The organism is Streptomyces sp. NPDC052721, assembly GCF_040678315.1.
Taxonomy (GTDB): Bacteria; Actinomycetota; Actinomycetes; order Streptomycetales; family Streptomycetaceae; genus Streptomyces.
In genome coordinates this window covers 1-57,466 of sequence record NZ_JBFATL010000029.1, presented here as the reverse complement: position 1 = coordinate 57,466, position 57,466 = coordinate 1, and the positions used below count along the sequence as shown (strand labels likewise).

The 57,466-nt window shown below is 72.3% G+C and carries 50 protein-coding genes (1 of these 50 cut by a window edge); 31 read left to right on the top strand and 19 right to left on the bottom strand.

Annotated features, from left to right (window positions below; all coding sequences use genetic code 11):
• Together AB0L21_RS25670 and AB0L21_RS25665 are read right to left on the bottom strand one after the other, a co-directional pair.
• Positions 1-520, bottom strand: the start of a protein-coding gene (locus AB0L21_RS25670; RefSeq protein WP_365786601.1) for an RICIN domain-containing protein. The gene continues 1,034 nt to the left of window position 1, outside the view; the window shows 520 of its 1,554 coding nt (coding positions 1-520); the start codon lies at positions 518-520; its stop codon lies beyond the left edge, outside the window.
• Between the two features lie 240 nt (positions 521-760).
• Positions 761-1,657, bottom strand: coding sequence for an RNA polymerase sigma factor SigF (locus AB0L21_RS25665; protein ID WP_365786599.1), 897 nt, complete (start codon positions 1,655-1,657; stop codon positions 761-763).
• A 246-nt stretch (positions 1,658-1,903) separates the two neighbouring features.
• Between AB0L21_RS25665 and AB0L21_RS25660 the strand changes: the two genes are divergently transcribed.
• From AB0L21_RS25660 to AB0L21_RS25635, 6 genes are all read left to right on the top strand, one after another.
• On the top strand, positions 1,904-2,281 hold the full coding sequence (locus AB0L21_RS25660; protein WP_365703197.1) for an STAS domain-containing protein: 378 nt from the start codon (positions 1,904-1,906) through the stop codon (positions 2,279-2,281).
• A 451-nt stretch (positions 2,282-2,732) separates the two neighbouring features.
• Positions 2,733-3,311: an ATP-binding protein gene (locus AB0L21_RS25655; protein WP_365703195.1), complete on the top strand. Its 579-nt coding sequence runs from the start codon at positions 2,733-2,735 to the stop codon at positions 3,309-3,311.
• Positions 3,312-3,477: 166 nt separating this feature from the next.
• The gene (locus AB0L21_RS25650) at positions 3,478-4,182 is read left to right on the top strand and encodes an LPXTG cell wall anchor domain-containing protein (RefSeq protein WP_365786597.1); all 705 of its coding nucleotides are present in this window, start codon (positions 3,478-3,480) and stop codon (positions 4,180-4,182) included.
• A 205-nt stretch (positions 4,183-4,387) separates the two neighbouring features.
• Positions 4,388-5,332 carry a hypothetical protein gene (locus AB0L21_RS25645; protein WP_365786595.1) on the top strand — a complete coding sequence of 315 codons (945 nt, stop codon included), beginning with the start codon at positions 4,388-4,390 and terminating at the stop codon, positions 5,330-5,332.
• A gap of 200 nt (positions 5,333-5,532) precedes the next feature.
• A complete protein-coding gene (locus AB0L21_RS25640) occupies positions 5,533-6,630 on the top strand; it encodes a hypothetical protein (RefSeq protein ID WP_365703353.1) in 1,098 nt (365 codons plus the stop codon).
• Between the two features lie 47 nt (positions 6,631-6,677).
• Positions 6,678-7,901, top strand: coding sequence for a hypothetical protein (locus tag AB0L21_RS25635; RefSeq protein ID WP_365786662.1), 1,224 nt, complete (start codon positions 6,678-6,680; stop codon positions 7,899-7,901).
• Between the two features lie 154 nt (positions 7,902-8,055).
• On the opposite strand, the gene AB0L21_RS25630 is transcribed toward AB0L21_RS25635, so the two are convergent.
• Complete coding sequence (locus AB0L21_RS25630) at positions 8,056-9,561, bottom strand: oligopeptide:H+ symporter (RefSeq protein WP_365703189.1); 1,506 nt, start codon at positions 9,559-9,561, stop codon at positions 8,056-8,058.
• Positions 9,562-10,054: 493 nt separating this feature from the next.
• Between AB0L21_RS25630 and AB0L21_RS25625 the strand changes: the two genes are divergently transcribed.
• Positions 10,055-10,732, top strand: coding sequence for a response regulator transcription factor (locus AB0L21_RS25625; RefSeq protein ID WP_030653180.1), 678 nt, complete (start codon positions 10,055-10,057; stop codon positions 10,730-10,732).
• A gap of 34 nt (positions 10,733-10,766) precedes the next feature.
• Positions 10,767-12,038 (top strand): ATP-binding protein, encoded by a 1,272-nt coding sequence (locus AB0L21_RS25620; protein WP_365703187.1) that lies wholly within the window; start codon positions 10,767-10,769, stop codon positions 12,036-12,038.
• A gap of 13 nt (positions 12,039-12,051) precedes the next feature.
• On the opposite strand, the gene AB0L21_RS25615 is transcribed toward AB0L21_RS25620, so the two are convergent.
• A complete protein-coding gene (locus AB0L21_RS25615; protein ID WP_365786593.1) occupies positions 12,052-12,555 on the bottom strand; it encodes a GtrA family protein in 504 nt (167 codons plus the stop codon).
• Between the two features lie 182 nt (positions 12,556-12,737).
• Between AB0L21_RS25615 and AB0L21_RS25610 the strand changes: the two genes are divergently transcribed.
• The 4 genes from AB0L21_RS25610 (at position 12,738) to AB0L21_RS25595 (ending at position 16,823) form a co-directional block, all read left to right on the top strand.
• Positions 12,738-13,877 carry a 5-(carboxyamino)imidazole ribonucleotide synthase gene (locus AB0L21_RS25610; protein ID WP_365786592.1) on the top strand — a complete coding sequence of 380 codons (1,140 nt, stop codon included), beginning with the start codon at positions 12,738-12,740 and terminating at the stop codon, positions 13,875-13,877.
• A complete protein-coding gene (gene purE, locus AB0L21_RS25605) occupies positions 13,874-14,398 on the top strand; it encodes a 5-(carboxyamino)imidazole ribonucleotide mutase (RefSeq protein ID WP_365703181.1) in 525 nt (174 codons plus the stop codon). The genes AB0L21_RS25610 and purE overlap by 4 nt, the downstream gene beginning before the upstream one ends.
• Before the next feature lie 5 nt (positions 14,399-14,403).
• Positions 14,404-15,597 carry a dipeptidase gene (locus AB0L21_RS25600; RefSeq protein WP_365786660.1) on the top strand — a complete coding sequence of 398 codons (1,194 nt, stop codon included), beginning with the start codon at positions 14,404-14,406 and terminating at the stop codon, positions 15,595-15,597.
• Between the two features lie 131 nt (positions 15,598-15,728).
• A complete protein-coding gene (locus AB0L21_RS25595; protein ID WP_365703179.1) occupies positions 15,729-16,823 on the top strand; it encodes a dipeptidase in 1,095 nt (364 codons plus the stop codon).
• 52 nt (positions 16,824-16,875) lie between these two features.
• On the opposite strand, the gene AB0L21_RS25590 is transcribed toward AB0L21_RS25595, so the two are convergent.
• Positions 16,876-17,268: a VOC family protein gene (locus AB0L21_RS25590; protein ID WP_365703177.1), complete on the bottom strand. Its 393-nt coding sequence runs from the start codon at positions 17,266-17,268 to the stop codon at positions 16,876-16,878.
• A 21-nt stretch (positions 17,269-17,289) separates the two neighbouring features.
• Positions 17,290-17,658, bottom strand: coding sequence for a VOC family protein (locus AB0L21_RS25585; RefSeq protein WP_365786590.1), 369 nt, complete (start codon positions 17,656-17,658; stop codon positions 17,290-17,292).
• Positions 17,659-17,744: 86 nt separating this feature from the next.
• Between AB0L21_RS25585 and AB0L21_RS25580 the strand changes: the two genes are divergently transcribed.
• The gene (locus AB0L21_RS25580) at positions 17,745-18,251 is read left to right on the top strand and encodes a CGNR zinc finger domain-containing protein (RefSeq protein WP_365703173.1); all 507 of its coding nucleotides are present in this window, start codon (positions 17,745-17,747) and stop codon (positions 18,249-18,251) included.
• 100 nt (positions 18,252-18,351) lie between these two features.
• On the opposite strand, the gene AB0L21_RS25575 is transcribed toward AB0L21_RS25580, so the two are convergent.
• Positions 18,352-19,695, bottom strand: a complete 1,344-nt coding sequence (locus AB0L21_RS25575) for a UDP-glucose/GDP-mannose dehydrogenase family protein (protein ID WP_365786588.1) — start codon at positions 19,693-19,695, stop codon at positions 18,352-18,354.
• Positions 19,696-19,886: 191 nt separating this feature from the next.
• On the opposite strand from AB0L21_RS25575, the gene AB0L21_RS25570 reads away from it, so the two are divergent.
• Both AB0L21_RS25570 and AB0L21_RS25565 read left to right on the top strand, forming a co-directional pair.
• On the top strand, positions 19,887-21,044 hold the full coding sequence (locus AB0L21_RS25570; RefSeq protein WP_365703170.1) for an acyl-CoA dehydrogenase family protein: 1,158 nt from the start codon (positions 19,887-19,889) through the stop codon (positions 21,042-21,044).
• An 85-nt stretch (positions 21,045-21,129) separates the two neighbouring features.
• Positions 21,130-21,498, top strand: a complete 369-nt coding sequence (locus tag AB0L21_RS25565; RefSeq protein ID WP_365703169.1) for a four-helix bundle copper-binding protein — start codon at positions 21,130-21,132, stop codon at positions 21,496-21,498.
• 63 nt (positions 21,499-21,561) lie between these two features.
• On the opposite strand, the gene AB0L21_RS25560 is transcribed toward AB0L21_RS25565, so the two are convergent.
• Positions 21,562-22,842 carry an LCP family protein gene (locus AB0L21_RS25560; protein ID WP_365786586.1) on the bottom strand — a complete coding sequence of 427 codons (1,281 nt, stop codon included), beginning with the start codon at positions 22,840-22,842 and terminating at the stop codon, positions 21,562-21,564.
• Positions 22,843-22,961: 119 nt separating this feature from the next.
• Between AB0L21_RS25560 and AB0L21_RS25555 the strand changes: the two genes are divergently transcribed.
• Entirely contained in the window at positions 22,962-23,522 is a 561-nt protein-coding gene (locus AB0L21_RS25555; RefSeq protein ID WP_365703165.1) for an acyl-CoA thioesterase, read from the top strand.
• Between the two features lie 10 nt (positions 23,523-23,532).
• Here the strand turns inward: AB0L21_RS25555 and AB0L21_RS25550 are convergent, their stop codons facing one another.
• Complete coding sequence (locus AB0L21_RS25550) at positions 23,533-24,900, bottom strand: LCP family protein (protein WP_365786584.1); 1,368 nt, start codon at positions 24,898-24,900, stop codon at positions 23,533-23,535.
• 281 nt (positions 24,901-25,181) lie between these two features.
• Between AB0L21_RS25550 and AB0L21_RS25545 the strand changes: the two genes are divergently transcribed.
• Positions 25,182-26,213 carry a glycosyltransferase family 2 protein gene (locus AB0L21_RS25545; RefSeq protein ID WP_365786582.1) on the top strand — a complete coding sequence of 344 codons (1,032 nt, stop codon included), beginning with the start codon at positions 25,182-25,184 and terminating at the stop codon, positions 26,211-26,213.
• A gap of 63 nt (positions 26,214-26,276) precedes the next feature.
• Here AB0L21_RS25545 and AB0L21_RS25540 read toward each other — a convergent pair whose 3' ends face one another.
• The 4 genes from AB0L21_RS25540 to AB0L21_RS25525 form a co-directional block, all read right to left on the bottom strand.
• Positions 26,277-27,938, bottom strand: a complete 1,662-nt coding sequence (locus AB0L21_RS25540; RefSeq protein ID WP_365786580.1) for an LCP family protein — start codon at positions 27,936-27,938, stop codon at positions 26,277-26,279.
• Between the two features lie 82 nt (positions 27,939-28,020).
• Complete coding sequence (locus tag AB0L21_RS25535) at positions 28,021-29,778, bottom strand: LCP family protein (protein ID WP_365786578.1); 1,758 nt, start codon at positions 29,776-29,778, stop codon at positions 28,021-28,023.
• A 252-nt stretch (positions 29,779-30,030) separates the two neighbouring features.
• Positions 30,031-31,212 carry an LCP family protein gene (locus tag AB0L21_RS25530; RefSeq protein ID WP_365786576.1) on the bottom strand — a complete coding sequence of 394 codons (1,182 nt, stop codon included), beginning with the start codon at positions 31,210-31,212 and terminating at the stop codon, positions 30,031-30,033.
• 172 nt (positions 31,213-31,384) lie between these two features.
• Positions 31,385-32,140, bottom strand: coding sequence for a TIGR03089 family protein (locus AB0L21_RS25525; protein ID WP_365786574.1), 756 nt, complete (start codon positions 32,138-32,140; stop codon positions 31,385-31,387).
• A 110-nt stretch (positions 32,141-32,250) separates the two neighbouring features.
• Between AB0L21_RS25525 and AB0L21_RS25520 the strand changes: the two genes are divergently transcribed.
• On the top strand, positions 32,251-33,696 hold the full coding sequence (locus AB0L21_RS25520; protein WP_365786658.1) for a peptidoglycan recognition protein: 1,446 nt from the start codon (positions 32,251-32,253) through the stop codon (positions 33,694-33,696).
• Between the two features lie 155 nt (positions 33,697-33,851).
• A complete protein-coding gene (locus tag AB0L21_RS25515) occupies positions 33,852-34,937 on the top strand; it encodes an NDP-sugar synthase (protein WP_365703151.1) in 1,086 nt (361 codons plus the stop codon).
• A gap of 210 nt (positions 34,938-35,147) precedes the next feature.
• On the opposite strand, the gene AB0L21_RS25510 is transcribed toward AB0L21_RS25515, so the two are convergent.
• The 4 genes from AB0L21_RS25510 to AB0L21_RS25495 form a co-directional block, all read right to left on the bottom strand.
• Complete coding sequence (locus AB0L21_RS25510) at positions 35,148-36,170, bottom strand: DNA-3-methyladenine glycosylase 2 family protein (RefSeq protein WP_365786572.1); 1,023 nt, start codon at positions 36,168-36,170, stop codon at positions 35,148-35,150.
• Positions 36,171-36,282: 112 nt separating this feature from the next.
• A complete protein-coding gene (locus tag AB0L21_RS25505; RefSeq protein WP_365786570.1) occupies positions 36,283-37,608 on the bottom strand; it encodes a coenzyme F420-0:L-glutamate ligase in 1,326 nt (441 codons plus the stop codon).
• Positions 37,605-38,564 carry a 2-phospho-L-lactate transferase gene (cofD, locus tag AB0L21_RS25500; protein WP_365703145.1) on the bottom strand — a complete coding sequence of 320 codons (960 nt, stop codon included), beginning with the start codon at positions 38,562-38,564 and terminating at the stop codon, positions 37,605-37,607. Before cofD ends, AB0L21_RS25505 begins: the two co-directional genes overlap by 4 nt.
• A 34-nt stretch (positions 38,565-38,598) precedes the next feature.
• The gene (locus AB0L21_RS25495; RefSeq protein ID WP_365703143.1) at positions 38,599-39,105 is read right to left on the bottom strand and encodes a cysteine dioxygenase family protein; all 507 of its coding nucleotides are present in this window, start codon (positions 39,103-39,105) and stop codon (positions 38,599-38,601) included.
• A gap of 688 nt (positions 39,106-39,793) precedes the next feature.
• On the opposite strand from AB0L21_RS25495, the gene AB0L21_RS25490 reads away from it, so the two are divergent.
• The 3 genes from AB0L21_RS25490 to AB0L21_RS25480 all read left to right on the top strand — a co-directional run bounded on the left by AB0L21_RS25490 (position 39,794) and on the right by AB0L21_RS25480 (position 45,475).
• The gene (locus tag AB0L21_RS25490) at positions 39,794-40,057 is read left to right on the top strand and encodes a WhiB family transcriptional regulator (RefSeq protein WP_003975777.1); all 264 of its coding nucleotides are present in this window, start codon (positions 39,794-39,796) and stop codon (positions 40,055-40,057) included.
• 199 nt (positions 40,058-40,256) lie between these two features.
• The gene (locus AB0L21_RS25485) at positions 40,257-43,976 is read left to right on the top strand and encodes a glycosyltransferase (RefSeq protein ID WP_365786568.1); all 3,720 of its coding nucleotides are present in this window, start codon (positions 40,257-40,259) and stop codon (positions 43,974-43,976) included.
• Entirely contained in the window at positions 43,973-45,475 is a 1,503-nt protein-coding gene (locus tag AB0L21_RS25480) for a DUF5719 family protein (RefSeq protein WP_365703139.1), read from the top strand. Before AB0L21_RS25485 ends, AB0L21_RS25480 begins: the two co-directional genes overlap by 4 nt.
• 74 nt (positions 45,476-45,549) lie before the next feature.
• Here AB0L21_RS25480 and AB0L21_RS25475 read toward each other — a convergent pair whose 3' ends face one another.
• Positions 45,550-45,936, bottom strand: coding sequence for a metallopeptidase family protein (locus AB0L21_RS25475; RefSeq protein ID WP_365703137.1), 387 nt, complete (start codon positions 45,934-45,936; stop codon positions 45,550-45,552).
• Positions 45,937-46,287: 351 nt separating this feature from the next.
• Between AB0L21_RS25475 and AB0L21_RS25470 the strand changes: the two genes are divergently transcribed.
• From AB0L21_RS25470 to AB0L21_RS25435, 8 genes are all read left to right on the top strand, one after another.
• A complete protein-coding gene (locus tag AB0L21_RS25470; RefSeq protein WP_365703135.1) occupies positions 46,288-46,713 on the top strand; it encodes a DUF3499 domain-containing protein in 426 nt (141 codons plus the stop codon).
• A 234-nt stretch (positions 46,714-46,947) separates the two neighbouring features.
• A complete protein-coding gene (locus tag AB0L21_RS25465; protein WP_365786566.1) occupies positions 46,948-48,312 on the top strand; it encodes a phosphomannomutase/phosphoglucomutase in 1,365 nt (454 codons plus the stop codon).
• Positions 48,313-48,385: 73 nt separating this feature from the next.
• Complete coding sequence (locus AB0L21_RS25460; RefSeq protein WP_365786564.1) at positions 48,386-48,556, top strand: Trm112 family protein; 171 nt, start codon at positions 48,386-48,388, stop codon at positions 48,554-48,556.
• A gap of 55 nt (positions 48,557-48,611) precedes the next feature.
• Entirely contained in the window at positions 48,612-49,739 is a 1,128-nt protein-coding gene (locus AB0L21_RS25455; RefSeq protein ID WP_365703131.1) for an SIS domain-containing protein, read from the top strand.
• 100 nt (positions 49,740-49,839) lie between these two features.
• A complete protein-coding gene (gene manA, locus AB0L21_RS25450) occupies positions 49,840-50,991 on the top strand; it encodes a mannose-6-phosphate isomerase, class I (RefSeq protein WP_365703129.1) in 1,152 nt (383 codons plus the stop codon).
• Between the two features lie 168 nt (positions 50,992-51,159).
• On the top strand, positions 51,160-52,140 hold the full coding sequence (locus tag AB0L21_RS25445) for a cation diffusion facilitator family transporter (protein WP_365786562.1): 981 nt from the start codon (positions 51,160-51,162) through the stop codon (positions 52,138-52,140).
• A 455-nt stretch (positions 52,141-52,595) separates the two neighbouring features.
• Positions 52,596-54,053: an adenosylhomocysteinase gene (ahcY, locus tag AB0L21_RS25440; RefSeq protein WP_365703126.1), complete on the top strand. Its 1,458-nt coding sequence runs from the start codon at positions 52,596-52,598 to the stop codon at positions 54,051-54,053.
• A 172-nt stretch (positions 54,054-54,225) separates the two neighbouring features.
• Positions 54,226-54,840, top strand: a complete 615-nt coding sequence (locus tag AB0L21_RS25435) for a hypothetical protein (protein ID WP_365786560.1) — start codon at positions 54,226-54,228, stop codon at positions 54,838-54,840.
• 55 nt (positions 54,841-54,895) lie between these two features.
• Here the strand turns inward: AB0L21_RS25435 and AB0L21_RS25430 are convergent, their stop codons facing one another.
• Positions 54,896-55,840: an RDD family protein gene (locus tag AB0L21_RS25430; RefSeq protein ID WP_365786558.1), complete on the bottom strand. Its 945-nt coding sequence runs from the start codon at positions 55,838-55,840 to the stop codon at positions 54,896-54,898.
• Positions 55,841-55,983: 143 nt separating this feature from the next.
• Between AB0L21_RS25430 and AB0L21_RS25425 the strand changes: the two genes are divergently transcribed.
• Positions 55,984-56,991, top strand: coding sequence for a stage II sporulation protein M (locus AB0L21_RS25425; RefSeq protein WP_365786556.1), 1,008 nt, complete (start codon positions 55,984-55,986; stop codon positions 56,989-56,991).
• The last annotated feature ends 475 nt before the right edge of the window (positions 56,992-57,466 follow it).

Genomic DNA, 57,466 nt, shown 5'->3' with positions numbered 1-57,466 from the left:
GGGTGCCGAAGGACACGTCCGTGCGGCCGAGGCCGAGGAAGGCGGCGGTGCGCTCCTCGGGTTCCGCGTCGAGGACGCCGTACCAGAGCAGTCCCTGGGCGCGGGACGGCAGCGACTGGAAGGCCGGGAGAAGGGGCGGGGTCGGGCCCTCGGGACGGCCGGCCGTGGTCAGCACCAGCAGCAGGCCCGGGTCGACGCCCGCGGAGCGTTCGTCGCGCGCCCAGTCCGCCGCGAGCCGCACGGTGAGCAGCAGGAGCCGGTGGCGCAGGGGGACGGGCGGTTCGACGCCCCGGGCCGTCTCGCGGGCCGCCGTGGTGAACGTCTCCGCCGCCAGCCGACGGGCCGCGGACTCGCTCGTCGCGCACAGCCGGGCGTAGGCGAGGACCGCGGGGTGGTGGCGGCGGCGCAGCTCCTGCAACGCCGGGTAGGCCGTGGGCGTGGGGGAGCGCAGCAGTTCGGTCAGCCGTGCGTCCGGCGCGTCTTCGTGGTCCCCCGCCGTGGCGTGGTCCCCCTCAGCCATGCAACACCCTCCGTCCCGAGAAGGCCGCTGACATACCAGCCAGTTTGGGTGCCCATAGTGGTGGACGGGGGCGGTCGCGGAAAGAGGTTTCTGTGAGTAACCGCATAACGGTTGGGGTGTCGGGGCACCCGTCAGCCGGTGGCCTGGGTCCGGGGACGGCGAAGCGGCCCGGCGTCCCGGCCGGGCCGCTCACCGCAGTACGAGCGGCACGCGCGGGTCGCGCACGTGCCGCGCGGAGGGTCACTCCTCCAGCGTCAGCCCCTTGCGCAGGCGTACCAGCGTGCGCGACAGCAGCCGGGACACGTGCATCTGGGAGATGCCGAGTTCCTCGCCGATCTCCGACTGGGTCATGTTCGCCACGAACCGCAGGGAGAGGATCTTCCGGTCCCGGGGCGGGAGTTCGGCGATCAGGGGCTTGAGCGACTCGATGTACTCGATGCCTTCGAGCCCGTGGTCCTCGTAGCCGATGCGGTCCGCGAGCGCGCCCTCGGACTCGTCCTCCTCCGGCTGGGCGTCCAGCGACGAGGCGGTGTAGGCGTTCGAGGCGGCCATGCCCTCGACGACCTCGTCGTTGGAGATGCCGAGCCGCTCGGCCAGTTCCGCGACCGTGGGGGCGCGGTCCAGCTGCTGCGCCAGCTCGTCGCCGGCCTTGGCCAGGTCGAGCCGCAGCTCCTGCAGCCGGCGCGGGACGCGCACGGACCACGAGGTGTCACGGAAGAACCGCTTGATCTCGCCGATGATGGTCGGCATCGCGAAGGTGGGGAACTCGACGCCGCGGGAGAGTTCGAAGCGGTCGATCGCCTTGATCAGGCCGATGGTGCCGACCTGGATGATGTCCTCCATCGGCTCGCTGCGGGAGCGGAAGCGGGAGGCGGCGAACTTGACGAGCGCGAGGTTCAGCTCGACGAGGGTGTTGCGGACGTACGCGTGCTCGTGCGTCCCCTCCTCCAGCGACTCCAGGCGTTCGAAGAGGGTCTTGGACAGGGCCCGCGCGTCGACCGGGCCGATCTCGTCGTACGGGGGGATCTCCGGGAGTCCCTCGAAGAGATCGAGGGGGTCGATGGGATGATCCAGTTGTTCCGGTGGGGGTGTCGACGTCGCGATCGGGGTAGGCGATGCGTCGAGCCGGGGTGACATGGGTGTCCTCCATCGTTCTCGGCATATGGCTGCCGAAGCCAGTACGTGCACTGCGGTGTGCGGCGCCTCCGAAGCCGGCGTGTAGGGGTGTGTGTCCTTACTAGCCCTACCCGCTGCACCGAGCGAGTCGCAAGTGCGTTCTGTTGCTATATGTCCGTTTCTGTGCGGATGTTCGGGTGTCGGAGTGCGCATGGAAGGCGTAATGTTCGAGGGCATCAGCAGCCACGACCTCGGGAGAGAGACGGCATGGACCACGGGACGGTCGGCAGCGCACAGTCGGGCCGGCTTCTGGTGGAGGTGCGGGAAGAGGGCTCCAGCGCCGTTGTGACACCGGCGGGTGAGCTCGATCACCACACCGCCGATCTTTTGCGTGAGCCCCTCGACGACCTCTTGGCCAAGGGCTTCTCGCGGCTCGTGGTGGACTGTTCGCGCCTGGAGTTCTGCGACTCCACGGGGCTGAACGTCCTGCTCGGCGCCCGCTTGAAGGCGGAGGCCGCCGGTGGCGGGGTCCATCTGGCCGGGATGCTGCCAGTGGTCGCCCGCGTGTTCGAGATCACCGGGGCCGAGGCGGTCTTCACCGTCCACGACTCCGTGGAGGCGGCCCTGGCCGACGGTGTCGACTGATCCGCCCCGGTGTCCGGCCCGGTCCGTCGTGGCTTCCTGTGGGCGCTGTGCATCACGCCCGAAACGGGGGGTGTTCTGTCGGATCGGTCGGGCAGGAGAGGGCAGAAGAAGGCGGGAGGCGTTCTGCCGGCCGTCGGCCACCGGGGACCGGTGGCCGGTCGTCGGTCACCGGATCTCCGGGGCCGGCGGGCGGCCGGGACGGGCGTGCGCCCGGCGGACGGGCGGGTATGGATCCCTGGCCGGGCGGCGGGCGGACGGCCGCCGGGCGGTGTTCGGACGGCGTGCGGGCGGCGTGCGAACGGCGTGCCGGCCGGACGGCGCCCAGGGTGCGGGTGCCCAGGGTGCGGACGGTGCCAGGCCTTCGACAGGACTGACCGGCCGGAGACCGACGGCCGGACCATTGACCGGACTTTTGAATCGTGAACTGGTGAATCGGTGAGGTGAAGCGCTGATGAGCACCACCCGGCCTTACTCGCCGGGCGACCGCGGCCCGGAGCCCAGCGGCGCTTCCGGGGCGTCCGAGGGGGCTGCGTCGGCCGTCGGCGCAGCCACGGGGGCAGCCGCGCCGTCCGTGCCGTCCGGGCCGCCGGGCCCGGCCGACGGCACTCCGCAGCCCCGGGGCCGGCAGGTCCGCAGGCTGCGCCTGGAAGGCGAGAGCGGGGTGGTCCCGCTCGCCCGCGACTTCACCCGCCAGGCGCTGTACGCGTGGGGCTGGCTGCCCGCCGCCACCGCCGACCAGCGGGCCGCCGCCGAGGACGTGCTGCTCGTGGTCTCCGAACTGGTCACCAACGCCTGCCTGCACGCCGAGGGCCCCGACGAACTGCTCCTCGCCTGCGACAACAAGGTGATCCGGCTGGAGGTCTCCGACCGGGGCACCGGCCAGCCTGCCCCGCGCACCCCGCACCGTGCCGGCCGGCCCGGCGGGCACGGCATGTTCATCGTGCAGCGGCTGTGCCTGGACTGGGGCGTGGTCCGTGCCCCCGGCACGCCGGGCAAGACGGTCTGGGCGGAGCTGGGCGCCCCCGCCTGAGCGCCGGCGGGGGTTACCCGAGTCCCCTCCTCCACCGCGACACCGCCTCACGCACGCCGGATCACCACAACTCCGGCGTGCGACGTGTCTTCCTTCCTCACGACCCCGGGCGTACCTTGACGGCCAAATCTGATGTGCCGTCAGGAATGAATGGGGTGGACCGACCGTGTCGTACCCGAAACGAACCGCCGCGCTCGCGTCCGCCGCGGCCCTGGCCGGCTCGGCGCTGCTGCTCGCCGCACCGGCGGCCCACGCCGGCGTCGTCGACGTCAACTACCGCTGCCAGACGCCGATCGGGGTCAAGAGCGCCGTCTCGCCGATCGACATCAAAGGCGTCAGCAGCGGTGGCGGCTACAAGATCACCATGTCCTGGCGGAAGGGCGTCTCCTCCAGTCCGGTCGAGCTGGGCAAGGGGGCGATGAGCCCGAGCGCCACGATCAGGCTGGGCGGCGCCGACAGCGGCACGCTCGCGGTCAGCGGGCCCGCCAACGACGCCGCGATCCCGGCCGACACCCCGATCAAGATCAGCGACCTGAGCGGCACCTACACGCCGAAGAAGAGCGGCAAGGTCACTTTCACGGCGGGCACGCTCACGATCAAGGCGCTCGGTACGACGACGACCTGCACGCCGACGAACAGTCCCGGGCCGTCCCTGACCCTGGACGTGACAGCGGCCGGCGGCTCGCCATCGTCACCGGGCGGCTCCTCGTCGTCGTCCTCGTCCGGTGGCACCTCCTCCGCCGGGCAGCTTCCGCAGACCGGCCCCGAGGACTCCGCGGTCGCCCTCGGCACGCTCGGCGGCACGGTCCTGCTCGCCGGCGCGGCGGGCGCGCTGTGGCTGACCCGACGGGGTCAGACCGCTCGGCGCTGACCCCGGGCCGGGCAGCCCCCAGGCCCAGCCGAGGCCGTCCAAGGCCGTACACCCCGCCGGGGCCGTCGGGACCCCGCACCGTCGCAAGGCCGTGGCCGGACCGCACACCGCCGCCCCGGGCGCCGGCCGCCGCACCTCAGGCCACCCCCGCCGCACGTGAGGCCACCTCCGCCGAACCGTCCGGCCACCCCCGCTGGAGCCGCCCATGCAGCCCGCCGCCCGCGCGCCAGGCCCGCCCCACTCGCCACGCACCGTGCCCGAGCCGCGCACCGTACCGGCACCGATCACCCCGCGCACCCCCCACCCCTTCCGCACCCCGCTCGCGCTCGCGCTCGTCACCCTGCTCCTGCCGCTCGCGCTCCTGACCGCCGCCCCGCCCGCCGTCGCGCGGTCCGGGGGCTGGTCGGTCGCGCCCCTGGGCGCCGGGCGCCCCGCGTTCTACGCGGAGGGCGCCCCCGGCACGGTCCTGCGGGACACCGTGTCCGTGACCAACCGGGGCCGGACGCCGGTCACGGTCCGGCTGCGCGGCACCGGTGTGCCGACGGCGTTCGCCCGGAGCGGCCTGCGGGTCCCGGCCCGTACCCGTGCCGAGGTGCCCTTCACGCTGACCGTGCCGCAGGGTGCCGCGCCCGGCGACCGCACCGGCACGATCGTCGTGCGGGACGCGCACGGCCGTACCGCGACCGTGCCGGTGCGGCTGCGCGTCGGCGGCCCCGCGCTTGCCGCGCTGACCGTCGAGCATCTCGCCGTACACGCCGACCGGATCACGTACGAGCTGGTCAACCGGGGTACGACGGTCCTCGTACCGAAGCTCGCGGTGCGCGCCGAGGGACTGTTCGGCCGGGTCCTGGACCGCGCCCCGCGCACCCTGCCGGTCCGGCTGGCCCCGGGCGCCCGGCGCACACTCAGCGAGCCGTGGCCCGACCGGCCGGTGCTGGACGAGGTGCGCGTACGGCTGACGGTGACGGCGGCGGGCGGCGCGCACGACACGGCGGGCACCACGGCGGCGTACGTGCCGTGGGTTCCGGTGACCGGCGGCGCGGCAGCGGTGGCGGCGGTGGGTACGGCCGTACTCCTGCGGCACCGGCGCCGCCCCGCACAGCCCGGACCGCGACCCGGCGCGGTGGAGCCGACGGGAGCGGTGTCGTGAGGCGGACGCGGGCGGCGCGGACACCGGACCGGCGCCGGGCGGCCGGTGCGGGAGGTGTCGTACGGCGTGCGGGCCCGGCTCGGACGCCCGCCTCGCGTCGGCGAGCCGCCGGCGCCGCTGTCGTCAGACGGGTCGCATCGGCCTGGGCGCCCCGTCGTCGAACGGGCGGGAATGCTGCTGTGAGGCGGGCCGCCTGGGGGGTGGCCGGTGCCCTGCTGCTGGCCCTCGCCGGGCCCGTCGGGCAGGGGCGGGCCGCTGAGGGGCCGGCCGTGGAGTTGTCGGCGGTTCAGGCCGGCGTCGGTGGCGCGGTCACCGTCCGGGGTACCGGCTGGCGGCCCCGCACCTTGCTCATGGTGCTGGTGTGCGGGCGGGCCACCCCGGCGCGAGGGGTCGTCGGCGGTACCAACTCCTGCGCGAACGGCGACGGCCGGGCCGTGACCACCGGCGCCGACGGCGCCTTCAGCCGGAAACTGCCGGTCGCCGAACCCCCCGTGCCCTGCCCCTGCGTGGTGCACGTGGCCACCGTGACCGGCGCCGAGGCCGAGGCGGACACCGTCCTGGAGGTCGCCGGGCATCCCGTGGCCCCGCTGCCCGCCGAGCGCTCCGCCGGCCGGCTGGCGGTGCTGTCCGACACCCGGCTGACCGGGGCCGGCGGACTGCTGACCTGGTTCGGCGCACCACCCAGCCGCACCCTGGTCCTCACCGTCGGCAACACCGGCACCGGCCCGATCGAGAACCCTGTGTTCCAGATCGGCACCGCGCACGGCGTCTTCGCCCCCGAGTGGGACGAGCGGCAGTGGCACGGCACCCTGGCGCCCGGGAAGAAGGCGCGGATCAAGCTGCCGGTCGAGCTGTCGGCGGGGGCGCACGGCGACTACACCGTGACACTGAAGTACGGCGGCCGGGTGCTCGCCGAGCAGCCGTGGGGCGTGGGCCGGCCCTGGGGCGTGACGCTCTTCTGGATCCTGCTGTGCCTGGTCGTCCCGGCCGCCCTGTTCCGCGTCGGCATGGCCGTGGTGGACCGGGTCCGGCCCCGCCGCACGGGCACCGCCCGCCGCCGGCGTGGCCCGCACCGATCCACCAACCGGAGCCCGCGCCCCCTCCTGGATCCGCGCCTGCGCCGCCTCCTCCCGCGCTCCCGTTCCGCCGGGCCCCCGGCCGACCCGGCCGCCCCGACCCCGGCCCTGCCGTGGTTCGCCCCCCACTCCGCTCCGGGCGGCCCGGCCGGCCGGACCTCCGCACCGCACGACGACAGACCGACGAGTCCTACGACTCCCACCACGAAGGGACCCACGTGAGCAAGCGAAGGAGAGGCACAGCGGCAGGGGGCACGGGCGCCCTGCTGGTGCTCGGTGCGGCGGGCGTCCTGCTGGGCGCCGCGGTGACCCCCGCGCAGGCGGCCGAGGTGTCGTACGCCACCCACTGTGTACCGCCCGCGGGCATCGACCCCGTCGACGGCACCACCAAGGTCGAGATCACCGCGCCGGCCACGGCCGAGGTCGGCGACACGGTGGACATCGTGTGGAAGTTCGTCCAGGCCGCCTCGAAGAACCCGGACATCATCGACCTGCCCGCGAACTCGGTCCAGCCGTCCGGCGTCCTGAAGGCGGCCGGCGCGCAGACCGCCGCCATCGCGATGCGGGGGCCGCGGGAGAACCCGGCGATCCCCAAGGGCGGGGACATGGTGCTGTCCGACATGAAGGGCAGCCTGAAGCTGACGGCGGCCGGCGAGGTGACGCTGACGCCGGACGCGTACACCGTCAACGCGATGTCCACCGACACCAAGTGCGCGCCGAAGGAGGCCGTGCAGAAGGCGGCGACGATCCAGGTGACGGCGGGCGGCGGCGGCACGTCCAGTTCGACGCCCACGCACTCCACGACCCCGACCGGGTCCGCGACCCCCACCGCCACGGCGACCGGCGGCACCGGGCAGACCGACTTCACCGGCAGGGAAGTACAGATCCCGTACGCCTGCAAGACCCCGATCGGCGACAAGAGCGCGACCTCGCCGGTGCAGATCAACGCGAAGAAGAGCGGCGGCGGTTACGCCCTCACCGTGCGGTTCGAGAAGTCGGTGATGGACAGCCCCGCCGACATCCCGAAGGACTCCGTGAAGCCGTCCATGGAAGTGGTGCTGGGCGGCGCCGACAAGGGCACCGTGCACGTGGAGGGGCCGACGAACGCGAACCCCATCAAGTCCGGCGACCCGATCGAGATCCCCGACCTCACCGGCACCTACAAGCCCGGCGCGAGCGGCACCTCGACGCTGTCCCCGGGCGTGCTCACGGTCAAGGCGCTCGGTACGACCACGACCTGCACACCGGTGAAGACGGAGGTGTCGCTCACCCTGGACACGACGGAGCAGCCGGGCGGCGCGGCCGGCGGCACGTCGACGTCGGGCGGCTCCTCGGGTTCCGGGGCGACCGGCGGTGACAGCGGCTCAGGCGGCCTCGCCGAAACCGGCGCGAGCGACCACGGCGCCCTGAAGGCCCTCGGCCTGGTGGCGGGCACGGCGATCCTGCTGGGGGCGGCGGTGTTCACGGTGCTGCCACGCCGAAGGACGCGATAGCCGACTGAAGGGGCGCGGGGAACCGCGTGACAAGCCAGGGCGAACCGGATGCCGCCGACACGCGGGGACCCCCACGGCGCTCCGCACCCCGCACAGACGAAGGGCCACCGCATCCCGACGATGCGGTGGCCCTTCGCCGCCAAGTCCCGGCGGACTAGTGCACGTTGCCCATCAGCTTCTTCACCTTGCCCCGGTACATCCACACCGCGACACCCGCGACCACGGCGAGCGCGGCCTCCAGGGCGACGAAGCCCATCTTGTCGAGGTTGACGCCACCGATGGCCGGGTTGGACAGCAGCGCGGTGACGGAGTCGCCCGCGGTCACCGCGAGGAACCAGACGCCCATCATCTGCGAGGCGTACTTCTTCGGTGCCATCTTCGTCGTCACGGACAGACCCACCGGCGACAGCGTCAGCTCACCGATGGTCTGCGCGAAGTAGATCGCGACCAGCCACAGCGCCGCGGCCTTGTGACCGCCCTCGGCGATGGACAGCGGGGCGAGGAAGACGAAGAAGGACGCACCGACCAGCACCAGACCGGAGGCGAACTTCACGATCGTGCTCGGCTCCTTGCCGCGCTTGTTCAGCCACAGCCACAGCCAGGCGAAGACCGGCGCGAGGGCCATGATCATGACCGGGTTGACCGACTGGTACCAGGAGACCGGGAACTCCCAGCCGAGGATGGTGTTGTCGGCGCTCTTCTCGGCGAACAGGGAGAGGGTGGAACCGCCCTGGTCGTAGATCATCCAGAAGACGGCGGCGGCCACGAAGAACCAGATGTACGCGGACACCTTGGAACGCTCGGCCGGCTCCAGGTCCTTGTCGCGCAGGATGCGGGAGATGACCAGGATCGGCACGATCAGGCCGATGAGCGTGAGCGGGATCAGCGCCCAGTTCAGGGTGAAGTGACCGGTGCCGCCGACGATGCCGTAGAAGACCACGGCGATGGCCAGCCAGATCAGGCCCTTGCGCAGGGTGGACGCCTTCTCCGCGGGCGTCAGCGGGGTCGGGACCTCGCTGCTCTTGGCGTTCAGGTGACGGCCGCCGAGCAGGTACTGGGCGAGGCCCAGCGCCATGCCGAGCGCGGCCAGCGCGAAGCCCAGGTGCCAGTTGACGTTCTCACCGACGGTGCCGATGACCAGCGGGGCGACGAAGGCACCGAGGTTGATGCCGATGTAGAAGAGCGTGAAGCCACCGTCCCGGCGCGGGTCCTCCGGGCCGTCGTAGAGGTGGCCGACCATCGTGGAGATGTTGGCCTTCAGCAGACCGGAGCCGATGGCGACGAGAGCCAGGCCGACGAAGAAACTCGCGGCGGCGGGCAGCGCCAGGCACAGGTGGCCGAGCATGATGACCAGGCCCGCCACGGCGACCGTCTTGCGGGGGCCGAGGACACGGTCGGCGAACCAGCCGCCGGGCAGGGCGAGCAGGTACACGAGCGACAGGTACACGGCGTAGATCGCCGTCGCCGTGCCCGCGCTCAGGTGCAGGCCACCCGGGGCCACCAGGTACAGCGGGAGGAGGGCCCTCATGCCGTAGTAGGAGAAACGCTCCCACATCTCGGTCATGAAGAGAGTGGCCAGTCCGCGGGGGTGGCCGAAGAAGGTCTTCTCGGAACCGGGGGTGCCCGGTCGGACCGAGTCCTTCGTCAGGCTGGACGCCATGGTCGTTCCTTGCTGGTCGGGACGCGCGGTGGAGCGTTGCGCGCCCGGTGGGGGTGTCGGCCGGCACCGGCGGGGTCGGCCGTCCACCCCCACGCCCAGGGGGAGTCCGCCCCGGATCGCGGAGCGGCGGACGGCGACCACCGGGATCCACGCCCCGCGACGCGTCGGTGCGTCCGGAGCCCGGCCAGAGGTCATTCCTTTCGAGGCTGGTCTGGGCCAGCCCGCACACAAAGAAGACCCTCAGCGTCACATGCCCGCCAAAGGTCCCCGGTGTACTACAGGCGTTCAGGTCACCATACGGCAGGACACTGCCGGATATGGAAGGACTTGAGACGCGGATCACAGGTGTCGCGGGAACCACGGAAGCGGATTCGAAGGTCTCTCCTCCGATCGCATCCCCAGGTCAATGGTTCGTACCAGCAGCATACGAAGGTAAGAAGCCCGGGTACCGATCACACCCCGGCACCGCGCGCGGGCGGTCTACCATCACCTCATGACCCGTGTACTGCTCGCCGAGGACGACGCGTCCATCTCGGAGCCGCTGGCCCGCGCCCTGCGCCGGGAAGGTTACGAGGTCGAGGTGCGCGAGGACGGACCCGCCGCGCTCGACGCCGGAATGCAGGGCGGCGTGGACCTGGTCGTGCTGGACCTGGGCCTGCCCGGCATGGACGGCCTGGAGGTCGCCCGCCGGCTGCGTGCCGACGGTCACACCGTGCCGATCCTCATCCTGACCGCGCGGGCCGACGAGGTGGACACCGTCGTCGGCCTGGACGCCGGCGCCGACGACTACGTCACCAAGCCGTTCCGGCTCGCCGAACTGCTCGCCCGGGTGCGGGCCCTGCTCCGGCGCGGCGCCGCCGAACCGCAGCAGCCGCCGGCCACGCACGGGGTGCGGATCGACGTCGAGTCGCACCGCGCCTGGATGGGCGACGAGGAACTCCAGCTGACCGCGAAGGAGTTCGACCTGCTGCGGGTGCTGGTGCGGGACGCGGGCCGGGTGGTGACCCGGGACCAGCTGATGCGCGAGGTCTGGGACACCACGTGGTGGTCGTCCACCAAGACCCTGGACATGCACATCTCCTGGCTGCGCAAGAAGCTGGGCGACGACGCGGCGAACCCCCGGTACATCGCGACGGTGCGTGGCGTGGGCTTCCGGTTCGAGAAGAGCTGAGTCCGGGCCCCAGCGATTCCCCAGGTGACGGAGCATGCGCCGACGTCTCATCCAGTCCACCCTCGCCGTCGTCCTCGTGGTGATCGCGGTCTTCGGCGTGTCCCTGGTGATCGTCGAGACGCGGACGATCAGCAGCAGCGCCCAGGAGCGGGTGGAGTCGGAGGCGGTGCGGCTGGCCAGCATCGTCGACAGCCGGATCCTCGCCGCGGAGAACGTCAACGCGGACGTGCTGCGCAATCCGGTCAGCAAGGACCAGTACGCGGTCATCCGCATGCCCGGCAAGCCGCCCATCGAGATCGGTACCAGGCCCGAGGGCGACACCATCCACTTCACGCAGCGCGGCGAGGAGGGCGAGACGGTCACCGTGCAGGAGCCCCGCTCCGCGGTGACCCGCGAGGTCGGCCGGACCCTGCTGATCATCGGGCTGGTCGCGCTGCTCGCGGTGGTGGCGGCGGTGCTGCTCGCCGTACGGCAGGCGAACCGGCTCGCCTCCCCGCTGACCGACCTCGCCGAGACCGCCGAACGCCTCGGCTCCGGCGACCCGCGCCCCCGGCACAAGCGGTACGGCGTCCCCGAGCTGGACCGGGTCGCCGATGTGCTGGACGCCTCCGCCGAGCGGATCGGGCGCATGCTGACGGCCGAGCGGCGCCTCGCGGCCGACGCCTCCCACCAGCTCCGTACGCCCCTGACCGCGCTGTCCATGCGTCTGGAGGAGATCACCCTCACCGACGACCCGGACACGGTGAAGGAGGAGGCGACCATCGCGCTGACGCAGGTCGAGCGGCTGACGGACGTCGTGCAGCGGCTGCTGACGAACTCCCGGGACCCGCGGACCGGCTCCGCCGTCACCTTCGACCTGGACGAGGTCATCCAGCAGCAGCTCGCCGAGTGGCGGCCCGCCTACCGCAGCGCCGGCCGGGCCATCGTCAGCTCCGGCAAGCGGCACCTCAAGGCGGTGGGCACACCGGGCGCGGTCGCCCAGGTGCTGGCCGCGCTGATCGAGAACTCGCTCATGCACGGGGGCGGCACGGTCGCCCTGCGCACCCGGGTCACCGGCAACCAGGCCGTGATCGAGGTCACCGACGAGGGGCCGGGCGTGCCGGCCGACCTCGGCGCGCGGATCTTCGAGCGCACGATCAGCGGGCGGAACTCCACGGGGATCGGCCTCGCCGTCGCCCGGGACCTCGCGGAGGCCGACGGCGGACGGCTGGAGCTGCTCCAGGCGCAGCCCCCGGTCTTCGGCCTGTTCCTCTCGCGCACGCCCCCGGCCCGCACCCCGGACGACGACCGCCCGACGGTCCGCTAACCGGCCCGCGGGCCTACGGCACCCGCTGCCTGGGCGCCCGCTTCGTCGGCTCCTGCTCCAGAATCGATTCCGCGCCCGCCAGGGTCTTCTGGCCGGGCAGCGCCCGGAACACCCAGGTGCGGTACGACCAGAACCGGAACAGGGTCGCGACGCCGATGCCGACGAACTTGAAGACGTTGCTCTGCAGCGGGCTGTCCCAGCCGAAGCCGTAGGTCGCCAGGTACAGCACGCCGTTCTCGATCACCAGGCCGATCGCGCTGAACAGCAGGAACAGCGTGAGTTCCTTGGTGCGTCCGCTCTTGTCGCGGTCCCGGTACGTCCAGTAACGGAAGCCGACGTAGTTGAAGGCGATGGCCACGACGGTCGCGATGATGCTGGCCCGCACCACCGGCAGGTCGGAGACGTGCCGGACCAGGTTGAACACGCCGAGATTGACGAGGACGCCGGCGCCGCCCACGGCACCGAACTTGGCCACCTCGCGTACGAGCCGTTGCAGCCCCGAGGAACGAGGTTCCATGGCTGTGCAGCTCCCGTCGGTAGGTTTCCTCAACTCCGCCATGCTAGCCGGGCGGGCCCGCCGGTGCCCGTGGACCGGGCGACGCTGTGGAAACAGGTCGGAAAGAGGAGGGGAAGCACCGGGTAAGAGTCCGTGAGAGGGACGCGATCCGGCCGCCCCGCCGCGGCCGATACCCTAGGGGTGTGACGTTCCCGGTAGTCGGTATGGTCGGCGGGGGGCAGCTCGCGCGTATGACGCACGAGGCGGGCATCCCGTTGGGCATCAGGTTCAAGCTTCTCAGTGACACTCCTCAGGATTCCGCGGCGCAGGTCGTGAGCGATGTCGTCATCGGCGACTATCGCGACCTCGACACGCTCCGCGACTTCGCGCGCGGCTGCGACGTGATCACCTTCGATCACGAGCACGTGCCCACCGAGCACCTGCGTGCCCTGGAGGCGGACGGCATCCCCGTGCGCCCGGGGCCGGACGCGCTGGTGCACGCCCAGGACAAGGGGGTGATGCGTGCGAAGCTCGACGCGATCGGCATCCCGTGCCCGCGGCACCGGATCGTCAGCGATCCGGAGGACGTGGTCCGGTTCGCGGAGGAGGGCGACGGCTTCCCGGTCGTCCTCAAGACGGTCCGCGGCGGCTACGACGGCAAGGGCGTGTGGGTCGTGGACAACGCCGAGGAGGCGGCCGAGCCGTTCCGCGCCGGCGTGCCCGTCCTCGCCGAGGAGAAGGTCGACTACGTCCGCGAGCTGGCCGCCAACGTCGTACGCTCCCCGCACGGCCAGGCCGTCGCCTACCCGGTGGTGGAGTCGCAGCAGGTCAACGGCGTCTGCGACACGGTCATAGCCCCCGCGCCCGGTCTGGACGAGGACCTGGCGCTGCACGCCGAGCGGATGGCGCTGACCATCGCCAAGGAGCTGGGCGTCGTCGGGCATCTCGCCGTCGAGCTGTTCCAGACCCGGGACGGCCGCATCCTCGTCAACGAGCTGGCGATGCGCCCGCACAACTCCGGCCACTGGAGCATGGACGGCGCGATCACCTCGCAGTTCGCCAACCACGTCCGCGCGGTCCTGGACCTGCCGCTGGGCGATCCGCGCCCGCGCGCCAAGTGGACCGTGATGGTCAACGTCCTGGGTGGCGACTACCCGGACATGTACTCCGCGTACTTGCACTGCATGGCCCGTGACCCCAAGCTCAAGATCCACATGTACGGCAAGGATGTGAAGCCCGGCCGCAAGGTCGGACACGTCAACACCTACGGCGACGACCTGGACGACGTGCTGGAGCGCGCCCGTCACGCAGCCGGCTACCTGAGAGGCACCATCACCGAATGAGCCCCGTTGTTGGCATCGTCATGGGGTCGGACTCCGACTGGCCCGTCATGGAAGCCGCCGCCAAGGCCCTGGACGAGTTCGAGATCGCCTACGAGGTCGACGTCGTCTCCGCGCACCGCATGCCTCGCGAGATGATCACGTACGGCGAGCAGGCGGCCGACCGCGGCCTGAAGGTGATCATCGCGGGTGCGGGCGGCGCCGCCCACCTGCCCGGCATGCTCGCCTCCGTGACCCCGCTGCCGGTCATCGGCGTCCCCGTGCCGCTGAAGTACCTGGACGGCATGGACTCCCTGCTCTCCATCGTGCAGATGCCGGCCGGAGTCCCGGTCGCCACGGTCTCCGTCGCCGGTGCCCGCAACGCCGGACTCCTCGCGGCCCGCATCCTCGCCGCGCACGACGAGGACCTGCTGCACCGGATGCGCGACTTCCAGCAGGAACTCAACGACCAGGCCACCGAGAAGGGCAAGCGGCTGCGCTCCAAGGTCGAGGGCGCGGGCAGCGGCTTCGGCTTCGGGAAGTGACCGCCGTGGCCGCCCTGGACGAAGCACACGCGCTGCTGCGCGAGTTCCCCGTGGTCGACGGGCACAACGACCTGCCCTGGGCGCTGCGCGAGCAGGCCGGCTACGACCTGGACGCCCTGGACATCGCCGGTGACCGCAGCGAGCGGTTGCACACCGACCTGCCGCGGCTGCGCGCGGGCGGGGTCGGTGCCCAGTACTGGTCGGTGTACGTGCCCTGCGAGCAGCCGGATCCGGTCGCGGCGACGCTGGAGCAGATCGACTGCGTCCGGCAGCTGCTGGCCCGCTACCCGGCGGAGCTGGCGCCCGCGCTGACCGCCGCCGACATGGAGGCGGCGCGCGGGCAGGGCCGTATCGCCTCGCTCATGGGCGCCGAGGGCGGCCACTCCATCGCCAACTCGCTCGGCACACTGCGCGGCCTGTACGCGCTCGGCGTGCGCTACATGACGCTCACCCACAACGACAACGTGGACTGGGCCGACTCCGCGACCGACGAGCCGCACGTGGGCGGGCTGTCCGCCTTCGGCCGCGAGGTCGTGGCGGAGATGAACCGCCTCGGCATGCTCGTCGACCTCTCCCACGTGGCGGCGACGACGATGCGGGACGCGCTGGACGCCACCGCCGCGCCGGTGATCTTCTCCCACTCCTCCTCCCGCGCGGTGTGCGACCACCCCCGCAACATCCCCGACGACGTGCTGGAACGCCTGCCCGCCAACGGCGGCGTGGCGATGGTGACGTTCGTGCCCAAGTTCGTGCTCCAGGCCGCCGTCGACTGGACGGCCGCCGCCGGCGAGAACCTGCGCGCCCACGGCCTGCACCCCCTGGACACCAGCCCCGAGGCGATGAAGATCCACCGGGCCTTCGAGGAGCGCAACCCGCGCCCGGTCGCCACGGTGTCCACGGTCGCCGACCACCTGGACCACATGCGCGAGGTCGCCGGCATCGACCACCTGGGCATCGGCGGCGACTACGACGGCACCGCGTTCACCCCGGACGGCCTGAACGACGTCTCCAGCTACCCGAACCTGCTCGCCGAACTGCTGGACCGCGGCTGGTCCACGGCCGACCTGGCCAAGCTGACCTGGCAGAACGCGGTGCGGGTGCTCGGCGCGGCGGAGGACGTCGCCCGGGACCTCCAGGCCACCCGCGCCCCGTCCCGCGCCACGATCGAGTCGCTGGACGGCACGCGCGGCGAGAACTGACCGGAGTACGCCCGAACGCCCCACTCGCCAGGAAGGTTGCCTCCGCTCCGTGCGACCGTGTCGGTACGCCGGCCACAGCCCCCGCCGTAGCTCACGACCGACGTAGCCCACGACGACGCACGGAGCCCGCCATGGCCGACCTCCAGGACGACCTGCCCACCATGACCGAGGTCGGCGAGGACGACGCCCTGCCGGACGGCCTCTTCCCCGAGCGGCCGTCCGGCGAGCTGCTGGAGCGGGCGCACAGCCTGCTCGCCGGCCACCCGGTCGCCGACGGCTGCAGCGGCCTGCCGTGGGTGGTGCGCGAGGGGGGCGAGGCCGCCCTCGACACGGACCTGCCCCGGCTGCGCGAGGGGTACGTCGGCGCCCTGTTCTGGTCGCTGCACCCGCCGGAGGCACCGGGCGGCGGGCGTGCGCTGACGGCCACCCTGGAGCAGCTGGACCTGGTGCGCACGGTCATCGAGGCCCACCCGGAGTGGCTGCGGCTGGTGCGCACCGCCGGGGAGATCATCGACGCCCGCAACTGCGGCCGGGTCGCCGTGGTGCCGGGCCCCGCGCACGGCGCCGCGATGGACGACTCCCTGGCCGTCCTGCGCATGCTGCGCGCCCTCGGGCTGCGCGTGCTCACCCTCGCCGGCACCGCATGGGCGGGCGAGTCGGGGCTGACCCGGTTCGGGGAGGAGGTCGTGCGCGAGATGAACCGGCTCGGCGTGCTCGCCGACGTCTCCGGCGCCTCCCCGGCCACCGTCGGGCGGACCGTCGCCCTGTCCAGGACGCCGGTGCTGTGCAGCCGCTCGGCCGCCCGCGCCCTGCGCCCGCACCCGGCCAACCTGCCCGACGACCTGCTCGCCGCCCTGGGCGAGGCGAAAGGGCTGTGCATGGTGCCGCTGACCGCCGAGCAGACCGGCCCGGCCGTCGCGGACGCCGCCGACCACCTCGACCACGTCCGCGACGTGGCCGGCCCCGAGAGTGTCGGCCTGTCCGGCACCTACGCCTTTGGGGCCGCGCACCCGCGCGACCCCGCCGACGCCTCCCGCTGTCCCCACCTGATCGCCGAGTTGCTCAGGCGCGGCTGGTCCGAGACCGAGCTGGCCCTGCTGACCTGGGGGAACGTGCAGCGGGTACTGCGCAGCGCGGACTTTACGGCCCGGGCCACGCAGTACCGGCCGAAGGCGTCGCACGCGAGGATCACCGAGCTGGACGCTCGCGGGCCGTCACGCCCCTAGAGCGTCGGGCCCCTAGAGCGTCGGGCCCCTAGAGCGTCGGGCCGCTGGAGCGTCACGGCCGCTCGATCCGGCACAGGCAGAACGGATGCCCGGCCGGGTCGGCGTACACCTGGAAGTCCTTCGTCTCGCGGTCCTCCAGGTCCAGCGGGCGGGCGCCGAGCGCCAGCACCCGCTCGTGCGCCGCGTCGAGGTCCGCCCAGGACGGGCCCGCGTCGAAGTCGAGGTGCAGCTGCTGGCCGTTGCGGTCCGCGCGCGGCCACTCCGGCGGGGTGTGTCCCCCGGCCCGCTGGAAGGCGAGCCGTGGCCCGTCCGGCACCTGGAGCACGACCCAGTCGTCGTCCTCCGGCTGCGGGGTCCCCCCGGCCACCGCCGCGTAGAAGGCGGCCAGCGCGTGCGGATCGGGGCAGTCGAGCACGACGTTACGGAAACGGGCCACGGACGTCATGGTGTCCTCCTCCGGGACGAGTCAGCAGGCGCAGAGACAGAACGGGTGCCCCGCCGGGTCGGCGTAGACACGGAAGGTCCGCTCGCGGTCCTGCGCGTCCAGCGGCCTGGCGCCCAGCTCCAGCACGCCCTTCTCCGCCGCGTCCAGGTCCTCCACCACCAGGTCCAGGTGGAACTGCTGCGAACGGTCCGCCGCGGGCCACTTCGGCGGCACGAACCCCGGCGCCCGCTGGAAGGCCAGCGCCGTCCCGCCGGGCACCTTCAGGTCCACCCACGTGCTGTCCCCGGCGTCCTCCTCCACCGTGCCGCCCAGCACTTCGGCGTAGAAGCCGGCCAGCGCGCGGGGGTCGGGACAGTCCAGGACGACGACACCGAGCTTGGCGAGAGCCATGACTACCTCCTCGTAGCGTTACCTGTAGAGACGGGTAACCAGTAACCGTTACTGCATGCTCCCGCGTAGGGGGTAACGTCGCAAGCATGAGCGAGAGATCGGCTGCTCCCGGCGGCCTGGCCCTGATCGAGTCCCTGGTCAACACCCTGGACATCGAGTCGGGCAGGGACGGGCTGGACACGCCGGAGGGCCGCGCTCGCCTCGGGATCACGGAGGACGGGCTGGCCGGCGCCCGGGAGCTGCGCGAGTCGCTGCGGGCCGCGCTGCTCGCCCACGCCGGGCATCCGCCGCACCGCCCCGTGACCCCGCTGGGCACCCTGCTGGCGCGGGCCCCGCTGTACGTCGCCGTCGACGACCACGACGGCTCCGCCCGCCTCGCCCCGGCCGACGCGGACCCGCTGCTGTCCCGGGTCGCCGCAGCCGTCGCCGAGGCACTCGTCGCGGGCACCTGGACCCGGCTCAAGGCGTGCGAGGCCGACACCTGCCACTGGGCCTACTACGACCGCAGCCCCGCCGGGCGCGGGCGCTGGTGCTCCATGCAGGTGTGCGGGGCCCGCGCGAAGATGCGCCGGTACCGGGCGAAGGGGGCGTGAGCGACGCCGGCTTGGTGCAGAATGCGGACAGACGCCGGTTCGGCCGACTGAGCCTCGGCCGAACCGGCGTCGCCATACGGGTCGCCACGCCCCGGGGCGCCTACGCCTTGGGGCGGCCCATCGCGCGGTACGTCCAGCCGGCCCGGCGCCACAGCTCCGGGTCGAGGGTGTTGCGGCCGTCGAGGATCACCCGGGCCGCCGCCGCCTCGCCGAGCGCCACCGGGTCCAGCTCGCGGAACTCCCGCCACTCGGTCAGGTGCAGGACGACGTCGGCGCCCCGGGCGGCCTCCAGCGCGGAGCCGGCGTAGCCCAGGGTCGGGAAGACCTTGCGGGCGTTGTCCATGCCCTTCGGGTCGTACACGGTCACCTGGCCGCCCTGGAGGTGGATCTGACCGGCCACGTTCAGCGCGGGCGAGTCGCGGACGTCGTCCGAGTCCGGCTTGAAGGTGGCGCCGAGCACCGCGACCCGCTTGCCGAGGAAGGAGCCGCCACCGAGCGCCTCCCGGGTCATCTCGACCATCTGGCCGCGCCGGCGCATGTTGATGGAGTCGATCTCGCGCAGGAAGGTCAGCGCCTGGTCGGCGCCCAGCTCGCCCGCGCGGGCCATGAACGCCCGGATGTCCTTGGGCAGGCAGCCGCCGCCGAAACCGATGCCGGCGCGCAGGAACTTGCGGCCGATCCGGTCGTCGTGACCGATGGCCTCGGCGAGCTTCGCCACGTCACCGCCGGCCGCCTCGCACACCTCCGCCATCGCGTTGATGAACGAGATCTTGGTCGCGAGGAAGGAGTTCGCGGCCGTCTTCACCAGCTCGGCGGTCGGGAAGTCGGTGACGACGAACGGCGTGCCCTCGCCGACCGGTCCGGCGTACACCTCGCGCAGCAGCTTCTCCGCGCGCTCGCTGCGCACGCCGACGACGATCCGGTCCGGGTGCAGGGTGTCCTGGACGGCGAAGCCCTCGCGCAGGAACTCGGGGTTCCAGGCCAGCTCGGCGTCGCCGCCCGCCGGGGCGTGCTCGGCGAGGTAGGCGGCCAGCCGGTCGGCGGAGCCCACCGGCACGGTCGACTTGCCGACGACCAGGGCGGGGCCGCGCAGATGCGGGGCGAGGGAGGCGATGGCGGAGTCGACGTAGGACATGTCGCAGGCGTACTCGCCGTGCTTCTGCGGGGTGTTCACGCACACGAAGTGCACATCGCCGAAGGCACCGACCTCGGCCCAGTCCGTGGTGAACCGCAGCCGCCCGGTGGACCCCTCGATCCCGGCCACGTGCCGGCGCAGCAGCTCTTCGAGTCCCGGCTCGTACATCGGGGTCTCGCCGCGCTCCAGCATCGCGATCTTCTCGGGTACGACGTCCAGGCCCAGCACCTCGAAGCCCAGTTCGGCCATGGCCGCGGCGTGCGTGGCGCCGAGGTAGCCGGTGCCGATCACGGTGATCTTCAGGCTCATGAGGTGTGCTCCAGCTCCGGTCCGTCGGTCCTGCTCGGTCATGCGGTGCCTGAGCATAGTCGGGCCGCTCGGCGGGCAATTTTCCCGCTGTCACCAAGCTCACGTAGGCGGGTTCACACCGGGGCCCTAAAATTCAGTTACTTAACGGTAATTAGCGTCAGTATCACTGCGTCTTTGGAGCGTGAGAGACCGTGGCCGGATCGGCTGACTTCGACCTGTACCGCCCGTCCGAGGAGCACGACATGCTCCGGGACGCCGTCCGCTCCCTGGTCGAGGCGAAGATCGCGCCGTACGCCGCGGCGGTGGACGAGGAGGCCCGTTTCCCGCAGGAGGCCCTCGACGCCCTCGTCGCAGGCGACCTGCACGCCGTGCACGTCCCCGAGGAGTACGGCGGCGCCGGCGCCGACGCGCTCGCCACGGTCATCGTGATCGAGGAGGTGGCCCGCGCCTGCGTCTCCTCCTCGCTCATCCCCGCGGTGAACAAGCTCGGCTCGCTCCCGGTGATCCTCTCCGGCGGCGAGGAGCTGAAGAAGAAGTACCTGACGCCGCTCGCCAAGGGTGACGCGATGTTCTCGTACTGCCTCTCCGAGCCGGAGGCCGGCTCCGACGCGGCCGGCATGAAGACCAAGGCGGTCCGCGACGGCGACCACTGGGTGCTCAACGGCGTGAAGCGCTGGATCACCAACGCGGGCGTCTCCGAGTACTACACGGTCATGGCCGTGACGGACCCCTCGAAGCGCTCGAAGGGCATCTCCGCCTTCGTCGTGGAGAAGTCGGACGAGGGTGTCTCCTTCGGTGCCCCGGAGAAGAAGCTCGGTATCAAGGGCTCGCCGACCCGCGAGGTCTACTTCGACAACGTCCGCATCCCCGCCGACCGCATGATCGGCGAGGAGGGCACCGGCTTCATGACGGCCATGAAGACCCTGGACCACACCCGCATCACCATCGCCGCCCAGGCGCTCGGTGTCGCGCAGGGCGCCTTCGACTACGCCAAGGGCTATGTCCAGGAGCGCAAGCAGTTCGGCAAGCCGATCGCCGACTTCCAGGGCATCCAGTTCATGCTCGCCGACATGTCCATGAAGATCTCGGCGGCCCGTGCCCTCACCTACCAGGCCGCCGCCGCCTCCGAGCGCGGCGACGCCGACCTCACCTACCTGGGCGCCGCCGCCAAGTGCTTCGCCTCGGACGTCGCCATGGAGGTCACCACCGACGCCGTCCAGCTCCTCGGCGGCTACGGCTACACCCGCGACTACCCGGTGGAGCGCATGATGCGCGACGCGAAGATCACGCAGATTTACGAGGGCACGAACCAAGTGCAGCGCATCGTCATGGCCCGCAACCTGCCGTAACCCGACATGCGGGACTGCGCTCCTCGGCGTAGGACGGAAGCACATGGGGCCCGCCCCGGGTCCCGTCCGCCTCCGTGGAGGAGCCATGACCCAGTCCCAGTCCGGAATGATGCCCGCCCTGACGCAGCAGATGCAGGACTGCATCGACGCCTGCATGAACTGCCACAACATGTGCGAGGAGACCATGAGCTCCTGCATGCAGCAGGGCGGCCAGGCGCAGATGCAGGTCATGCGCGCGCTCATGGACTGCTCCGAGACGACCCGCCTGTGCGCCGACATGATGATGCGGCGCTCGCCCATGGCCGGCGAGATGTGCGCCGTCTGCGCGCGGGCCTGTGACATGTGCGCCGAGGCGTGTATGTCCATGCCCGACGACCAGCAGATGATGCGCTGCGCGGAGGCGTGTCGCCGCTGCGCGGAGACCTGTCGGGCGATGGCGGGCGCCAGCATGTGAGCCCACCCCGGCACGGCCGAGGGCACCCCGCGGGGTGCCCTCGGACCGGTGTGCGCGACGACGTCAGTTGCCGGAGACGGTGACCTTCTCGTCGTTGTTCAGCTCGTCCACCAGGGTCTTCACCTTGGCCTTGTCCCAGACGAGGTTGCCGCCCACGGAGCCGGATATCGGCATGTTCATCGAGGTGCCGTCACCGCCGCTGACGCCCTTCATCGCCCAGAACATCGAGGCCAGGTCCCACAGCGACATGTCCTTGTCGACGATCAGGGAGTCCAGGCCCGCGCCCATGGTCGGGTAGAGCTTGAACGGGTTGAGGACCGTCGACGGGGTGGCCACCTGGTGGGCCAGGGCGGCCAGGAACTTCTGCTGGTTCTTGGTCCGCTGGAGGTCGGACGCGGCGAACGCGTGCCGGGTACGGACGAAGGCGAGCGCCTGCTGGCCGTTCAGGGTCTGCTTGCCGGCCTTGAAGTCGGCGCCCGACCACTTGTCCTTGAAGCCCTTGTCGATGGTGATCTCGACGCCGCCCACCGCGTCCACGATGCCGGCGAAGCCCTGGAAGCCGATCTCGACGTAGTGGTCGATGCGCAGACCGGTGTTGGCCTCGATCGTGCGGACCAGCAGCGTCGGCCCGTCCTCGGCGTAGGTGGCGTTCAGCTTCGCGTGCCGCCCCTGCGCCGGGTAGGTCTTCCCGGACGTCGAGCCCTGGTACGACGGGACCACCACGTCCGAGTCGCGCGGCAGCGAGATCAGCGTGTCGCCGTTGTCGCCGACGTGCAGGATCATCATCGAGTCCGTGCGCTTGCCCTCGGCGCCGCCGGTGTGCAGCTTCTTCTCGTCCTCCTTGGACATGCCTTCACGGCTGTCCGAGCCGACGATCAGATAGTTCGTGCCGTCGCCGCCCTCAGGCCGGTCGATGACCTTCGACAGGTCCACCTCGCGGCGCAGCTTGGAGTCGGCCCAGAAGTAGGTCGCGATGGAGGTGACGACCAGTACGGTCGCCAGCGTGATCGCCGTCCACTTGATCCGGCGCCGCCAGTTCGGCGCGGGACGCGGCGCCCGGGTGGGCGCCCCCGCCGTACCGCCCGGGCCCCGGCCGCCGGAGCCGCCGTAGACCTGGCCGGTGTTGTAGCCGCTGTCGTAGTCGCTGTAGCCGGCGCCGTCGTCGTGCCCCTGGCCGTCGACGTACGACGGCTGCCGCGGCACACCGGCTCCGGACGGCGGCGCCGCCGGGCCGCGCCGCACCTGACGCATCACGCGGGCCCCCTCTGGCTGTGCGCCGGCACTGCCGCGTCCGTAGCGCGGGCCGCGGTTGTCGTCGGACCATCCCTCGGGCCAGTCATTCATGCGCCCCAGTGTGCAGGGCGCCTCCATGTGCTCGACAAGGGATGTCGGGAAATCAGGGCCTCGCTGTTGCGAAGCCGACACAAATTCCGCGAATGAGGCTTCGGCATAAGGTAGGGGGCATGACAGACCAGGTCACGGACACGGATCCGGAGATGGAACCGGACATCCCGGGCAAGCCCACGTCCGCCTCGCGCACCACCCTCAGCCACATCATGACCCACAACGACACCAACCTGCTGGGGACCGTGCACGGTGGCGTGATCATGAAGCTCGTCGACGACGCGGCGGGCGCCGTGGCCGGCCGGCACTCCGGCGGTCCCGCCGTCACCGCGTCCATGGACGAGATGGTGTTCCTGGAGCCGGTCCGCGTCGGTGACCTGGTCCACGTCAAGGCGCAGGTGAACTGGACCGGCCGGACCTCGATGGAGATCGGCGTCCGGGTCCTCGCCGAGCGCTGGAACGAGTCGGACCCGGCCACCCAGGTGGGCTCGGCCTATCTGGTCTTCGCGGCCGTCGACGCCGACGGCAGGCCGCGCCGGGTGCCGCCGGTGATACCGGAGACCGACCGCGACCGCCGCCGCTACCAGGAGGCCCAGATCCGCCGCACCCACCGTCTGGCCCGCCGCCGGGCGATCCGGGAACTGCGGGAGAAGCGGGCGGCGGAAGGCTTCGAGGACTGAGAAGACGGCCTCAGCACGTCACCTCGTTGCCCCGTACGACGCTCTGCTCCGGCTGCGCCGGGTCGTCGAACCGTACCTTCCGGACGTTCTTGAAATCCGCGCCGACCGTCACCTTCAGCAGCGGTCCCTGGCCCGGCGCGGCCCGCAGCTCGCTGCCCGGCAGGGCGGCGGCCAGGGACCGGGCGGAGCGGTCCCAGCGGGGGTCGTAGAAGATGACCGTGCGCGGCACATGGGCGGGCGCGGTCACCGGGCGGCGGGTGGTGGCGAAGCCGGTCGCCGCGAGCGCCGCGTCGACCCGCTTGGCCAGCCCCACCGTGCCGCTGCCGTTCGCCACCTGGACGCGGACCGTGTCCGGGGACACCTCCACCGGCACCGGAGCCTGCGCCGGGTCACGGCGCGGCTGCTCCGCGGCGAGCGGCTTGTCGTCGCGCAGCGCCCGGAACAACTGCTCCGCCTTGACCGGGTCCCACTTCAGGGTCGAGCCGATGCCCTTGACCGGGTAGTCCATCCGTCCGATCGGGACGGTGGTGAACTCCGACGAGGACGGCGAGAAGTTCCGCATGGCGCGGCCGAGGTCGAGCAGCTCGTCGGTGCCGAAGCCCGCGTCGGCGCGGACCGAGCCGAGCACCGCCCGGGTCACGTCCCGGAACCGCATGGGGTTCAGCAGCACCCCCGAGGAGGTCGCCTTGTCCAGCAGCGCGGCCAGGAACCGCTGCTGCCGCTTCATCCGGCCCAGGTCGCTGGCCCCGTCGACGTGCCGGGCCCGTACGTACTGCAGCGCCTGCCCGCCCCGGAGGGTGTACGTGCCGGGCGCGAGGTCGAGCCCGGTGTACCGGTCCTTCAGCGGCGTCGGCGTGCACACCTTGACCCCGCCGAGCACGTCCACGGTCTTCATGAAGCTGGTGAAGTCGACCTCCAGATAGTGGTCGATCTTCACATGGGTCATGCTCTCGACCGTGCGGATGGTCAGCTGGGGGCCGCCCTCGGCGTAGGCCGCGTTGAGCTTGACCGGGTGCGGGCCGTGCCGCTGCCCGGTGTTCCGGTCGACGTGCGCGGGGATGTCGGCGTAGGAGTCGCGCGGCAGGCTCACCACGGTGGCCCGCTCCCGGTCCTCCGCGATGTGGACGATCATCATGGTGTCGGTGCAGTGACAGGGTGCGCCGCCCAGCCGGTAGGCCCGCCGGTCCCGCTCGCTGAGCTTGTCGCGGCCGTCGGTGCCGACCAGCAGGACGTTCATGCCGTGCCCGGCCCGGGGCCGGTTCTTCATGTCCTTGAAGGCGTCGATCCGGGCGATGCCCGCGTCCAGGCTGGCGACCACCGCGTGCCCGATCCCGGCGGAGGCGAGCACCACGACCGACAGCGTGGTGACCGCCCGCATGGCCCAGCGGGGCCGCCGCGGCGGCCGGACGGGCCGCACGTGCCGCTCGGGCGGGCGCGGCACCCGGCGGGACGGCCGCGGGCGACGCTGCGTGCTGGGAGCCCCTCCCGCACTTCTGGCGGTGGAGGAGGGGGACCGGGGCGGGCTGGGCAAGGAGGACACCTCCGGACGAGGCCGTACGTGGGATCCGTGAGCACAGTAGGCCGATACGATCTCCAGCCCGCGCCGCAGGCCCGGCGGCGCGCACCCGTATCCCCCGTTCGCGGTAACGTGAGGCCCCTATGAACGCCAAGCCCGACGTGCGGCTCCCCGCAGTGTCCGTGATCATGCCCGTCCTCAACGAGGAGCGGCATCTGCGCGGGGCCGTCCAAGCGATCCTCGCGCAGGAGTACGCCGGCGAGATGGAGGTCGTGATCGCCCTCGGTCCGTCCACGGACCGCACGGACGAGATCGCCGCCGAGCTGGTCGCCGAAGACCCGCGCGTGCACACCGTCCCGAACCCGACCGGCCGCACCCCGGCCGCGCTGAACGCGGCGATCAAGGCGTCCCGGCACCCGATCGTGGTCCGCGTCGACGGCCACGGCATGCTCTCGCCGAACTACATCGCGACCGCCGTGCGGCTCCTGGAGGAGACCGGCGCGCAGAACGTGGGCGGCATCATGCACGCCGAGGGCGAGACCGACTGGGAGCACGCGGTGGCGGCCGCGATGACCTCGAAGATCGGCGTCGGCAACGCGGCGTTCCACACCGGCGGGCAGGCCGGCCCCGCCGAGACGGTCTACCTCGGTGTCTTCCGCCGCGAGGCGCTGGAGCAGCAGGGCGGCTACAACGAGGAGTTCATCCGCGCCCAGGACTGGGAGCTGAACTTCCGCATCCGCGAGGCGGGCGGGCTCATCTGGTTCTCGCCCGAGCTGAGGGTGTCGTACCGGCCGCGGCCGTCGGTGCGGGCGCTGGCCAAGCAGTACAAGGACTACGGCCGCTGGCGGCACGTCGTCGCCCGCTACCACTTCGGATCGATCAACCTGCGCTACCTGGCGCCGCCGACGGCGGTGTGCGCGATAGCCGCGGGGCTGGTCGTCGGCGTGGCGCTGACCCCGTGGGGCTTCGTGATCCCGGGCGGCTACCTGGCCGCGATCGTCGCGGGTTCCGTCCCGGCCGGCAAGGGGCTGCCGCTGAAGGCCCGGCTGCAGATCCCGGTGGCCCTCGCCACCATGCACATGTCGTGGGGCTGGGGCTTCCTGACCAGCCCGAAGTCCCTGGCGAAGAGGGTCATCGCCTCCCGGCGGCCCGCGGTCGTGGACGCCGCCGCCTGACGGACGCACGAAGGGGCCCCTCCCCGCGCGGGAGGGGCCCCTTTCCCGTGGGCCGGGGCGTCACTACCACTGGTAGGGCCCGTACACGTTCATGCAGTCCCCCTTGTCCGAGGCGTTGACGGCGTCGGTGCCCTCGGGCAGGTCGCCCGCCCTCGGCTCGGACTGCTTGGGATAGCTGCTGCCGGAGCGCCAGTCCGCGCCGACGACGACGGTGACCCCCGACACGTCGGTCGACTTCTTGACCGAACTCATCGGGATGCCCAGCGCCTTGGCCACCGCCTGGGCGTCGCCCTCCAGGTCCGCGCTCGGGTACCGCACGACCGTCTTGTCCTCGGCCTGGCTCCCCGAGAGGTCGGCCTGCGCCCGTGCGTAGCCCTTCTGCACGAGCACCTGGCCGATCGCCGACGCCCGCTGCCGCACCGCGGCCTCGGTGCCGGTCCGGGTGGCGTTCTGCACCAGCACCCCGAGCCGGCCCGCGTCGAGCGAGGGCTTCTTGGACGGCTCGTTCTTGCCCGTGTCCTTCTTCGTCCCGGACTCCCCGCCGTTCTTGTCGAGCGCCACGTCGTCCTGGAGCATCCGCCACAGCTGGCCGGCCTTGTCGTCGTCCGGTACGACGTGGTTGTCCGGATCGTTCGGGTCCGGGACGTTGGGCATCGTCAGGCTGGTGATGCGGTCGGTCGGCACCGACTTCATCTCCATGCCCAGGTCGTACAGCTTCTTGACCGTGCCGATCTCCTCGGAGACCTTCAGGGACTTGGTGGCCGCCTCGGCCAGGTCCATCAGCCGGCCCGTGTCGGTGAACACGTTCTGCTGCTTCAGCGTGCGGACCATCGAGTTCAGGTACATGTGCTGGGCGCGGGCCCGCATCAGGTCGCTGCCCCAGGCGTGCCGGGTGCGCAGCCACTGAAGTGCCTTCTCGCCCTTCACCTTGTGCGAGCCCCTCGTCAGCTTCAGGCCGGAACCGCCGCGCTGTCTGGGCGTCGAGTGGTCCCAGACGTTCTGGTTCACGCACACCTCGACACCCCCGATCGCGTCCGCCATGCGCACCACGCCCGCGAAGTCGATCGTCATCCAGTGGTCGATGTAGACCCCGGTGAGGTTCTCCCAGGTGAGCAGCGTGCAGCCGGCCCCGCCGCGGGCCAGGCTGACGTTGATGATGTCGTTCGTCGCCGGAAAGACGTGGCCGTTCTCGGGGTCCGTGCACTTGGGGATGTCCACCCGGGTGTCCCGCGGGATGCTCACCATGGCGGCGCTCTTGCGGTCCGCCGAGAGGTGGATGAGCATCTGCACGTCGCCGAGCGGCGGGTCGCCTACGTGGTCCCTGCTGCCGCCGAGCTTCAGGTTCTCCTTGGAGTTCCGGCTGTCGGAGCCGATCAGCAGGATGTTCAGCGGGGTCTGGCCGGCCGCGTTCGGGCGGGTTTTGTGCGCCTTGGAGTCGTCGCCGTTGGCCCGCTTGCCCTTCTGGATGTTGCCGTTGAGATGCTGGTAGTAGAGATATCCGGCACCCGCGGTGCCGAGTATCACCACCGCCAGCAGGGTCGCCGACCAGCGCAGCACGCGCCGTCTGCGTCGCCGCCGGTCGGTCTTCGGACCGCCCGCCCGCCGTCCGCCGCCACGCCCGCCGCCGTGCCGGCCGGAACGCGCCGGCGCGTCCGAGTTCTTCGGCGCGAGCGACGTCATGTCCTCGACCGCCGGAGCCTCCCCGCGCACCTCGCTCTGCGCCAAACTCCCTGCCCTCCCCACCCTTACGCCAAGCAACGGGCCCGTCCCGCGTCCGGTTAGACGCTTGACGGGCCCATAGGGTTACCTACGAGGCGCACTTCACCTTGTCCGCCGTGGACTTGTCGACGTCCGGCGCCTTCGTCGGCGCCGTGAGGGAGACCCCCGCTCCCTTGAAGTCCTTGCCCAGGGTCAGCGTCATCGCCGGCAGCCCCTGGGAGTTGGTCACGCTCTCGCCCGGTTTCAGCGCGGCCCCGGACAGGCCCATGATCGCGGCCAGCCGGCGCGCCTGGGCCGCCTGGTCGGGCGCGTACTCCAGCGTGGTTTTGGCCAACTGGGCGGGCGCGTTGCCCGCGTTCTCCGACTTGGTCACGCCCTCGTCGTTCTGCAGCCAGTTGAGCACCGCCTGGGCGCTGCCGGCCTGGGCCCCGCCGTTGAGGATGCGCACCCGTACCTCGGAGGCGGGCGCCTTGGTGCCCTTGAGCCGGGCGGCCTGCGCGTCCTTCGCCGCCTTCTGCTTCTTCTTCACGTCGGTGAAGGAGACGTCGTTCCTGATGGCGTCGAAGACCGCCGCAGCCTTCGACTCGCTGAGCACGACCGTGGCATGGACCTTCTCCGCCGGGTTGTCCACCACCGGCACCGTGGTGAAGGTCAGGTTCTTCGGGTTGAGCTTGCCCAGCTCCAGACCCAGGTCCTTCAGCTTGCCGATGCTCTTGAGCTTGTCGTCGACGGTGAGCGCGTCGGTGGCCGCCTCCGCCAGCTTCACCATCTTGGTCGGGCTGGTGAGCGTGTCGTTGCCCTTCAGCTTGCGCATCAGCGCGCCCAGGAACTGCTGCTGGAGCCCGATCCGGCTGAGGTCGCCGCCGAAGCCGACGGAGTGCCGGGTGCGCACGAACGCCAGCGCCTGCTCGCCGGAGATCCGATGCGTGCCCTCGGACAGCTTCAGGTGCGACTTCGGGTCGTCGATGTCCTTGGCCAGACAGACGTCGACACCGTCGACCGCCTCGGTCAGCGTCTTGACCGCGTTGAAGTCGGCGACCATGAAGTCGTCCGGCTTGATCCCCGTCAGTTCGGTCACCGTGCGCATGGTGCAGCTGGGCGTACGGTCGTCCTGCCCGAGGCTCGTGTTGAAGCGGACGCCCTGCGAGCCCGGGATGACCTTCTTGGTGCCGTCCTCCTGCTCGGTCGGGCAGTCCGGGACGTCCACGATCAGGTCGCGCGGGATGCTCAGCGCGGTGGCGTTGGAGCGGTCCTTGGAGACGTGCAGCAGGATCGTGGTGTCGGCGTGCCCGACGCTGCCCGAGTCGCCGTAGCCCTCGTTGCCCGCGCCGGTGCGCTTGTCCGTGCCGATCAGCAGGATGTTGATCGCCTCGTCCTTGCGGAAGCCGCCGGTACTGGCGCCGTCGTCGGACACGGAGGTGATGTTGTCGTTCAGGTGCTTGATGTAGAGGTAGCCGGCGGCCGACACGGCGACCAGCACGAAGGCCATGGACCCGCCGGTCCACAGCAGCACCTTCTTCGCCGTCGACTTCTTCTTCCCCGGCCGCCGGGAGGCGCGGCGCCCCTGCGGTGCCTCCGGTTCGGCGGCCCGGCGCCGGGCCGAGCGGGGCGCGGGCACATCGGTGCCGCGCGCCCGGGGCGCCTGCCGGTTCTGCCCGGCCGGCTGGCGCGTACGGCCGCCCGCCGCGTCACCGCCGTTCCGGGGGGACGGTCTGCGCGGTCCGGGGACCGGCGACTGCGCTGTGGTAGGGCTCAGTCGCAGTTCGTATTCGCCGGTGTTCGGATTGAGTACCCACTGGTCTGCGGGGTCGATGTTGTCCGCCCGCCCACGGCCTTGCGCGTCCACGGTTGTCCGAATCCTCCGTCGGGGCCACGCGGCGCCTTTCCCCTCCAAGGCGCTCGGGTCTCGGTGAAACAGTGCACGGCCCCGACAAAGCCCGTCGGACCTCGCGGCCAGGTGCACCGGATCGCTCACACTATCCGCCCAGTTCAGCGTCGAGCGACGCTGGTGACAAATTCGACATGCCTACAACCGGGCAATCCCCCTCATTTTCTGAACGGATTTTCTGAACGACGGTTCACCACCCCGGTGCGCGGCTCACTCACAGGTCTGTTCGGCGGCCGTCCTCCCGCGGAACGTCGGGGCGGGCGAGGGGTCGTCCGACGCGCCCGGACCTGTGTCCTGCCCGGGAACTTCCTGTGTGTTCTCCTGGGTCACCGCCACCGGCTGATCGGCCCGCAGCCGGGCGAACAGGCTCTCGGCCTCCGGCTCCACGAGCTGGTCACGGTTGGCGTCGTAGACGTACGACTCTCGCGGCACCGTCAGGAACTGCACGCGTTCGGTGGGGATGTCGCGCAGCCCACGCACCAACTGGTACAAACCGCGCAGAGTCGCCAGTTCCGGATCGGTGGTCAGCGAGGAGGTCGCCGCGTCCAGCACCGGATACAGCTTCACCGGGTTCAGCAGGACGTCACTGCTCCGCACCTTGTTGACGAGCGCGCCGAGGAAGCGCTGCTGCCGCTCCATCCGTTCGGTGTCGCTGCCGTTCCCGAGCGACTTGCGGGCGCGTACGAACCCGAGGGCCTGCTCCCCGTCGAGCCTGACCTTCCCCGCAGGCAGCTTGAGCTTCGCCGCCTTGTCGTCCACCGGCTCCTTCAGGCACACCTCCACGCCGTCGACGGCGTCCACCATCTCCTTGAACCCGCTGAAGTCCAGGACCATGTGGTGGTCGATCCGGATACCGGTCAGCTTCTCGACGGTCCGGATGGTGCACGCCGAACCGCCCACCTCGAAGGCGTGGTTGAACATCGCGAACACCGGATCGCTGCGCCTGCCGTCCTTCTGCCCGCAGCTCGGGATGTCCACCATCAGGTCCCGGGGCAGCGAGACGGCGGTGGCGCTGTGCCGGTCGGCGGCCAGGTGCAGCAGGATCGTCGTGTCCGACCGCTCGGTGCCGAAGTCCTTCCCGTACCTGCCGTTGCCGTCCCCGGCGCGTGTGTCGGACCCGATCAGCAGGATGTTCTGCGCGTCCCGCACCAGCGCGGTGGGCCGCTCGCGCTCGAACCGCGCCAGCTCCGCGGCGGCGGCCTCGTCGGCGGTGATGTTGGCACTGAGCCTGGCGTAGACGGCCCACCCGGCTCCGGCGGCCACGACGAGGAGTACGGCCGCCCCCAGCGCGGAGTTCCGCACCCACCGCCGCCGCCGGCGCCGTATCAGCCCGTCGCCGGTCGCGGAGGCCCCCGCCCCGGGACCGACGGGCTTGCCTGCGGTGTCGGTCACGGTGGGGCCATCCCCTCATGGCGTACGAGCGTCGCGTCCTGCACTTACGACGATGGCGGGGAGGCGGAGGGTGAGGCGCCCTTTGCTGCTCCGATCGGGTGACGGCGGCCGGCCTGAGGGGCGCGGGGGACCGCGCGACGAGCCACGACGCGCACGCGCCCCGAAGGCGGCCTCACCGCCGTACGGCGGTCACCCTCTCGCTCTCCACCCGCTTGGCGAGCGCCTCCTCGTCCAAGCGCTCCAGATTCCGGCACAGCACCACGGACCCCCCGACGGCCAACGGCGAGAACAGCCCCGCGCTCAGCCCCTCCCAGGTGTCGTACGGCAGCCCCGACAGCAACCGGGACCCCGGACCCGTGAGCCCCAGCGCCCCCGCCTCGGAAGCGGCCCGTTCGACGACCTCGGCTCCGCTGAACTCCCGCCCGGCGACGATGAGCGCCGGCTCCTGCGGATCCACCGGAGCGAACGGGGCGAACCGGTCGCCCTGACCCGGGACTTCCACGGCGTAGTCGATGAACCCGGCCGGGGTCCGCGGGAAACGTCCGCCCAACGGCCGCAGCGCCAGCGCCACTCGCTCACCGGTGCAGGCACGCGCCGCGTCGAGCGAGTCCGGCCCGCTCACGACGACGTCGGCCGCCGCCGGGTCCCCGGCGACGTCCGCGACCGCACCCACGGACGAACAGGCCAGCAGCCACACCGCCGTCTGCCAGTGCGCCGGCAGCAGCAGCGCGACCCGGTCACCGGGCCCGGCGGCGAGGTCGCCCTGGAGGAGGTTGGCGGTCTTGGCCACCCAATTGGCGAAGGTGGCCACGGACAGTTCGACGCGTTCGCCCGTGGCGTCGTCGTAGAAGGTCACCAGCGGGCGGCCGGGGTCCGCGGCGAGCGCGGAAGTCAGCAGGTCGGCAGGGGTGCGATCGGTGGCGTTCACCCGGGACAGGGTACGCGCGGGCGGGCGTGCGCGGCGGGCGGTGGGGCCACCGGTTCGGCGGAACGTCTCCCGACAGGCCGTCAGTTCCTGTTGGACAGATATGTATGGATATGCCCAAGATCATGCCCATGCGTGGATTCCTCACCTCCTGTCCTGGCGTCTCCCCGCTCGCCGCCTGTTCGATCGGCCTCACCTTCGCCACGGCCCTCGCGCTCGCTCCCGCCCCGCCCGCGTCCGCCCTGCCCGCGACCGTCGCGACCGTCCCGGTCCGGGCCGCGGTCCCGGGCAGCACGCGGTCGCTGCCGCTCACCCCGCTCTCCCGGGACCGGGTCGTCGGCGGGGCCCCGGAACAGGGGCTGTACCGCGCCGGCCTCGACCGGTTCTCACTGATCGGCGTGGTCTGGGACGACCCGGACACCGAGCTGCGCGGACGGGTGCGGGTGCGCACCCGGTCCGCCGTGACGGGGCGGTGGTCCGGCTGGCAGGACGTCGAGACGCACAACGCCGACCACGGCGCCGACCCGGACACGGCGGAGGGCTCCTCCCGCCGGGTGCGCGGGGCGACGGCGCCGCTGTGGGTGGGGGACTCCGACGGCGTGGATGTGCGGGTGCGGGCGGAGGGTGCGGGCGGCGGGGACGGCACCGGGCTCCCCTCGGGGAGGCGCGCCGGAAGGCCGGGGGCGTCGCTGCCGCCGGGGCTGCGGCTGGAGTTGGTGGACGGCGGGGGCGGGGAAGGCGCGGGGGAGGGCGGGGCGACCGGTGAGGGGCTGCCCGGGAACCCGCCCGGCGACGACCCGCCCCGCACCGCCCTCGACACGGAGGCCGCGTTGGCCGCCTCGGCCGCCAACGCGGACATCACCGAGTTCGGCGCCACAGCGATTCCCGAACTGGACCGGCCGGCCACCGAGCAGGAGCTGACCCGCCTCCAGGGACCGGTGCGGGGGAAACCGTACATCGGGCCGCGCCCGCGGATCGTCACGCGCCGGGGCTGGGGTGCGGACGAGTCACTGCGCGAGCGCGGGTTCGTCTACACGAAGAAGATCAAGGCGGCCTTCGTCCACCACACCGCAACGGGCAACGCGTACACCTGCGCCCAGGCCCCCTCCGTCATCCGCAGTATCTACCGCTACCACGTGCAGAGCATGGGCTGGCGGGACATCGGCTACAACTTCCTCGTCGACAAGTGCGGAACCCTCTACGAGGGCCGGGCCGGGGGCGTCGCCAAAGCGGTGCTCGGCGCGCACACCCTCGGGTTCAACACCAACAGCATGGGCATCGCCGTGATCGGCACGTACGGCGCGACCAAGCCGTCGAGCGCCGCGGTGACGGCCATCGCCCGGCTCACCGCGTGGAAGCTCGGGCTCTACGGGGTCAATCCGAGCGGAAAGACATATCTCACGTCGGGCGGTGGCAATCTCTACCCCAAGGGGAAGAACGTACGACTGCACGTGATCTCCGGCCATCGGGACGGGTTCGCCACCGAGTGCCCGGGCAAGCGGCTCTACGCCAAGCTCGGCACGGCCCGATCCAGCGCGGCGAGCTACCAGGGGCGCTGAGGCCGGGGCGGGGGCGGCCGGGGGAAACGGCACGCCGATCTCGCGGGACACCGCGCGGCCATCGAAGGCGTCGACGCCCGGTCTGCATACACTGACCGGCCGAAACGAGTGTCATGAGTAGTTCGGCCGGTCCCGGCAGGAAGCGGAGACGACAGGTGACAGAAGCGATCCTCCTGGTCGGCGGCAAAGGCACCCGGCTGCGGCCGCTCACGGTGCACACACCCAAGCCGATGGTCCCGGCCGCCGGGGTGCCGTTCCTCACCCACCAGCTGGCGCGGGCGCGAGCGGCGGGCGTCGAGCACATCGTCCTCGCCACGAGCTATCTGGCCGAGGTCTTCGAGCCGTACTTCGGCGACGGCTCCGCGCTGGGCCTGCACATCGAGTACGTGACGGAGCAGGAGCCGCTCGGCACGGGCGGAGCCATCCGCAACGTCGCCGCCCGTCTGCACTCCGGTCCCGACGACCCGGTGCTGATCTTCAACGGGGACATCCTGACGGGGCTGGACATCAGGGCCCTCGTGCACACCCACGAGTCGACGGGCGCGGACGTCTCGCTGCACCTGACGCAGGTGACGGACCCGCGTGCCTACGGCCTCGTGCCCACGGACGAGACAGGCCGCGTCCTGGCCTTCCTGGAGAAGCCGCAGGCGCCGGAGGAGATCGTCACCGACCAGATCAACGCGGGGGCGTACGTCTTCCGCCGCTCGGTCATCGACACCATCCCGGCGGGCCGCCCGGTGTCCGTGGAACGCGAGACCTTCCCCGGCCTCCTGGCGGCCGGCGCGCATCTGCAGGGCATGGTCGACTCCACCTACTGGCTGGACCTCGGCACCCCGGCCGCCTTCGTCCGCGGCTCGGCCGACCTGGTCCTGGGCCGGGCCCCGTCCCCGGCGGTCCCCGGCCGGTGCGGCGACCGGCTCGTGCTGCCGACGGCCACGGTGGCGCCCGACGCCAAGCTGACGGGCGGCACGGTGGTGGGCGAGGGCGCGTTCGTGGCGCAGGGCGCGCGGATCTCCGGCTCGACGATCCTGCCGGGCGCCGTCATCGAACCCGACGCCGTCATCACCGACTCCCTCATCGGCACCCGCGCCCGCGTCGGCGAACGCTCCGTCCTCACCGGGACGGTCATCGGCGACGACGCGATCGTGGGTGCCGACAACGAACTCCGCGAGGGCGCGCGGGTCTGGTGCGACGCCCGTATCCCGGCGGGGTCGCTGCGCTTCTCTTCGGACCAGTCCTGAGGCCCCCCGGAGCCTGAGCCGCCGCCCCGGGGGCCACGCCCCGGACCCCGCCGGCCGGCCAGGGGTCCCGCCACCGGATGGCGTCCGCGGCCGGTGGTGGGTCACCCGCGCGGTTCCCCGCGCCCCTGGGGAACCGCAGCACCGCCAACTGCACAGCGTCGCCGCCGGTGAGCGAGACCAGCCGCCCAGCCCGGCGCGGCGCACCCCGCCTCACAGCAACCCGATGTCCACCCGCCGCATCTTCGGCTTCCGCCGCGCCGGTACGTGCCCGCTCAGCAGGATCAGCCGAGCCGCCCGATGCCGCTGCCCGGCATACGGCTCAAGCAAGCGCAGCATCTCCGCATCGTCGGCCTCCCGATCCCCCGCCAGCGCCCACCCCACGATCCCCGGCAGATGCAGGTCTCCGACGGTCACCGCGTCCGCCGCCCCATGGCTGCGCTGCACCACTTCCGCCGACGTCCACGGCCCCACCCCCGGCACGACCTCCAACCGCGCCCGGGCCTCACCCGCCGGCATCCCCACAGCCTGCTCCAGCCGCGCAGCGACCCGCACGGCCCGCAGAATCGTGGACGCCCGCTTGTCGTCGACCCCGGCCCGGTGCCACTCCCAGGACGGAATCAGCGCCCAGGTCCGCGGCGCAGGCATCACCCACATCGGCCGCTCGCCGACCCCCGCGGGGCCCGGCGCCGGCTCCCCGAACCTCCGGACGAGCAGCCACCACGCCCGGTACGCCTCGTCGGTGGTGACCTTCTGCTCCAGCACGGACGGGATCAGCGACTCCAACACCAGCCCGGTCCGGGTCAGTCTCAGCCCAGGCCGCCGGTGCCGCGCCAGCGCGACCACCCGGTGCCGCGGCACGAACGCCTCGGGGTCGTCACCGGCACCGAGCAGGTCCGGCAACTGCTCCAGGAGCCACTCGGCACCCGGTCCCCAGGCCTCGCCGAGCACCTCACCGCCGCACGCCCGCACCCGCAGCGTCCCCGGACCGGCCGGCGTACGGCAGGCCCGCCACACGGACCCGTCCGCCGTGGCCCGGAACGTCGGGTCGGCGGGCCCGCGCCGGAGCGGCCCGAGGGTCAGCCCCAGGTCCAGCGGCCCGTCCGGCACCCACCGCCGTACCCGCGCGGGCGCCGCCGCCTGCCGCGGTATCCCGGCGGCGGCCCCCGCCGGCACGGCGACATGCCCGCCGCGCACGGTCGTACGCGTGGGCCGCTGGGGGAAACGTCCTGCCACGAAAGAGTCCTGTGTCCTGGGAGTGCCGGTGCCCTGCCGGTGCCGTCTATGAGACTAGGCGTTCGACGCGCCTATGGGGCCGCCTCGGAGCGGACCGGGCCCCGCGTCGAACTCACCGCACCTCCACGAACGCCCCCGCGTCCCGTTCCGGCCGCGGTCTCGGTTCCTCCGCCGGGTGACCGACCGCCACCGCGCCCATCGGATCCCAGTCCGCCGGCAGGCGGAGCACCTCGCGCACCACGTCCCGGCAGAACATCGTGGACGACACCCATGCCGAGCCCAGCCGCTCCCCGGCCAGCGCGACCAGCAGGTTCTGCACGCCCGCGCCCATCGCGACGACGAACATCTCCCGCTCGGCACCGTCCCGCCGGGCGTCGCCGTAGCTGTGCGAGCCGTCCATGACGAGGCACGGCACGACCAGGTACGGCGCGTTGCGCAGCACGTCACCGCGCCGGATCCGCTTCGCGACGGACTCCTCGCTCTTGCCGTCCCGGCGCAGGTCCTCGATCCAGGCGTCCCGCATCGCGTCGAGCAGTCGTACCCGCGACTCCTCCGACTCCAGCAGCACGAACCGCCACGGCGTGGTGTGGTGCGGGGCGGGCGCGGTGACGGCGGCGGCCACCGCGCGCCGGACCGCGCCGGGGTCCACGGGCTCGTCGGTGAAGGCCCGCACGGTGCGGCGCTGGGTCACGGCCTCCCGCACGGCCTCGGAGGTGCCGAGCCGGAACATGTCGTCCCGCGCGCTACGCACCAGGGCCCGGGCCCCCTCCCCGTGCTCGTCGGCCACGGTGTGGGGCAGTCCGCGCACCACGGCGACCGGCAGGCCCGCCGCCTTGCCCTTGACCAGGTCACCGGCGGCGGCCAGCTCGTCCGCCGTGGCGACGACGGTCGCGCTGAGCGGATTGCCGTACCCGTCCGCGCCCCCGCGCAGATCGTCCAGCACGCGCACCCCGGCGGCGCCGATCGCGACATCGGTGAGCCCCTCGCGCCAGGGCCGTCCGAACGTGTCACTGACGACGACGCCGACGTCGACGCCGAGGGTGGCGCGCAGGCCGGCCCGGATCGCGCGCGCGGAGGCGTCCGGGTCCTCGGGCAGCAGGAGCACGGTCCCGGCGGGGGTGTTGGAGGCGTCGACCCCGGCGGCGGCCATGACCAGGCCCTGCCGGTTCTCCACGATGCGCAGCGGGCCGCGCCGGGCCACGACCCGGACCGTCTCGGCGTCGATCGCGGCCTCCCGGTCGGCCGCCCGCACCACCCGGCCCTCGGCCTTCGAGACGATCTTGGACGTGATGATCAGCACATCCCCGTCGGCCAGACCCGGCTCGGTCGCGGCGATCAGCTTGGCGAGGTCGTCGCCCGGCTGCACCTCGGGGATGCCGGGCAGGGCCCAGACCCGGTACCCGGGCCGCTCGGCCCCGGCGTACGCCGTGTCGCTCACGCCCCCCGCACCTCCTCGGCCAGCGCCAGCGCCTCCCGTGCCATCTGCGCGGCCGCGTCCACGTCGGTCATCATCAGCGGTACGGCCCGGCAGCGGATGCCGTCCGCCTCGACCCGCTCGACCGCGCCCGCGTCCACGGTGTCGACGAGCCAGCCGTCCAGCAGCCCGGAGCCGTAGTGCTCGGCGACCGCGGCGGCCGTGGACTCCACGCCGACGGCGGCCAGCACCTTGTCGGCCATGCCGCGCACGGGCGCGTCCCCGACGATCGGGGACAGGCCGACCACGGGCACGCCCGCCTCGGCGATGGCCTCGCGGATGCCGGGCACGGCGAGGATCGTGCCGATGGACACGACCGGGTTGGACGGCGGGAAGAGGATCACGTCCGCCTCGGCGATGGCCTCCAGCACACCCGGGGCCGGCTTGGCCCGCTCGGCGCCGACCGGGACGACCGCCTCGGCCGGGACGGAGGCCCGCAGCCTCACCCAGTACTCCTGGAAGTGGATCGCCTTGCGCTCACCGTCCAGCTCGACGGCCACATGCGTCTCGACGCGGTCGTCGGTCATGGGGATCAGCCGCACGCCCGGTTTCCAGCGGTCGCACAGCGCCTCGGTGACCGCGCTCAGCGGATAGCCGGCGCTCAGCATCTGCGTCCGGACGATGTGCGTCGCGAAGTCCCGGTCGCCGAGCCCGAACCAGTCCGGGCCGACGCCGTAGGCCGCCAGCTCCTCCTTGAGGTGGAAGGTCTCGTCCGTCCGCCCCCAGCCCTGCTCCTCGTTGATGCCGCCGCCCAGCGTGTACATCACCGTGTCCAGGTCCGGGCAGACCTTCAGCCCGAAGAGGTGGATGTCGTCGCCGGTGTTGCCGATGACCGTGACGTCCGCGTCCGGCACGGCCCGTTTCAGACCGCGCAGGAAACGGGCACCGCCGATGCCGCCTGCCAGAACCACAATGCGCATGGGAGCAAGTCTTGCAGGCCGGTCCGACAACGCGTCAGGCAGTCACCGGGCGCGCCTCGCCGTGCGCCTCGCAGTGGGGGGAGGTGTGCATGGGCATCTCGGTCAGGCCGGGGTAGTACACGTGCAGGCTGACCGCCGGTTCCAGCGCGTCGTTGACGACCTCGTGGACGTAGCCCGGCGCGAACACCCGCTGCGCGCCCGCCGCCAGCGCGCGCGTGCCGCGCTCGGTGCGCTCGGTGAGGGTGCCTTCCAGGACGGTGAGGACACCGGACGAGCGCCCGTGGTCGTGCCGCCCGCTGCCCTGCCCGGGGACCCAGGACAGCAGCCACACCTCGTAGCCGGGTCCGGTGCGCAGCCGGTGGTACCAGCGGGTGGTGGCGTCGTAGCGGACGAGGTGCGCCCACTGGGCGCGGTCGGCGGCGACCGAGCGGGCGAGGCCCGCGAACTCGGCGACGGTGGCCGGGTGCTCGCGCGGCGGCTGGAGCAGGTGCGGGACTTCGAGGATGTCGCCGGCGATCTGGAGGTCGTTGTCGCTGTTCATCGGGGTTCGGTGGTCCTCGGTGAAGAGTGGGGGGCTGGAGCCGGGGTGTGGTGCTGGGTGACGCGTACGGTCCGCCCGGGTCACGGGCGGGCGGGGTGCCCTGGATGAGGGATCACGGAGCGCGGAGACGCGACCGGGCCGGGATGGGCTCGGGAACAGCCGGAGCGGCTTGGCTCAACAGCTGGAACAGCAACAACAGCTACAGCGCGCGCGGGCGGCACCGAGGGACCCGGCGGTGCGGGTCGAGGTGAGTGCCAAGTTCGCGAGCATGCCCACTAGGACATCGGTTCACACCCGTACTGTCAACTCGACGCCCGGTATGTGGGACATGTTTCACCTCATCCGGTTCATCTGAAAGGTGAAAGGTTTGCTCACCGGGGGGCCGGGACACATGGGGCACATCCGAGCGCTCGAGCCTCGCGCAACGGGATCGAACACGGAGGCGTCTTTCTCCGTACAGACATCTGTACAGGGTCGTGGCCGCCCCGTGCGTCCAGTTGCGCGTCGAGGTTTATGCCGATTTGAACACTTTCCGCATGGCCTTGGTTCCGCAGAGTGAATAACGGACCCAATAGCAGATCTCGGCTTGACTCGCCCGGAGCAGCACACTTGTAATTTCACTCGTGTCGTTCAGCCGAAATCGGTAACGGCTACGCACGGGGACGCGAAAGACAGACGAGGGGCGCACATGACCGAGCTGGTGCAGCAACTGCTGGTCGACGACGCGGACGAGGAACTCGGCTGGCAGGAGCGCGCGCTGTGCGCCCAGACCGACCCCGAGTCCTTCTTCCCCGAGAAGGGCGGCTCCACCAGAGAGGCCAAGAAGGTCTGCCTCGCCTGCGAGGTCCGCTCCGAGTGCCTCGAATACGCCCTCGCCAACGACGAGCGCTTCGGCATCTGGGGCGGCCTGTCCGAGCGGGAACGCCGCCGCCTGAAGAAGGCCGCCGTGTGACCGTACGGCCGGCCACCAACGTCGCGAACGGCCCGTCGCCAGTGGGTTATCCACAGGTGGCGGGCCGTCGTCATGGCCAGCCGATAGTGTGGTCGCTCGTCCGAGACGCCCCGCTGTCCCCTCGACGCACTCGATCCGCTCGACGCACGGGGAGGCACAGGCGTCCACCGCAGTCCATCGAACCGGGGCCCGTACCTCGATGTCCGTGCACAGCCATACGGCGGCCCAGAGCGGCACCGCCACAGCAGCGTTCGACCCAGCCCGCCCGCCCGAGTTCCCGCGTCATGTGGTGACCGCGGTCCTCGTCTCCCACGACGGCGCCCGCTGGCTGCCCGACGCGCTCGCCGGGCTGCTCGGCCAGGAGCGCCCCGTCCAGTACGCGGTGGCCGCCGACACCGGCAGCGCGGACGACTCCGCCCAGCTGCTCACCGGCGTCCTCGGCGACGCCAACGTGCTGCACCTGGCCCGCCGTACCGGCTTCGGCCAGGCCGTGGAGGAGGCGAGCCGCATCGCGCCCGTCCTCACCCCGGAGGACCTGCCGTACCTCAAGCGCCCCAGCGGCTGGGACCCCGTCACGCGCACCTGGCGCGACGACGCCTACGACCTGCCCGAACTGCCGCACGGCGAGCCCATCCAGTGGCTGTGGCTGCTGCACGACGACTGCGCCCCCGAACCCGACGCCCTCGCCCAGCTGCTGCGGGTCGTCGAGACCGAACTCGAACTCGGCCGCGACGACGTCGCGGTCGTCGGCCCCAAGCTGCGCGGCTGGTACGACCGCCGCCAGCTGCTGGAGGTCGGCGTCTCCATCGCCAACTCCGGCCGCCGCTGGACCGGCCTGGACCGCCGCGAACAGGACCAGGGACAGCACGATCACGTCCGCACCGTGCTGTCCGTCTCCACCGCCGGCATGCTCATCCGCCGCGACGTCTTCGAACAACTCGGCGGCTTCGACCGCCGGCTGCCCCTCATGCGCGACGACGTCGACCTGTGCTGGCGCGCCCACACCGCCGGCCACCGCGTCCTGATCGCCCCCGACGCCGTCGTCCGGCACGCCGAGGCCGCGTCCCGAGAGCGCCGCACGGTCGACTGCGCGGGCCGCACCGCCGCCTCCCCGCACAAGGTCGACAAGGCGGGCGCCGTCTACACCCTGCTCGTCAACACCCGTACGGCCGCGCTGCCCTGGGTCCTGCTGCGGCTCGTCCTCGGCACCGTCCTGCGCACCCTCGCCTACCTCGTCGGCAAGGTCCCCGGCCAGGCCGTCGACGAGATCCGCGGCCTGCTGAGCACCCTGCTGCGGCCCGAGCGGATCGTCGCCGCCCGGCGCCGCCGCGGCCCCGCACGGATCGACAAGGGCGAACTGCGCCAGCTGTTCCCGCCGCCCGGCGCCACCATCCGGGCCACCGTGGAGCAGATCGCGGGCAACTTCACCAGCGGCACCGACAGCGACACCGCCTCGGCCGGCCGGCACGGCGGCGCCGTGGAGTCCGGACCCGGCGGCGACGACGCCGAGTTCCTGGAGGTCGAGCAGTTCGCCCGGCTCAAGCGGATCGCCCGCAGACCCGGCCCGGTGCTCTTCCTCGCGCTGCTGCTCATCTCCCTCGTCGCCTGCCGCGCCCTGCTCGCCGGCGGCGCCCTGGCCGGCGGCGCCCTGCTGCCCGCCCCGGCCGGCGTCGGCGACCTGTGGTCCCGCTACCTGGACGCCTGGCACCCGGTCGGCGCCGGCGGCACCCCGTCCGCGCCCCCGTATCTGGCGATCGTCGCCACCCTCGCCTCGATCCTGTTCGGCTCCACCGGACTCACCGTCACCGTCCTGCTCGTCTGCTCGGTGCCGCTCGCCGGATTCACCGCCTACTTCGCCTCCCGGCCCCTGGTCACCTCCCGGCTGCTGCGCGCGTGGGCGGCCATCGGCTACGCCTTCCTGCCCGCCACCACCGGCGCCCTGGCCGGCGGCCGCATCGGCACCGCCGTGCTCGCCGTACTGCTGCCGCTCATCGCGCGCGCGGGCATCGCCGCCGGCGGCCTGGCAAGCCGCACCGGCGCGCGCGGCAGCTGGCGAGCCACCTGGGCGTACGCGCTCCTGCTGACCATCACCACCGCCTTCACACCGATCGTCTGGCCCATCGCCCTGCTGCTCGGCCTCGGCGTACTGGTGCTGCGCCGCCGCGACCTCGTCGCCCACGGCCTGCGCTTCCTCGCCCAGCTCGGCACCCCGCTGCTGCTCCTCGCCCCCTGGTCGCTGACCCTCCTGCCGACCGGCTTCTTCCAGGAGGCCGGCCTGGAGTACGGCCCCTCGGCCGCCTCCGCGCTCGACCTGCTCGGCGCCGCGCCCGGCGGCCCCGGCACCGTGCACGGCCTGATGCTCATCGGCATCGTGCTCGCCGCGCTCGCCGCCCTGCTGCGCTCCGAGCGGCAGCTCGGCATCCGCACCGCCTGGGCCGTCGCCCTGACCGGCCTCGTCTTCGCGGTCCTGTCCAACAAGTCCGCCTGGGCCGGACCGGCCACCCTCGTCTACGGCATCGCCCTGCTGGCCGCCGCCGCCCTCGGCGCCGACGGCGCACGCGCACGCGTGGCCGAGCAGAGCTTCGGCTGGCGCCAGCCCGTCGCCGCCCTGATCGCCTTCGCCTCGGCCGCCGGCCCGCTGCTCGTCGCCGCCGGCTGGATGATCCGCGGCGCCGACGGCCCGCTGGAGCGCCGCGACCCGGCCCAGGTGCCCGCGTTCGTCGCCGAGGACTCCAGCGGCGGCGACCAGGCCCGCACCTTGATCCTCGACACCGACTCCACCGCACGCGTGCGCTACACCCTGGTCCGTGGCTCCGGCGCCCGCATGGGCGACGCCGAACTCACCGCCGCCGACGGCGACAACGCCCGCCTGGACAAGACCGTCGCCAACCTGGTCGCCGGCTCCGGCGCCGACCAGGCCGACGAACTCGGCGGCTTCGCCGTGCGCTACGTCCTCGTCCACAAGGGCACCCCCCGCGACATCACCCGCGTCCTCGACGCCACCCCCGGTCTGGCCCGGCTCAGCCAGCAGAACGGCAACGCCCTGTGGCGCGTCGACCAGGAGGTCGGCCGCGCGGCCATCGTCCCCGCCTCCGGCACGGGCAAGGCCCAGCCCGTCACCGCGGGACCGGTGGAGATCCACACGACGATCCCCTCCGGCTCCGGCAGCCGCGTCCTGCGTCTCGCCGACAGCGCCGCCGACGGCTGGACGGCCACCCTCGACGGCAAGCCGCTCACCCGGACCACGGTCGACGGCTGGGCCCAGGGCTTCCGACTCCCCTCCAACGGCGGCAGGCTGGACGTCACCTACGACGCCCCGATCGCCCACACGGCCTGGCTCTGGGCACAGGGCGCGCTCGCCGTCGTCCTGGTCGTCCTCGCCCTGCCCGGCCGCCGCCGCGACGTCGACGACGACCTGCCCGAGGAGCAGCCCCTGCCCGCCCAGGCCACCGCCGGCGAGGGCCGTCGCGCCCGCCGCCTGCGCGCCCAGGCGGAGGAATCCGCCGCCGAGGAGCAACCCGGCACGCCTGCGCAGCCCGAGCAGCCCCCGGCCGCCCTACCGCACCAGCAGTCGTACGACGAGTGGGACCCGGGCACGTACGGGAACGCCGGACACGACGGTTACGACGGTTACGACACGGACCCGTACCAGACCACGACCGGCTACGACCAGCAGCCGTACCAGCAGCCCGACCCCTACCAGACGGCCCCGTACGACCCGTACGCCCACAGCGGCACCCCCGACCAGATGCCGTACGACCCGGCGGCCTACCAGCAGGGCTACGACCCGGCGTACGACCCCGCCCAGCAGGGTTACGACCCCGCCCAGCAGGGCTATGACCCCGCCCAGCAGGGCTATGACCCGGCCCAGCACCCCCACGGCACCGGCAGCCAGCGCCCCGACGGGAGCCAGCAGTGAACCGCACCACCCTGTCCCTGATCGCCGGCACGGCCGCGCTGGCCGCCGTCACCGCGTTCGCCGCGTTCGACTCGCCGTCCGCGTCCGGCGCCGCCGCCCCCCAGGCGGCGGCCCGGCTGCCCGTGGAGCGCACCAGCCTGCTGTGCCCGGCGCCGAGCATGTCGGACATCGCCGACACGGCGTACACGTCGTTCACGCCCGTCACCAAGGGCACCGGGAGCGGCGGCAAGGCCCAACTCCGGGCAGCCGACGGCACGGACGGCAGCCAGAAGGGCAAGGGCGGCAAGGGCGCCGGGAAGAAGACCGACGAGCCGGTGCTCACCCCGAAGGCGCCGGGCACGCCGGCCACCGGGGAGACCTCCGGCGCCGAGGTCCCCGCGCTCGTCGGCACCGCGGACGGCAGGTTCGCGTCCGGCTGGACCGTCCAGGAGACCACCGAGGTCGCCGCCGGCACCGGCCGGGGCCTTCTCGGCGTCAACTGCACCGGCGCGGACACCGAGTTCTGGTTCCCGGGCGCCAGCACGGCCACCGGCCGCACCGACTACGTCCACCTGACCAACCCCGACGACTCGGCCGCCGTGGTCGACATCGAGCTGTACGGCAAGGACGGCGCGATCAAGTCCCCGCTGGGCGAGAACCTCACCGTCAAGCCGCACGCGAGCGAGCCGATCCTCCTCTCCACCCTCACCGACGAGCGGCAGTCCGACCTGACCGTGCACGTCAGCGTGCGCAGCGGCCGGGTCGGCGCGGCCGTGCAGGCCCTGGACGACAAGGCGGGCGGCGACTGGCTGGCCGCCGCCGCCGACCCGGCCGGCAGCCAGGTCCTGCCCGGCATCCCGAAGGACGCCACCGACGTCCGCCTGATCGCCTTCACCCCCGGGGACGACGACGCCGACCTGAAGATCCGCCTGGCCTCCGCCGACGGCCTGATCACTCCGGCCGGCAACGAGAGCCTGCACGTCAAGTCCGGCATGACCACGGCGGTCGACCTCGGCGACGTCACCCGCGGCGGGGCCGGCTCGCTGGTCCTCGCCCCCACCGACCAGACCGTCCCGGTCGTCGCGGCGCTCCAGGTGGTGCGCGGCAAGGGCGACAACAAGGAGACGGCGTACATCCCGGCCACGGCCGCCGTCGGTACGCGCGCGACCTCGGCCGACAACAGCGTGAAGGGCACGACGCTCGCCCTGACGGCACCCACCGGCACGGCCACGGTCAAGGTGACGGCGTCGGCGGGCAGCGAGGGCGGGACCCCGGTGACCAAGACGTACACGATCAAGTCCGGTACCACCCAGAACGTCGACGTCCCCGCCCCGGCGGGCCTGAAGGGCACGTACGCCCTCACGGTCGAGCCCGTCTCCGGCGCCCCCGTCTACGCCTCCCGTACCCTCGCGGCCACCGAGGGAGGCGTCCCGGCCTTCACTGTCCAAACCCTCCCGAGCGACCACGGAATGGTGTCGGTACCGAGAACGGAGCAGGACTTGTCGGTCCTGCAGAAGTAAGCGGTTGGGGCGGCCGATCGCCACCCGCGGACCCGCCCCGCCCGCCACCACCACCCGGCACCGACGAAGGCGCCCTAGTCCTCCCCGTACCGAGGATCCACGGTCTCCGGTGTCAGGCCCAGCAGCTCGGCCACCTGCTCCACGACCACCTCATGGACCAGCGCGGCGCGCTCGTCCCGCCCCTTGGTCCGGATCTCCACCGGCCGTCGGTACACGACCACCCGAGCCCGCCGCCCGTCCCGCGCGGGGATGACCCCACCGAGCGGAACGGCCTCGTCCGTCCACGCCACCTGATCCCCGCGCCCCTCCAGCCGGGGCACCTCCAGCACCAGGAAGTCGATGTCGGCCAGCTGCGGCCACCGTCGTTCAAGGCGTTCCACGGAGTCCTGCACCAGGTCGGCGAACACCTCGGCACGGCTGGCCGCCAGTGGCACCTGCGGCGGCGCGATCGGCCCCCGCATGCCCCGCCCGTGGCGATCACGGCGGCGGGGCCCGGGGCCGGCGGCACGGGGCGGTACACGGTTGTCCATCACTGGTGAAGGGTAGTCCCCGCGCCCTCCGCACGTCCGGCTCCGCGCGGCATCCGGCCCCTGCCCCGGCATGTCGCAGGATGACCATTCCAGCCAAGGTCTGGCTCGTTTCCGTAACTCTCCAAGACCGCCGAACTCAAGGCAATTGACGGTGTTTGTACCGACTCATGATCGGACGCGGTCCCGCCCGGCACCCACCGCACCTGCGTCCATGCAGGTCAACGAAGTCCGCTCGAAGGGGTGTGTGGGGCGTTTCACAGCACGACACGGTGGAGTGACGTGGTGGAGAGTCGTCGCGGCCCGCTCAAGAGTGCGGTACCGTCCAACCTCGTGAGCCCTGTACGTCGCTGTTCGCGCACCGCCTGCGGCCGACCCGCCGTCGCGACGCTGACGTACGTCTACGCCGACTCGACCGCGGTCCTCGGCCCGCTCGCCACCTACGCCGAGCCCCACTGCTACGACCTGTGCGCCGAGCACTCCGAGCGCCTCACCGCCCCGCGCGGCTGGGAGGTCGTACGACTCCTCGACGGCTCCGCGCCCGCGCGGCCCAGCGGAGACGATCTGGAAGCGCTTGCCAACGCCGTGCGCGAGGCGGCCCGCCCGCAGGAGCGCGCGGCGGGGGCGGGCGGCGGCGGATCCCGCGCCGCCGACCCCATGGAGGTCGCCCGCCGCGGCCACCTGAGGGTCCTGCGCTCCCCGGACAACTGAGCGCGACAAACCGGCAAGCACCACGCCTGAGGCCCGACTGTGCGCCGCGGCTGGGGCCCAACCGTGCGCCACGGCTGAACGCCACCCCACGCCACCCCCGCCCCGCGTGACGGTCCGGTCCGTCCGGGCGTTACGGAAGGGGGTCCACCGGGCGTCCACCCGGTGTCCGCGCACGGCGCCCTCACCCCCGGCGGGTAGTTTGTGGGCACCCATAGGACTTCAGGAGGGTTGGCCGTGACTGCTGATCTGTCGCAGATCGTGAAGGCGTACGACGTACGCGGAGTGGTCCCGGACCAGTGGGACGAGGCACTGGCCGGACTCTTCGGCGCCGCCTTCGCGCAGGTGACGGGAGCTGCGGCCATCGTCGTCGGCCACGACATGCGGCCCTCGTCCCCCGGCCTCTCCCGCGCCTTCGCGCGCGGCGCGGCGGACCGCGGTGCGGACGTCACCGAGATCGGCCTGTGCTCCACGGACCAGCTGTACTACGCCTCCGGCGCGCTGAACCTGCCGGGCGCGATGTTCACGGCCTCCCACAACCCGGCCCAGTACAACGGCATCAAGCTGTGCCGCGCGGGCGCCGCCCCCGTCGGCCAGGACACGGGCCTCGCGCAGATCCGCGAACTGGTCGAGCGCTGGCTGGCGGAGGGCGCCCCGGACCCCGTGCGCCGGCCGGGAACCCTCTCCTCGCGGGAGACGCTGGAGGATTACGCGGCGCACCTCCGCTCCCTGGTCGACCTCACCTCCATCCGCCCCCTGAAGGTCGTGGTCGACGCCGGCAACGGCATGGGCGGCCACACGGTCCCCTCGGTCTTCGCCGGCCTGCCCCTGACGCTCGTCCCGATGTACTTTGAACTGGACGGCACCTTCCCGAACCACGAGGCCAACCCGCTCGACCCGGCCAACCTGGTGGACCTGCAGAAGCGGGTCCCGGTGGAGGGCGCCGACCTCGGCATCGCCTTCGACGGCGACGCCGACCGCTGCTTCGTCGTGGACGAACACGGCGACCCGGTCTCCCCGTCCGCGATCACCGCGCTGGTCGCCGCCCGCGAGCTGGCCCGCAACGGCGGCAAGGGCACGGTCATCCACAACCTGATCACGTCCCGCACGGTCCCGGAGGTGGTGAAGGAGAACGGCGGCACCCCCGTCCGCACCCGCGTCGGCCACTCCTTCATCAAGGCGGAGATGGCCCGCAACGGCGCGATCTTCGGCGGCGAGCACTCCGCCCACTACTACTTCAAGGACTTCTGGAACGCCGACACGGGCATGCTGGCCGCCCTGCACGTCCTCGCCGCCCTCGGCGGCCAGGAGGGCCCGCTGTCCGCCCTGGTCGCCCAGTACGACCGCTACACCGGCTCCGGTGAGATCAACTCCACCGTCGCCGACCAGTCCACCCGCCTCGCCGCGATCCGCACCGCGTACGAGGGCCGCCCCGGCGTCACCCTGGACGACCTCGACGGCCTCACGGTCGCCGCGGCCGACTGGTGGTTCAACGTCCGCCCGTCCAACACGGAGCCGCTCCTCCGCCTGAACGCCGAGGCGAAGGACGAGGCCACGATGACGAAGATCCGCGACGAGGCACTGGCGATCATCAGGGGCTGAGCGGCCTGCCCATGAGCGGTACGCTGACCAGGCATATGCACAGACACCCATACGCCCTCTGAAGGGACAGCCCATGCCGCTCGAAGCCGGCCTCCTGGAGATCCTCGCCTGCCCGGCCTGCCATGCCCCCCTGAAGGAGCAGGACAACGAGCTGATCTGCACGGGCCAGGACTGCGGCCTCGCCTACCCGGTCCGCGACGGCATCCCGGTCCTGCTGGTCGACGAGGCCCGCCGCCCCGGATGACGAGGCCCGTCACCTCGTAGCACCCCAGGATCCCGGCGATCGGAGGCTGCCGCCCATGCTGGACGAATCGCTGCTCGACACCCCGGAAGGCCTCGCCGAGGCCGACCACCGGGGTCTGCTCCGCGGCGCGGCGGAGGCCGGCGCCCGCGTCCGCACCGCCGCCCGGCACGCCACCGAGGCCGGCGTCGGCGAACTCAAACCCGACGGCCGCCCCCGCGCGGTCCTCATCGCGGGCCCCGGCGCCGCCGCCACCCACACCGCCGACCTCCTCGGCACCCTGGCCGGCCCCGGCAGCCCCGTCGTCCGGCTCGCCCCCACCGGCGTCGCCCCGGCCGCGGGCGCCCTGCGCTGGGAACTCCCCGGCTGGGCCGGTTCCGTGGACCTGCTGCTGATCGCCACCCCGGACGGCACCGAACCGAGCCTGTCCCTCCTCGCCGACCAGGCCTATCGCCGTGGCTGCTCGGTCGCCGCCGTGGCCCCGCCCGGCACCCCGCTCGCCGAGGCCGTCGTCGGCGCGCACGGCCTGTTCGTGCCGATGGCGACGGCGCCGTACGACCAGGAGGAACCGCTCGCCGCGTCCTCCCCGGGCGTCTTCTGGGCGCTGCTCACCCCGCTGCTCGCCCTCCTGGACCGGATCGGCCTGATCGCCGCGCCGCCGGACGCCCTGGAGAAGGTCGCCGACCGCCTCGACCACATCGCGGAGCGCTGCGGCCCCGCCATCGCGACCTACAGCAACCCGGCGAAGACCCTCGCCGCCGAACTCGCCGACGCGCTCCCCCTGGTGTGGACGGAAGGGCCCTCGGCCGGCCCGGCGGGCCGCCGCTTCGCCGCCGCCCTCGCCGAACTCGCCGGCCGCCCCGCCCTGGTCGCCGAACTGCCCGAGGCGCTCGCCGCGCACAGCGCCCTGCTGGCCGGCCCGCTCGCCGCCAGCGCCGACCCCGAGGACTTCTTCCGCGACCGCGTCGAGGAGCCGCCCGCGCTGCACGCGCGCGTGGTGCTGCTCCGCGACCGCCCGATCACCGGCCTCACCGCCGCCCCCGCCGCCCGTGACGTGGCCCTCAGCCACGACACGGCGATCAGCGAACTCGAACCGGAGGAGGGCGGCGAACTGGAGACCCTCGCGGAACTGATCGCCGTCACGGATTTCGCCGCCGTTTACCTGGCGCTCGCTTCCGGGGCCTGATCTTGCTCCGGTCCGGACGACCCGAGCCCGCCCCCGGCGCCGCGACCGGCACAGTCGCCGGCGCGGCCGAGCAGCGTACGTACGGAGACTGAGAAGACACATGGACCGCCTCGACAACACCATCCGCCCCTACGCCTGGGGCTCTCCCACCGCGATACCGCACCTCCTCGGCGTCGAGCCGACCGGCGAACCCCAGGCGGAGATGTGGATGGGCGCACACCCGGGCGCCCCGTCGCGCACCGCGCGCGGGACCCTCGTGGAGGTCATCGAGGCCGACCCGGAGCGGGAACTCGGCGCCCGCGCGGTGGCCAAGTTCGGCCCCCGCCTGCCGTTCCTGCTCAAGATCCTCGCCGCCGGCGCGCCCCTGTCCCTCCAGGTGCACCCCGACCTGGAACAGGCCAAGGAGGGGTACGCCGACGAGGAGCGGCGCGGCATCCCCGTCGACGCCCCGTACCGCAACTACAAGGACGCCAACCACAAGCCCGAACTGATCTGCGCCCTCACCGAGTTCGACGGTCTGTGCGGCTTCCGCGACCCGGTCCGGGCCGCCGACCTGCTCGACGGACTCGGCGTCGACTCCCTCAAGCCGTACGTCGACCTGCTGCACGCCCACCCCGAGGACGCGGCCCTGCGCGAGGTCCTCACCGCGATCCTCAGCGCCGACCCGGAGGAGATGGCCCACACGGTCGCCGAGGCCACCGCCGCCTGCACCCGCCTCGGCGGCGCCTACGCTCCCTACGCCGACATCGCCCACCACTACCCGGGCGACCCCGGCGTCATCGCGGCCATGCTGCTCAACCACGTCCGGCTGCATCCCGGCGAGGCCCTGTTCCTCGGCGCCGGCATCCCGCACGCCTATCTCAGCGGCCTCGGCGTCGAGATCATGGCCAACTCCGACAACGTCCTGCGCTGCGGCCTGACCCCCAAGCACGTCGACGTCCCCGAACTCCTGCGGATCGTCCGCTTCGAGCCGAGCGACCCGGGCGTGCTGCGCCCGGAGGCCTCCCCGGAGGGCGAGGAGGTCTACGAGACCCCGATCGACGAGTTCCGGCTCTCCCGGTACGTCCTCCCCGAGGGCGGCGCCGCCCACGACCTCACCCGCGACACCCCGCAGATCCTGCTCTGCACGGCAGGCACCGTCCGGGCGGGCGAACACGAGCTGCGTCCGGGCCAGTCGGTCTTCGTCCCGGCCGGCGAGCGGGCGGAGATCTCGGGCGCGGGCACGGTCTTCCGTGCCACCGTGATCGTATGACCGAGGCTGTGGACAGCCTGTGGATCATATGACCGGGGTTGTGGATACCTGACGCATCGGTGCCCGGCCGGGCTGCAAGAATGGCCCACCGGCAAAGGCCGGGCAAAGCCGGGCACTCGCCCGGACGGACGCACCAGGGCGACAGAGGCGAAGGGACAACGCGAACACATGAGCGCGTCAGGCGGTACCAAGGCGATCGTGGCGGCACTCGGCGCCAATCTCGCCATCGCGGCATCGAAGTTCGTGGCGTTCGCGTTCAGCGGCTCCTCCTCGATGCTCGCCGAGGGCGTCCACTCGCTCGCCGACTCCGGCAACCAGTTCCTGCTGCTCGTCGGCGGCAAGAAGGCGCAGCGCCAGGCGAGCCCGCAGCACCCCTTCGGCTACGGCCGCGAGCGGTTCATCTACGCCTTCCTCGTCTCCATCGTCCTCTTCTCCATCGGCGGCATGTTCGCCGTCTACGAGGGCTACGAGAAGGTCCGCCACCCGCACGACCTGGAGCACTGGTACTGGCCGGTCGGCGTCCTCGTCTTCGCGATCATCGCCGAGGGCTTCTCCTTCCGCACGGCCATCAAGGAGTCCAACAGCCTGCGCGGCACGCTCTCCTGGAAGGAGTTCATCCGCCGCGCCAAGGCACCCGAGCTGCCCGTCGTCCTCCTGGAGGACTTCGGCGCGCTCATCGGTCTGATCCTCGCCCTCGGCGGCGTCGGTCTCTCCCTGCTCACCGGGGACGGCGTCTGGGACGGCATCGGCACCCTCTGCATCGGGGTCCTGCTCGTCCTGATCGCCCTCGTCCTGGCCGCCGAGACCAAGTCGCTGCTGCTCGGCGAGGCCGCCGGGCTCGAAGACGTCAAGAAGATCGAGGCCGCGATCCTCGACGGCGACACGGTCACCCGCATCATCCACATGCGCACCCTCCACCTCGGCCCGGAGGAACTGCTGGTCGCCGCCAAGATCGCCGTTCAGCACGACGACACGGCCACCGAGGTCGCGAGCGCCATCAACGCCGCCGAGGCCCGCATCCGCGCCGCCGTCCCCATCGCCCGCGTCATCTACCTGGAACCGGACGTCTACAGCGAGGCCGAGGCCGCCAAGGGCCCGGACCCGGAGGCGACCCCGGGCGGCCCCGCCCCGCACCCCGCGGGGCACTGAGAAAGCTTCGCGGTACGACCCTCAGCCCTGAGCCGGCCGCACGGGCCAGGGCGCCGGCGGCACCGTCGGCGCCTTCCCCCGCCGCACCACCGGGGCGGCGATCCCCCATACCGGCCCGCTGCGAACGCTGTGAGCGCCGGCCTCGCCGTGACCGCTCGATGCACCCTCCCCGGTGAGCGGCACCCACCGCCGAGAACGCCGCGCATCCGACCCGTCGAATGCTCAGGCGGACTGGGGCCGACCGGGCCGTCCGGTGTAGCTTGGGACGGAGCCAGACGTCGCTGCTGATGGCGGTCGGGCGGTCCCACGCGGACCGACCGAGGGAGAGAGGGCCTCCGACGGACTGCGCTGCGCGTACGTGGGCATGCCTGTGTCCTCTTCTCGGGCACCCCTGTGTCCGCCGCCGCGCAGACCAGCCGTACCCACCTCGCCCCAACCCCGAGGAGCAGCTCGTAATGACGACTGTCGAGAACCGACAGGACTTCAAGGTCGCCGACCTCTCGCTGGCCGAGTTCGGCCGCAAGGAGATCACCCTCGCCGAGCACGAGATGCCCGGCCTGATGGCGATCCGCAAGGAGTACGCCGAGGCCCAGCCGCTCGCCGGCGCCCGCGTCACCGGCTCGCTGCACATGACCGTGCAGACCGCCGTGCTCATCGAGACCCTGGTCGCCCTCGGCGCCCGGGTCCGCTGGGCCTCCTGCAACATCTTCTCCACCCAGGACCACGCCGCCGCCGCCATCGCCGTCGGCCCGAACGGCACGCCGGACAACCCGCAGGGCGTCCCGGTCTTCGCCTGGAAGGGCGAGACCCTGGAGGAGTACTGGTGGTGCACCGAGCAGGCGCTGACCTGGCCGGACAGCCCCACCGGCGGCCCGAACATGATCCTGGACGACGGCGGCGACGCCACCCTCCTCGTCCACAAGGGCGTGGAGTACGAGAAGGCCGGTGAGGTCCCCGCCCTGGACACCGCCGAGTCCGACGAGCACCGCGTCATCCTCCAGCTGCTGCACCGCACCCTGGGTGAGAACCCCCAGAAGTGGACCCAGCTGGCCTCCGAGATCCGCGGCGTCACCGAGGAGACCACCACCGGTGTCCACCGCCTGTACGAGATGCAGCGCGACGGCGTCCTCCTCTTCCCGGCGATCAACGTCAACGACGCCGTCACCAAGTCGAAGTTCGACAACAAGTACGGCTGCCGCCACTCCCTGATCGACGGCATCAACCGTGCCACCGACGTCCTGATCGGCGGCAAGACCGCCGTCGTCTGCGGTTACGGCGACGTGGGCAAGGGCTGCGCCGAGTCCCTGCGCGGCCAGGGCGCCCGCGTGATCGTCACCGAGATCGACCCGATCTGCGCCCTGCAGGCGGCGATGGACGGCTACCAGGTCACCACGCTGGACGAGGTCGTCGAGACCGCCGACATCTTCATCACCACGACCGGCAACAAGGACATCATCCTGGCGTCGGACATGGCGAAGATGAAGCACCAGGCGATCGTCGGCAACATCGGCCACTTCGACAACGAGATCGACATGGCCGGCCTCGCCAAGATCCCCGGCATCGTCAAGGACGAGGTCAAGCCGCAGGTCCACACCTGGACCTTCCCCGACGGCAAGAAGATCATCGTTCTCTCCGAGGGCCGCCTGCTGAACCTGGGCAACGCCACCGGCCACCCGTCGTTCGTGATGTCCAACTCCTTCGCGGACCAGACCCTGGCCCAGATCGAGCTGTTCACCAAGCCCGACGCGTACCCGATCGGCGTCTACGTGCTGCCCAAGCACCTCGACGAGAAGGTCGCCCGCCTCCACCTGGACGCGCTCGGCGTCAAGCTCACCAAGCTGCGCCCGGAGCAGGCCGCGTACATCGGCGTGGAGGTCGACGGCCCGTACAAGCCGGACCACTACCGCTACTGATCCGGTGATCCCGTAGTCCGGCCGCCGGGGGAGTGCGCCGGTGCACCGACGCACCCTCCCCGGCAGCAGGTCCTCCGAGGCAGGCCCCCGCACCCCCGTGCCGGGGGCCTGCCCCTTTGGCTTCCGGACCATGCCTTCCGGCCGGATCAGCCCGTCAAGACCCAGGACTCCCATGCCCCGCGGCCGTTATTCGCTCTACGATCCGCACGATCACACCCCCCTCGCGGACGAACACTTCCAGTGCGCCCCCGGCCCGTCCGGCTGGCGCTATGTCTCCCGGGTGACCGGCCCCGCCGGCGACCACCGCGGCTCGGTCGACCTCGCCCTGGACGACCTCGGCCGTCCCCTCCGCCTCGAACTCCACGCGGGTGACTGGCAGGTGCGCGGCGCCGCCCTCGACGGCGTCACCTGGGTCCGCACCGACCCCACCGGCACCCAAGCCACCGAAGGCAATGTGCGCGCCCACGCCTTCACCGGCACGTCCCCCGCGTTCCTCGTCGCCACCGCCCGGCTCCTGCGCCTCACCCCCTCGTCCCCCGCGACCCGCGTACGCCTCGTGGCCTTCACCGACCCGGTCCTCGCCCCCCGCACCGTGGACCAGTCCTGGGCTCTGGTGAACAGCGAAGCACACGCCACTGACAACGGGCCCCTGACCGTGGACGAATACCAGGTCACAGCCCTGGACACCGGCGAACAGCACACCGTCCACCTCGCCGGCGACGTCGTCCTCGCCGCGCCCGGGATCGAGCTGGAAGACCTCCAGTCACCGCCGTCGCGATTCCACTGACCCGGTAGCTCCGGCGGCCCCGGGTGCCGCGAGCACGGCAACACCACACTGCGCACTACGCCGGCGGCGCGAACCCCGTCGCCGGCCGGTCGGCCCGCGGCTCCTCCCGCGGCGGCGCCGACGAGGGAGCGAGAGAAGCCTGAGGCGGCGGTGCGGCTCCCTGTGCCATCGGCGGTACCGCCGGCTGCGCCACCGGCTGTGCTGCGGGCTCTGCCATCGGAAGAACAAAACCGCCGGACGGCACGCCGCCGCTCCTTCCGAACGCCTGCCGGACCTCACGGGACTGCCGCTCGTGCACCACGGCCGCCAGGAAAGCGGCCGGCGGCAGATCCCGCGGCACCGGTGTCCCCGTACGCCCCGCGAGATCGGCCGCCAGCCGCTGTGCCATACCCGCCGAGACCTGGGGATCAAGCTGCTGCATCCGGGTCAGGTACTGCCGGACGGCGAGCCACAGCCCGTCCGGGACCGCCGACAGGTCCAGCCCGGCGAACCGCCCCACGAGCCACGGCGGCGGAGGCGGAACGAAGCCGGTCCGCCCGGCGGGTATCCGTTCCCGCACGACCAGGGTGCCCGCGAAAACATCCCCGAGCCGCCGCCCCCGCGCCGAGACCAGCGAGGCGACGCAGGCCACCACCCCGAACGTCATCAGGATCTCCACCACCCCGATCGCGCCCCGCACCAGCGCATGCCGGAAGCGGATCGGCCCACCGTCGTCCCGCACCACCCGGAGCCCGAACGCCAGCTTCCCAAGAGAACGCCCGTGACTGAGCGTCTCGACAGCTATCGGCCCGCCGACCAGCACCAGCAGAAACGTCGCGATCGACAGCGCCAGCTGCGCGGCCTCGTCCAGCGAAGCCGTCGACACGGCCAGCACCATCATCACGACGATGTACGCGACCATCGCCACGACCAGGTCCAACAACACGGCCAGTGCCCTGCTCGGCAGCTTCGCGGGCCGCAGTTCGAGCGCCACCGCCTCGCCCGTCACCAGCTCACTCACGCCCGCCGCCCTTCCCTGGTCTGCCCCCTGAACCGCAAGTCTGCCAAGCTGAGGGCGCATCGCGCCGCAGTACGACAAGCTGACAGCAAGCACGAGCATCCACGACGAGCCGTGGACGACCAGCCGAGGAGCAGGCAGACCCGATGGACCTGGACGTCTTCGTCTCCGTACACCGAGCCGAATGGGACCGGCTCGATGCACTGCTCGGCCGCCGACGCCGGCTCACCGGCGCCGAAGCAGACGAACTCGTCGCCCTCTACCAGCGCACCGCCACCCACCTGTCCCTCATCCAGTCGAGCGCTCCGGACCCGCAGCTGACAGGGCGGCTCAGCCAACTCGTGGCACGCGCGCGCAGCACCGTCGCCGGCACCCGCCGCGCCTCGTGGCGCGACGTCACGCACTTCCTCGGCCAGGGCTTCCCGGCCGCCGTCTACCGCGCCCGCCACTGGTGGGTGCCCACAGCGCTGGTCTCCACCGCCGTCGCGATCCTCCTGGGCTGGTGGATCGGCACCCACCCCGAGGTGCAGTCGTCCATCGCGGCACCCAGCCAGTTGCGCGAGCTGACCCGGCCCGGCGGTGAGTACGAGACCTACTACTCCAGCCACCCGGCAGCCGCCTTCGCGGCACAGGTGTGGACGAACAACGCCCAAGCGGCGGCGATGTGCCTGGTCCTGAGCGTCTTCCTGGGACTGCCCGTCCTCTGGATCCTCTTCCAGAACATGCTCAACCTGGGCGTCGGCTTCGGCCTCATGTCCTCGGCCGGCCGCCTCGACACCTTCCTCGGCCTGATCCTCCCGCACGGCCTGCTCGAACTGACCGCGGTCTTCGTCGCCGCCGGTACGGGCCTACGCCTCGGCTGGACCGTCATCGACCCCGGCCCGCGCACCCGGCGCGCGGCGCTCGCGGAGGAGGGGCGGGCCGCCGTCGGCATGGCGATCGGCCTCGCCCTGGTCCTGTTCGTCTCCGGCGCCATCGAAGGCTTCGTCACCCCGTCCGGCCTGCCCACCTGGGCCCGCATCGGCATCGGAGTCGCGGCCGAGCTGGCGTTCCTGGCGTACGTCTACCTGCTGGGCGGGCGTGCGGCACGCGCAGGTGAGACGGGCGATCTCGAAGCGATGGACCGCAGCGCCTCGGTCCCCACGGCCGCCTGACGCCCGGCGGATGTGCACTCGACCCCTGTGAGCTGCTAATCTCCTCTTCGCCCCACGAGAGCCGTTGACACGGAGGGAGTGGGGAGGTAGATTCAAACAGTTGCGCGGAGCTGGACAGGCTCCCCGGCAGCCGATAGAATCTATGAGCTTCTTCGGAAGCCCTGAGTGACATTCCGAGAAGCACCCCCCGATTACTCAGAAATGAGCGGCTGGTTCGACCGGCCAAAGACTTCTGATAAAGTCGGAATCGCCGGAAAGGGAAACGCGAGAGCGGGAACCTGGAAAGCACCGAGGAAATCGGATCGGGAAACGGTCTGATAGAGTCGGAAACGCAAGACCGAAGGGAAGCGCCCGGAGGAAAGCCCGAGAGGGTGAGTACGAAGGAAGCGACCGTTCCTTGAGAACTCAACAGCGTGCCAAAAGTCAACGCCAGATATGTTGATACCCCGTCTCCGGTCATCACGACCGGGACGAG

Excerpts from the sequence above, each read along its gene's own strand:
- AB0L21_RS25475 (WP_365703137.1), bottom strand. The coding sequence starts at position 45,936 with ATGCGGGGGCCGATCGCGCCGCCGCAGGTGCCACTGGCGGCCAGCCGT.
- AB0L21_RS25560 (WP_365786586.1), bottom strand. The coding sequence starts at position 22,842 with ATGAATGACTGGCCCGAGGGATGGTCCGACGACAACCGCGGCCCGCGC.
- AB0L21_RS25495 (WP_365703143.1), bottom strand. The coding sequence starts at position 39,105 with ATGAACAGCGACAACGACCTCCAGATCGCCGGCGACATCCTCGAAGTC.
- AB0L21_RS25455 (WP_365703131.1), top strand. The coding sequence starts at position 48,612 with ATGCTGGACGAATCGCTGCTCGACACCCCGGAAGGCCTCGCCGAGGCC.
- AB0L21_RS25580 (WP_365703173.1), top strand. The coding sequence starts at position 17,745 with ATGAGCGAGAGATCGGCTGCTCCCGGCGGCCTGGCCCTGATCGAGTCC.
- AB0L21_RS25585 (WP_365786590.1), bottom strand. The coding sequence starts at position 17,658 with ATGGCTCTCGCCAAGCTCGGTGTCGTCGTCCTGGACTGTCCCGACCCC.
- AB0L21_RS25575 (WP_365786588.1), bottom strand. The coding sequence starts at position 19,695 with ATGAGCCTGAAGATCACCGTGATCGGCACCGGCTACCTCGGCGCCACG.
- AB0L21_RS25645 (WP_365786595.1), top strand. The coding sequence starts at position 4,388 with ATGCAGCCCGCCGCCCGCGCGCCAGGCCCGCCCCACTCGCCACGCACC.
- AB0L21_RS25630 (WP_365703189.1), bottom strand. The coding sequence starts at position 9,561 with ATGGCGTCCAGCCTGACGAAGGACTCGGTCCGACCGGGCACCCCCGGT.
- manA (WP_365703129.1), top strand. The coding sequence starts at position 49,840 with ATGGACCGCCTCGACAACACCATCCGCCCCTACGCCTGGGGCTCTCCC.
- AB0L21_RS25660 (WP_365703197.1), top strand. The coding sequence starts at position 1,904 with ATGGACCACGGGACGGTCGGCAGCGCACAGTCGGGCCGGCTTCTGGTG.
- purE (WP_365703181.1), top strand. The coding sequence starts at position 13,874 with ATGAGCCCCGTTGTTGGCATCGTCATGGGGTCGGACTCCGACTGGCCC.
- AB0L21_RS25565 (WP_365703169.1), top strand. The coding sequence starts at position 21,130 with ATGACCCAGTCCCAGTCCGGAATGATGCCCGCCCTGACGCAGCAGATG.
- AB0L21_RS25625 (WP_030653180.1), top strand. The coding sequence starts at position 10,055 with ATGACCCGTGTACTGCTCGCCGAGGACGACGCGTCCATCTCGGAGCCG.
- AB0L21_RS25615 (WP_365786593.1), bottom strand. The coding sequence starts at position 12,555 with ATGGAACCTCGTTCCTCGGGGCTGCAACGGCTCGTACGCGAGGTGGCC.
- AB0L21_RS25595 (WP_365703179.1), top strand. The coding sequence starts at position 15,729 with ATGGCCGACCTCCAGGACGACCTGCCCACCATGACCGAGGTCGGCGAG.
- AB0L21_RS25460 (WP_365786564.1), top strand. The coding sequence starts at position 48,386 with ATGCCGCTCGAAGCCGGCCTCCTGGAGATCCTCGCCTGCCCGGCCTGC.
- ahcY (WP_365703126.1), top strand. The coding sequence starts at position 52,596 with ATGACGACTGTCGAGAACCGACAGGACTTCAAGGTCGCCGACCTCTCG.
- AB0L21_RS25665 (WP_365786599.1), bottom strand. The coding sequence starts at position 1,657 with ATGTCACCCCGGCTCGACGCATCGCCTACCCCGATCGCGACGTCGACA.
- AB0L21_RS25490 (WP_003975777.1), top strand. The coding sequence starts at position 39,794 with ATGACCGAGCTGGTGCAGCAACTGCTGGTCGACGACGCGGACGAGGAA.
- AB0L21_RS25425 (WP_365786556.1), top strand. The coding sequence starts at position 55,984 with ATGGACCTGGACGTCTTCGTCTCCGTACACCGAGCCGAATGGGACCGG.
- AB0L21_RS25445 (WP_365786562.1), top strand. The coding sequence starts at position 51,160 with ATGAGCGCGTCAGGCGGTACCAAGGCGATCGTGGCGGCACTCGGCGCC.
- AB0L21_RS25545 (WP_365786582.1), top strand. The coding sequence starts at position 25,182 with ATGAACGCCAAGCCCGACGTGCGGCTCCCCGCAGTGTCCGTGATCATG.
- AB0L21_RS25620 (WP_365703187.1), top strand. The coding sequence starts at position 10,767 with ATGCGCCGACGTCTCATCCAGTCCACCCTCGCCGTCGTCCTCGTGGTG.
- AB0L21_RS25435 (WP_365786560.1), top strand. The coding sequence starts at position 54,226 with ATGCCCCGCGGCCGTTATTCGCTCTACGATCCGCACGATCACACCCCC.
- AB0L21_RS25550 (WP_365786584.1), bottom strand. The coding sequence starts at position 24,900 with ATGCGGGCGGTCACCACGCTGTCGGTCGTGGTGCTCGCCTCCGCCGGG.
- AB0L21_RS25485 (WP_365786568.1), top strand. The coding sequence starts at position 40,257 with ATGTCCGTGCACAGCCATACGGCGGCCCAGAGCGGCACCGCCACAGCA.
- AB0L21_RS25555 (WP_365703165.1), top strand. The coding sequence starts at position 22,962 with ATGACAGACCAGGTCACGGACACGGATCCGGAGATGGAACCGGACATC.
- AB0L21_RS25655 (WP_365703195.1), top strand. The coding sequence starts at position 2,733 with ATGAGCACCACCCGGCCTTACTCGCCGGGCGACCGCGGCCCGGAGCCC.
- cofD (WP_365703145.1), bottom strand. The coding sequence starts at position 38,564 with ATGCGCATTGTGGTTCTGGCAGGCGGCATCGGCGGTGCCCGTTTCCTG.
- AB0L21_RS25590 (WP_365703177.1), bottom strand. The coding sequence starts at position 17,268 with ATGACGTCCGTGGCCCGTTTCCGTAACGTCGTGCTCGACTGCCCCGAT.
- AB0L21_RS25520 (WP_365786658.1), top strand. The coding sequence starts at position 32,251 with ATGCCCAAGATCATGCCCATGCGTGGATTCCTCACCTCCTGTCCTGGC.